The organism is Nonomuraea dietziae, assembly GCF_014195505.1.
Classification (GTDB): Bacteria; Actinomycetota; Actinomycetes; order Streptosporangiales; family Streptosporangiaceae; genus Nonomuraea; species Nonomuraea roseola.
Map to the genome: position 1 here is coordinate 167,984 of NZ_JACIBV010000001.1, position 55,671 is coordinate 223,654.

General features: G+C 69.7%; 57 protein-coding genes and 2 pseudogenes (2 of these 59 only partly in view). 39 read left to right on the forward strand and 20 right to left on the reverse strand.

Annotation, left to right across the window (positions count from 1 at the left end):
* The 9 genes from FHR33_RS00805 to FHR33_RS00845 form a co-directional block, all read left to right on the forward strand.
* On the forward strand, positions 1-340 hold the 3' end of the coding sequence (locus FHR33_RS00805; RefSeq protein ID WP_183642093.1) for an ABC transporter permease subunit. 1,649 nt of this gene lie to the left of the window's left edge; only the last 340 of its 1,989 coding nucleotides appear in the window; the start codon falls outside the window, past its left edge; its stop codon occupies positions 338-340.
* A 75-nt stretch (positions 341-415) separates the two neighbouring features.
* Positions 416-1,399: an ABC transporter substrate-binding protein gene (locus tag FHR33_RS00810; RefSeq protein ID WP_312895293.1), complete on the forward strand. Its 984-nt coding sequence runs from the start codon at positions 416-418 to the stop codon at positions 1,397-1,399.
* Between the two features lie 186 nt (positions 1,400-1,585).
* Positions 1,586-3,994 carry a GcvT family protein gene (locus tag FHR33_RS00815; RefSeq protein ID WP_183642099.1) on the forward strand — a complete coding sequence of 803 codons (2,409 nt, stop codon included), beginning with the start codon at positions 1,586-1,588 and terminating at the stop codon, positions 3,992-3,994.
* 12 nt (positions 3,995-4,006) lie between these two features.
* On the forward strand, positions 4,007-5,263 hold the full coding sequence (gene glyA / locus FHR33_RS00820) for a serine hydroxymethyltransferase (RefSeq protein ID WP_183642102.1): 1,257 nt from the start codon (positions 4,007-4,009) through the stop codon (positions 5,261-5,263).
* Positions 5,260-6,492, forward strand: a complete 1,233-nt coding sequence (locus tag FHR33_RS00825; RefSeq protein WP_183642105.1) for a sarcosine oxidase subunit beta family protein — start codon at positions 5,260-5,262, stop codon at positions 6,490-6,492. Before glyA ends, FHR33_RS00825 begins: the two co-directional genes overlap by 4 nt.
* Positions 6,493-6,502: 10 nt before the next feature.
* A complete protein-coding gene (locus FHR33_RS00830) occupies positions 6,503-6,781 on the forward strand; it encodes a sarcosine oxidase subunit delta (RefSeq protein ID WP_183642107.1) in 279 nt (92 codons plus the stop codon).
* Entirely contained in the window at positions 6,778-9,654 is a 2,877-nt protein-coding gene (locus FHR33_RS00835; RefSeq protein WP_183642110.1) for a 2Fe-2S iron-sulfur cluster-binding protein, read from the forward strand. The genes FHR33_RS00830 and FHR33_RS00835 overlap by 4 nt, the downstream gene beginning before the upstream one ends.
* Positions 9,647-10,210, forward strand: a complete 564-nt coding sequence (locus FHR33_RS00840; RefSeq protein ID WP_183642113.1) for a sarcosine oxidase subunit gamma — start codon at positions 9,647-9,649, stop codon at positions 10,208-10,210. Before FHR33_RS00835 ends, FHR33_RS00840 begins: the two co-directional genes overlap by 8 nt.
* A complete protein-coding gene (locus FHR33_RS00845) occupies positions 10,207-11,583 on the forward strand; it encodes an L-serine ammonia-lyase (RefSeq protein WP_183642115.1) in 1,377 nt (458 codons plus the stop codon). Before FHR33_RS00840 ends, FHR33_RS00845 begins: the two co-directional genes overlap by 4 nt.
* Before the next feature lie 181 nt (positions 11,584-11,764).
* On the opposite strand, the gene FHR33_RS00850 is transcribed toward FHR33_RS00845, so the two are convergent.
* Entirely contained in the window at positions 11,765-12,598 is an 834-nt protein-coding gene (locus FHR33_RS00850) for a helix-turn-helix transcriptional regulator (protein ID WP_183642118.1), read from the reverse strand.
* 124 nt (positions 12,599-12,722) lie between these two features.
* Between FHR33_RS00850 and FHR33_RS00855 the strand changes: the two genes are divergently transcribed.
* The 3 genes from FHR33_RS00855 (at position 12,723) to folE (ending at position 14,205) form a co-directional block, all read left to right on the forward strand.
* A complete protein-coding gene (locus FHR33_RS00855; protein WP_183642121.1) occupies positions 12,723-13,265 on the forward strand; it encodes a DUF2231 domain-containing protein in 543 nt (180 codons plus the stop codon).
* Positions 13,266-13,331: 66 nt separating this feature from the next.
* Positions 13,332-13,550, forward strand: coding sequence for a hypothetical protein (locus FHR33_RS00860; RefSeq protein WP_183642124.1), 219 nt, complete (start codon positions 13,332-13,334; stop codon positions 13,548-13,550).
* 1 nt (position 13,551) lies between these two features.
* Positions 13,552-14,205: a GTP cyclohydrolase I gene (gene folE / locus FHR33_RS00865; RefSeq protein WP_183642126.1), complete on the forward strand. Its 654-nt coding sequence runs from the start codon at positions 13,552-13,554 to the stop codon at positions 14,203-14,205.
* Positions 14,206-14,344: 139 nt separating this feature from the next.
* Here the strand turns inward: folE and FHR33_RS00870 are convergent, their stop codons facing one another.
* A complete protein-coding gene (locus FHR33_RS00870; protein WP_183642129.1) occupies positions 14,345-14,773 on the reverse strand; it encodes a YybH family protein in 429 nt (142 codons plus the stop codon).
* Positions 14,774-15,046: 273 nt separating this feature from the next.
* Positions 15,047-16,333 (reverse strand): tetratricopeptide repeat protein, encoded by a 1,287-nt coding sequence (locus FHR33_RS52355; RefSeq protein WP_183642132.1) that lies wholly within the window; start codon positions 16,331-16,333, stop codon positions 15,047-15,049.
* Between the two features lie 112 nt (positions 16,334-16,445).
* Here FHR33_RS52355 and FHR33_RS00880 point away from each other — a divergent pair, with 112 nt between their 5' ends.
* From FHR33_RS00880 to FHR33_RS49625, 3 genes and pseudogenes are all read left to right on the forward strand, one after another.
* Positions 16,446-17,102 (forward strand): response regulator transcription factor, encoded by a 657-nt coding sequence (locus tag FHR33_RS00880; RefSeq protein ID WP_183642135.1) that lies wholly within the window; start codon positions 16,446-16,448, stop codon positions 17,100-17,102.
* Positions 17,099-18,247: a sensor histidine kinase gene (locus FHR33_RS00885; RefSeq protein WP_183642138.1), complete on the forward strand. Its 1,149-nt coding sequence runs from the start codon at positions 17,099-17,101 to the stop codon at positions 18,245-18,247. Before FHR33_RS00880 ends, FHR33_RS00885 begins: the two co-directional genes overlap by 4 nt.
* A gap of 115 nt (positions 18,248-18,362) precedes the next feature.
* A pseudogene (locus FHR33_RS49625) lies at positions 18,363-19,116 on the forward strand (nucleotidyltransferase domain-containing protein).
* Here the strand turns inward: FHR33_RS49625 and FHR33_RS00890 are convergent.
* Together FHR33_RS00890 and FHR33_RS00895 are read right to left on the reverse strand one after the other, a co-directional pair.
* Positions 19,058-19,876 carry an oxidoreductase gene (locus FHR33_RS00890; protein WP_183642141.1) on the reverse strand — a complete coding sequence of 273 codons (819 nt, stop codon included), beginning with the start codon at positions 19,874-19,876 and terminating at the stop codon, positions 19,058-19,060. The pseudogene FHR33_RS49625 and the gene FHR33_RS00890 sit on opposite strands and share 59 nt — an antisense overlap.
* A 43-nt stretch (positions 19,877-19,919) precedes the next feature.
* The gene (locus FHR33_RS00895) at positions 19,920-20,594 is read right to left on the reverse strand and encodes a TetR/AcrR family transcriptional regulator (protein ID WP_183642144.1); all 675 of its coding nucleotides are present in this window, start codon (positions 20,592-20,594) and stop codon (positions 19,920-19,922) included.
* A 465-nt stretch (positions 20,595-21,059) separates the two neighbouring features.
* Here FHR33_RS00895 and FHR33_RS00900 point away from each other — a divergent pair, with 465 nt between their 5' ends.
* Positions 21,060-21,302, forward strand: coding sequence for a hypothetical protein (locus FHR33_RS00900; protein WP_183642147.1), 243 nt, complete (start codon positions 21,060-21,062; stop codon positions 21,300-21,302).
* Between the two features lie 245 nt (positions 21,303-21,547).
* Here FHR33_RS00900 and FHR33_RS00905 read toward each other — a convergent pair whose 3' ends face one another.
* The 4 genes from FHR33_RS00905 to FHR33_RS00920 all read right to left on the reverse strand — a co-directional run bounded on the left by FHR33_RS00905 (position 21,548) and on the right by FHR33_RS00920 (position 25,593).
* On the reverse strand, positions 21,548-21,892 hold the full coding sequence (locus tag FHR33_RS00905; protein ID WP_183642150.1) for a DUF1349 domain-containing protein: 345 nt from the start codon (positions 21,890-21,892) through the stop codon (positions 21,548-21,550).
* A 424-nt stretch (positions 21,893-22,316) separates the two neighbouring features.
* A complete protein-coding gene (locus FHR33_RS00910; protein ID WP_183642154.1) occupies positions 22,317-23,666 on the reverse strand; it encodes an ABC transporter substrate-binding protein in 1,350 nt (449 codons plus the stop codon).
* A gap of 56 nt (positions 23,667-23,722) precedes the next feature.
* Positions 23,723-24,535, reverse strand: a complete 813-nt coding sequence (locus tag FHR33_RS00915) for a carbohydrate ABC transporter permease (RefSeq protein WP_246451548.1) — start codon at positions 24,533-24,535, stop codon at positions 23,723-23,725.
* 140 nt (positions 24,536-24,675) lie between these two features.
* Positions 24,676-25,593, reverse strand: a complete 918-nt coding sequence (locus FHR33_RS00920) for a carbohydrate ABC transporter permease (RefSeq protein WP_312895294.1) — start codon at positions 25,591-25,593, stop codon at positions 24,676-24,678.
* A 231-nt stretch (positions 25,594-25,824) separates the two neighbouring features.
* On the opposite strand from FHR33_RS00920, the gene FHR33_RS00925 reads away from it, so the two are divergent.
* Positions 25,825-26,916 carry a LacI family DNA-binding transcriptional regulator gene (locus FHR33_RS00925; protein ID WP_221240854.1) on the forward strand — a complete coding sequence of 364 codons (1,092 nt, stop codon included), beginning with the start codon at positions 25,825-25,827 and terminating at the stop codon, positions 26,914-26,916.
* A gap of 85 nt (positions 26,917-27,001) precedes the next feature.
* Here FHR33_RS00925 and FHR33_RS00930 read toward each other — a convergent pair whose 3' ends face one another.
* Together FHR33_RS00930 and FHR33_RS00935 are read right to left on the reverse strand one after the other, a co-directional pair.
* Positions 27,002-27,220, reverse strand: a complete 219-nt coding sequence (locus FHR33_RS00930) for an ATP-binding protein (protein ID WP_183642160.1) — start codon at positions 27,218-27,220, stop codon at positions 27,002-27,004.
* The gene (locus FHR33_RS00935) at positions 27,217-28,248 is read right to left on the reverse strand and encodes a zinc-binding dehydrogenase (protein WP_312895295.1); all 1,032 of its coding nucleotides are present in this window, start codon (positions 28,246-28,248) and stop codon (positions 27,217-27,219) included. The genes FHR33_RS00930 and FHR33_RS00935 overlap by 4 nt, the downstream gene beginning before the upstream one ends.
* Before the next feature lie 91 nt (positions 28,249-28,339).
* Here FHR33_RS00935 and FHR33_RS00940 point away from each other — a divergent pair, with 91 nt between their 5' ends.
* On the forward strand, positions 28,340-28,813 hold the full coding sequence (locus tag FHR33_RS00940) for an Lrp/AsnC family transcriptional regulator (RefSeq protein WP_183642166.1): 474 nt from the start codon (positions 28,340-28,342) through the stop codon (positions 28,811-28,813).
* A gap of 196 nt (positions 28,814-29,009) precedes the next feature.
* Positions 29,010-29,141, forward strand: coding sequence for a hypothetical protein (locus tag FHR33_RS51490; RefSeq protein WP_281388128.1), 132 nt, complete (start codon positions 29,010-29,012; stop codon positions 29,139-29,141).
* A gap of 201 nt (positions 29,142-29,342) precedes the next feature.
* Here FHR33_RS51490 and FHR33_RS00945 read toward each other — a convergent pair whose 3' ends face one another.
* The gene (locus FHR33_RS00945; protein ID WP_183642169.1) at positions 29,343-30,107 is read right to left on the reverse strand and encodes an SDR family oxidoreductase; all 765 of its coding nucleotides are present in this window, start codon (positions 30,105-30,107) and stop codon (positions 29,343-29,345) included.
* 68 nt (positions 30,108-30,175) lie between these two features.
* Between FHR33_RS00945 and FHR33_RS00950 the strand changes: the two genes are divergently transcribed.
* Positions 30,176-30,844 carry a TetR/AcrR family transcriptional regulator gene (locus FHR33_RS00950; protein WP_183642172.1) on the forward strand — a complete coding sequence of 223 codons (669 nt, stop codon included), beginning with the start codon at positions 30,176-30,178 and terminating at the stop codon, positions 30,842-30,844.
* A gap of 487 nt (positions 30,845-31,331) precedes the next feature.
* On the opposite strand, the gene FHR33_RS00955 is transcribed toward FHR33_RS00950, so the two are convergent.
* Complete coding sequence (locus tag FHR33_RS00955; RefSeq protein ID WP_183642175.1) at positions 31,332-31,973, reverse strand: TetR/AcrR family transcriptional regulator; 642 nt, start codon at positions 31,971-31,973, stop codon at positions 31,332-31,334.
* Between the two features lie 234 nt (positions 31,974-32,207).
* Here FHR33_RS00955 and FHR33_RS00960 point away from each other — a divergent pair.
* Positions 32,208-33,423 (forward strand): annotated as a pseudogene (locus FHR33_RS00960) (cytochrome P450).
* A gap of 73 nt (positions 33,424-33,496) precedes the next feature.
* Positions 33,497-33,694, forward strand: coding sequence for a ferredoxin (locus FHR33_RS00965; RefSeq protein WP_183642178.1), 198 nt, complete (start codon positions 33,497-33,499; stop codon positions 33,692-33,694).
* 43 nt (positions 33,695-33,737) lie between these two features.
* Here the strand turns inward: FHR33_RS00965 and FHR33_RS00970 are convergent, their stop codons facing one another.
* Positions 33,738-34,436, reverse strand: a complete 699-nt coding sequence (locus FHR33_RS00970; protein WP_183642181.1) for a TetR/AcrR family transcriptional regulator — start codon at positions 34,434-34,436, stop codon at positions 33,738-33,740.
* A gap of 108 nt (positions 34,437-34,544) precedes the next feature.
* Here FHR33_RS00970 and FHR33_RS00975 point away from each other — a divergent pair, with 108 nt between their 5' ends.
* Genes FHR33_RS00975 through FHR33_RS01000 form a run of 6 tightly spaced genes read left to right on the forward strand, consistent with a single transcriptional unit; the run spans position 34,545 to position 41,276 of the window.
* Complete coding sequence (locus tag FHR33_RS00975; protein ID WP_183642184.1) at positions 34,545-36,179, forward strand: amidohydrolase; 1,635 nt, start codon at positions 34,545-34,547, stop codon at positions 36,177-36,179.
* Between the two features lie 22 nt (positions 36,180-36,201).
* A complete protein-coding gene (locus FHR33_RS00980) occupies positions 36,202-37,812 on the forward strand; it encodes an ABC transporter substrate-binding protein (RefSeq protein WP_183642187.1) in 1,611 nt (536 codons plus the stop codon).
* Positions 37,812-38,756 carry an ABC transporter permease gene (locus tag FHR33_RS00985; RefSeq protein WP_183642190.1) on the forward strand — a complete coding sequence of 315 codons (945 nt, stop codon included), beginning with the start codon at positions 37,812-37,814 and terminating at the stop codon, positions 38,754-38,756. The genes FHR33_RS00980 and FHR33_RS00985 overlap by 1 nt, the downstream gene beginning before the upstream one ends.
* A complete protein-coding gene (locus FHR33_RS00990) occupies positions 38,756-39,607 on the forward strand; it encodes an ABC transporter permease (protein ID WP_183642193.1) in 852 nt (283 codons plus the stop codon). Before FHR33_RS00985 ends, FHR33_RS00990 begins: the two co-directional genes overlap by 1 nt.
* Before the next feature lie 2 nt (positions 39,608-39,609).
* Entirely contained in the window at positions 39,610-40,536 is a 927-nt protein-coding gene (locus FHR33_RS00995; protein ID WP_312895296.1) for an ABC transporter ATP-binding protein, read from the forward strand.
* Positions 40,533-41,276, forward strand: a complete 744-nt coding sequence (locus tag FHR33_RS01000) for an ABC transporter ATP-binding protein (RefSeq protein WP_183642199.1) — start codon at positions 40,533-40,535, stop codon at positions 41,274-41,276. The genes FHR33_RS00995 and FHR33_RS01000 overlap by 4 nt, the downstream gene beginning before the upstream one ends.
* A gap of 13 nt (positions 41,277-41,289) precedes the next feature.
* On the opposite strand, the gene FHR33_RS01005 is transcribed toward FHR33_RS01000, so the two are convergent.
* Both FHR33_RS01005 and FHR33_RS48835 read right to left on the reverse strand, forming a co-directional pair.
* Positions 41,290-42,729, reverse strand: a complete 1,440-nt coding sequence (locus FHR33_RS01005) for a hypothetical protein (RefSeq protein ID WP_183642202.1) — start codon at positions 42,727-42,729, stop codon at positions 41,290-41,292.
* A 712-nt stretch (positions 42,730-43,441) separates the two neighbouring features.
* Complete coding sequence (locus tag FHR33_RS48835; RefSeq protein WP_221240855.1) at positions 43,442-43,699, reverse strand: hypothetical protein; 258 nt, start codon at positions 43,697-43,699, stop codon at positions 43,442-43,444.
* Between FHR33_RS48835 and FHR33_RS48840 the strand changes: the two genes are divergently transcribed.
* Entirely contained in the window at positions 43,680-43,979 is a 300-nt protein-coding gene (locus FHR33_RS48840; RefSeq protein WP_221240856.1) for an integrase core domain-containing protein, read from the forward strand. The genes FHR33_RS48835 and FHR33_RS48840 overlap by 20 nt on opposite strands.
* Before the next feature lie 301 nt (positions 43,980-44,280).
* Here FHR33_RS48840 and FHR33_RS01015 read toward each other — a convergent pair whose 3' ends face one another.
* Entirely contained in the window at positions 44,281-44,823 is a 543-nt protein-coding gene (locus FHR33_RS01015; RefSeq protein WP_183642205.1) for a dihydrofolate reductase family protein, read from the reverse strand.
* 139 nt (positions 44,824-44,962) lie between these two features.
* On the opposite strand from FHR33_RS01015, the gene FHR33_RS01020 reads away from it, so the two are divergent.
* A complete protein-coding gene (locus FHR33_RS01020; protein WP_312895297.1) occupies positions 44,963-45,553 on the forward strand; it encodes a TetR/AcrR family transcriptional regulator in 591 nt (196 codons plus the stop codon).
* A gap of 92 nt (positions 45,554-45,645) precedes the next feature.
* On the opposite strand, the gene FHR33_RS01025 is transcribed toward FHR33_RS01020, so the two are convergent.
* Positions 45,646-46,512: a recombinase family protein gene (locus tag FHR33_RS01025; protein WP_312895298.1), complete on the reverse strand. Its 867-nt coding sequence runs from the start codon at positions 46,510-46,512 to the stop codon at positions 45,646-45,648.
* Between the two features lie 294 nt (positions 46,513-46,806).
* Complete coding sequence (locus FHR33_RS01030; RefSeq protein WP_183642211.1) at positions 46,807-47,403, reverse strand: NAD(P)-dependent oxidoreductase; 597 nt, start codon at positions 47,401-47,403, stop codon at positions 46,807-46,809.
* Between the two features lie 83 nt (positions 47,404-47,486).
* Between FHR33_RS01030 and FHR33_RS01035 the strand changes: the two genes are divergently transcribed.
* From FHR33_RS01035 to FHR33_RS01065, 9 genes are all read left to right on the forward strand, one after another.
* A complete protein-coding gene (locus FHR33_RS01035) occupies positions 47,487-48,122 on the forward strand; it encodes a PadR family transcriptional regulator (RefSeq protein WP_246451550.1) in 636 nt (211 codons plus the stop codon).
* Between the two features lie 81 nt (positions 48,123-48,203).
* Positions 48,204-48,584, forward strand: coding sequence for an SgcJ/EcaC family oxidoreductase (locus tag FHR33_RS01040; protein ID WP_183642214.1), 381 nt, complete (start codon positions 48,204-48,206; stop codon positions 48,582-48,584).
* Positions 48,581-48,979: a hypothetical protein gene (locus FHR33_RS01045; RefSeq protein WP_183642217.1), complete on the forward strand. Its 399-nt coding sequence runs from the start codon at positions 48,581-48,583 to the stop codon at positions 48,977-48,979. Before FHR33_RS01040 ends, FHR33_RS01045 begins: the two co-directional genes overlap by 4 nt.
* A 263-nt stretch (positions 48,980-49,242) precedes the next feature.
* Positions 49,243-49,968 carry a TetR/AcrR family transcriptional regulator gene (locus FHR33_RS01050; protein WP_183642220.1) on the forward strand — a complete coding sequence of 242 codons (726 nt, stop codon included), beginning with the start codon at positions 49,243-49,245 and terminating at the stop codon, positions 49,966-49,968.
* Positions 49,955-51,517: a hypothetical protein gene (locus FHR33_RS01055; RefSeq protein ID WP_183642223.1), complete on the forward strand. Its 1,563-nt coding sequence runs from the start codon at positions 49,955-49,957 to the stop codon at positions 51,515-51,517. Before FHR33_RS01050 ends, FHR33_RS01055 begins: the two co-directional genes overlap by 14 nt.
* 515 nt (positions 51,518-52,032) lie before the next feature.
* Positions 52,033-52,557, forward strand: coding sequence for a hypothetical protein (locus FHR33_RS48845; protein WP_221240857.1), 525 nt, complete (start codon positions 52,033-52,035; stop codon positions 52,555-52,557).
* Positions 52,558-52,561: 4 nt separating this feature from the next.
* The gene (locus tag FHR33_RS51495; RefSeq protein ID WP_281388129.1) at positions 52,562-52,684 is read left to right on the forward strand and encodes a hypothetical protein; all 123 of its coding nucleotides are present in this window, start codon (positions 52,562-52,564) and stop codon (positions 52,682-52,684) included.
* Entirely contained in the window at positions 52,684-53,088 is a 405-nt protein-coding gene (locus FHR33_RS48850) for an integrase core domain-containing protein (RefSeq protein ID WP_221240858.1), read from the forward strand. Before FHR33_RS51495 ends, FHR33_RS48850 begins: the two co-directional genes overlap by 1 nt.
* 387 nt (positions 53,089-53,475) lie before the next feature.
* A complete protein-coding gene (locus FHR33_RS01065) occupies positions 53,476-54,615 on the forward strand; it encodes a lipase family protein (protein WP_183642225.1) in 1,140 nt (379 codons plus the stop codon).
* A gap of 757 nt (positions 54,616-55,372) precedes the next feature.
* Here FHR33_RS01065 and FHR33_RS01070 read toward each other — a convergent pair.
* Positions 55,373-55,671 carry the 3' portion of a YdeI/OmpD-associated family protein gene (locus tag FHR33_RS01070; RefSeq protein WP_183642227.1) on the reverse strand. It continues 244 nt past the right edge of the window, so the window shows 299 of its 543 coding nt (coding positions 245-543); its start codon lies beyond the right edge, outside the window — the gene reads right to left on this strand; the stop codon is at positions 55,373-55,375.

The window sequence follows — 55,671 nt, forward strand, 5'->3', positions numbered from 1 at the left end:
GCGGGTCTCGCCCACCACCGTGGAGGCCGCCATCTCGGCGGGCACGGGGACGTGGCAGCTCATCTCCAAAGTCCAGCTCCCGATGGCGCGCAGCGGTGTGACGCTGGCGGCCAGCCAGGGACTGATCTACGTGCTGTCGATGGTGGTCGTCGGCGGCCTGGTAGGAGCCGGAGCCCTCGGTTACGACGTGGTGGCCGGCTTCTCCCAGCACCAGCTCCGCGGCAAGGGGCTGGCCGCCGGGCTCGCGATCGTCGTGCTCGGCATCGTGCTCGACCGCGTCATGCGCGCCGCCACGCAGCGGGCCGACGTGGCCGCGCACGGCGGTGTGACCCACAAGTAGCGGTGTGACCCGGCAAGTACCGGTGTCGCCCACAAGTAACGGAAAAGCCGGTCAGTGAGAACTCAGGAGGACCAGGTGGCGTTGTCAAGGAGTGGAAGGGTCAGGGCGATCGTGCTCGTGACCGGCACCGGTCTCCTGCTCACCGCGTGCGGAGGAGCGAAGGTCGGGGAGGCCCAGCAGCCCGCGGCAGGGGGCGAGGGGAAGAACTGCGGGACGTTCAACCTGGCCATCAACCCGTGGGTGGGATACGAGGCGAACGCCGCCGTCATCGCGCACGTGGCGGAGAAGAACCTCGGCTGCAAGGTGGTGAAGAAGGACCTCAAGGAGGAGGTGGCGTGGCAGGGCTTCGCCACCGGCGAGGTCGACGCGATCGTGGAGAACTGGGCCCACGACGACCTCAAGAAGAAGTACATCGAGGATCAGAAGGTGGCCGTGTCGGCCGGTCTGACCGGCAACAAGGGCGTCATCGGCTGGTACGTGGCGCCGTGGATGGCCAAGAAGTATCCCGACATCACCGACTGGAACAACCTCAACAAATACGCCCCGCTGTTCAAGACCTCCGAGTCCGAGGGCAAGGGCCAGCTGCTCGACGGCGATCCCTCGTTCGTCACCAACGACGCGGCCCTGGTGAAGAACCTCAAGCTCGACTACAAGGTGGTCTACGCGGGCAGTGAGGCCGCGCTCATCACCGCCTTCCGTCAGTCGGAGAAGCAGCAGAAACCCGTCCTCGGCTACTTCTACGAGCCGCAGTGGTTCCTGTCGGAGCTCAAGCTGGTCAAGGTGAATCTGCCCGCCTACACCGAAGGCTGCGACGCGGACGCGGCCAAGGTGGCGTGCGACTACCCGCCCTACGATCTCGACAAGATCGTGAGCAAGAAGTTCGCCGACTCCGGCAGTCCCGCCTACACGCTGGTCAAGAACTTCACCTGGACGAACGACGACCAGAACCTCGTGGCGAAGTACATCGCCGAGGACAAGATGACCGCGGAGGAGGCCGCCGCCAAGTGGGTGGCCGACAACCCCGCCAAGATCAAGCCCTGGCTGCCGCCGGCGAGCTGACGCACCACCGGCCCGATCGCACCTGCCTGCGATCGGGCCGGTCCTAGATGGTCATTGGAACGTTCTAAAGCGCCGCAAAGCCGTACGGAATAAGACAGAACACCTATTGACACCCGGAAGGCAGCGAGCGACGCTTGTTGCGGAAAACGCTTTTGGTTGCATATGTCGCAACAACGGAGGTGGCTAATGACGGGCCCGAGCGTCGTCATCATCGGGGCGGGCGTGGTCGGCGCGGCCCTGGCCGACGAGTTGTCCGCCCGCGGCTGGACCGAGGTCACCGTGGTCGACCAGGGAGACGTACCCGCCACCGGCGGCTCCTCCTCCCACGCCCCCGGCCTGGTGTTCCAGACCAACGGCTCGAAGACCATGACCGAGATGGCCCGCTACACGGTCGAGAAGTTCGTCGCCCTCGACAGCTTCCTCCAGGTGGGCGGCCTCGAGGTGGCCACCACCCCCGAACGGCTTGCCGAACTGCACCGCAGGCACGGCTGGGCGGCCGCGTGGGGGATCGAGGCGCACCTGCTCTCGCCCGAGGAGTGCGTGGCCAAGCACTCCCTCCTCGACGGATCCAAGGTGCTCGGCGGCCTGTTCCTGCCCACCGACGGCCTCGCCAAGGCGGTCAGGGCGGTCGACGCGCAGCTCGCCAGAGCGCGGGAGCGCGGAGTGCGGGTGCTGCCCAGGCATGAGGTCCTGGACATCAGGAGCGAGGGCGGCAGGGTCACCTCGGTGGTGACCGACCAGGGCGAGATCGCCGCCGACATCGTCGTCTGCTGCGCCGGCATCTGGGGGCCGAAGGTCGCCCGCATGGTGGGCATGAACCTTCCCCTCACGCCGCTGGCCCACCAGCTCGCCTGGACAGGGCAGGTGCAGGAGCTGGCGGGACAGACCGAGGAGGCCACCAGGCCCATCCTGCGCCACCAGGACGCCGACCTCTACTACCGCGAGCGCTTCGACACCCTGGGCATCGGCTACTACGGTCACCGGCCGATGCCGATCAGCGCCGACGACATCCTGTCGGTCGACGCCGCCGAGGTGATGCCCTCGGTTCTCACCTTCACCCCTGACGACTTCGCCGACGCGTGGTCGGCGACCCAGGAGCTGCTTCCCTCGACCCGGTCGGCCAAGGTCGAGGAGGGCATCAACGGGCTGTTCTCCTTCACCACCGACCACCTGCCGCTGATGGGGGAGTCACCCCAGGTCAAGGGGTTCTGGGTGGCCGAGGCGGTCTGGGTCACCCACTCGGCGGGCGTCGGCCTGGCGATGGCCGAGTGGCTGGTCGACGGCCACTGCTCCTCCTTCGACCTGCACGAGTGCGACGTCAACAGGTTCGAGCCGCACCAGCTCGCCCCCGACTACGTGCGGGCCAGGGGCTGCCAGAACTACGTCGAGGTCTACGACATCATCCACCCTCTCCAGCCCATGGAGGAGCCCAGGCCGCTGCGCACCAGCCCCTTCCACCCCCGCCAGCAGGAGCTCGGCGCGATCTTCCTCGAGGCCGCGGGATGGGAGCGCCCTCAGTGGTACGGCGGCAACGCCGGGCTGCTCAAGGGAAGAGACATCCCCACTCCGGGCGACTGGGCCGCACAGTACTGGTCCCCGATCGTCGGCGCCGAAGCCCAGGCCACCCGCGAGTCCGTCGCGATGTACGACATGACCGCGCTCAAGCGCCTGGAGGTCAGCGGCCCCGGTGCCGTCGCCTTCCTGCAGTCCCTCACCACAGGCGACGTGGACAAGTCGGTCGGCTCCGTGACGTACTGCCTCCTGCTCGACACCGACGGCGGCATCCGCAGCGACGTCACCGTCGCCCGCCTCGGTCCCGAGGAGTTCCAGGTCGGCGCGAACGGCAACCTCGACCTCGACTGGTTCGACCGGCACCGCCCCCGCGACGGCTCGGTGCAGGTGCGCGACCTCACCGCCGGCACCTGCTGCGTCGGCGTCTGGGGCCCGCGCGCCCGCGACCTGGTCCAGCCGCTCACCACCACCGACCTGACCGCCCTGCGCTACTTCCGCGGCACCCGCGCCTACATCGGCAACGTGCCCGTCACGATGCTGCGCCTGTCCTACGTCGGCGAGCTGGGCTGGGAGATCTACACCACCGCCGACATGGGACTCAAACTCTGGGACACCCTGTGGGAGGCGGGCCAGGACCACGGCGTCCTCGCCGGCGGCAGAGGCGCCTTCACCAGCCTGCGCCTGGAGAAGGGCTACCGCTCCTTCGGCACCGACATGACCTACGAGCACGACCCCTACGAGGCGGGCCTCGGCTTCGCCGTGAAGCTGGACAAGGGCGACTTCGTCGGCCGCGACGCCCTGCTGGCCCGCAAGGAGTCGGTGAAGCGCAGGCTCACCTGCCTGCTCACCGACGAGGTGGTCATGGGCAGGGAGCCGGTCTACGACGGCGAGCGCGCCGTCGGCTACGTCACCAGCGCCGCCTACGGATACACGATCGGCAGGGGCGTCGCCTACGCGTGGCTGCCAGCTGCGCTCGCGACCCCCGGCCAACCGGTGGACATCGGCTACTTCGACCGCAGGGTTGGGGCCGTGGTCGCCGAGGAACCCCTGTTCGACCCGGCGATGCAGCGCCTGCGCGGTTAGAAAGGACCCCAGATGATCGACACCCCGCTGGACGTGGTGGACCCGGAGGTGCACGCCGCCATCGGCGACGAGCTCGCCCGGCAGCGCTCGACGCTGGAGATGATCGCCTCGGAGAACTTCGCCCCGGCCGCCGTCATGGCGGCCCAGGGCTCCGTCCTCACCAACAAGTACGCCGAGGGCTACCCCGGCAGGCGCTACTACGGCGGCTGCGAACACGTCGACGTGATCGAGCAGCTGGCCATCGACAGGGTCAAGGCGCTGTTCGGCGCCGAGGCGGCCAACGTGCAGCCGCACTCGGGCGCCCAGGCCAACGCCGCCGTGATGGCCGCGCTGATCGAGCCGGGCGACACCATCCTCGGGCTCGACCTGGCCCACGGCGGCCACCTCACCCACGGCATGCGCATCAACTTCTCCGGACGCCTGTACAAGGTGGCCGCCTACCACGTGCGCGAGAGCGACGGTCTGGTGGACATGGAGGAGGTCGGGCGCCTGGCCCGCGAGCACCGGCCCAGGCTCATCATCGCCGGGTGGTCGGCCTACCCCCGCCGGCTGGACTTCGCGGCCTTCCGGCGCATCGCCGACGAGGTGGGCGCCTACCTCATGGTCGACATGGCGCACTTCGCCGGACTGGTGGCCGCGGGCCTGCACCCCTCGCCCGTGCCCCACGCGCACGTCGTCACCACCACCACGCACAAGACGCTCGGCGGCCCGAGGGGCGGGGTCATCCTGTCCACCGAGGAGCTCAGCAAGAAGATCAACTCAGCGGTCTTCCCCGGGCAGCAGGGCGGCCCGCTGGAGCACGTCATCGCGGCCAAGGCCGTCGCCTTCAAGATCGCTTCGGAGGAGGCGTTCCGCGACCGGCAGCGGCGCACGCTGGAAGGGGCGCGCATCCTCGCCGAGCGCCTGCTGGCCCCCGACGCGGTCGCCTCGGGCGTGCGGGTGCTGACCGGCGGTACCGACGTGCACCTCGTCCTGGTCGACCTGCGCGAGTCGGAGCTGGACGGCAGGCAGGCCGAAGACCGCCTGCACGAGGTCGGCATCACGGTGAACCGCAACGCCGTGCCGTTCGACCCACGGCCCCCCATGGTCACCTCCGGGCTGCGCATCGGCACCCCCGCCCTCGCCACCCGCGGTTTCGGCGCCGCCGACTTCACCGAGGTGGCCGACATCATCGCCACCGCGCTGTCGCCGCGAGCCGACCTCTCGTTCCTGCGCGGCAGGGTCGAGACCCTGGCCGGCAAGCACCCGCTCTACGGAGAGGCCCGATGAGCCCGCGCACACCCGGCGCCGACCTGCCCGAGCACCCCGACCGGCTGTGGAGCGCCGCCGAGCCGAAGTCCTCCTACGACGTCGTGATCGTCGGCGGCGGAGGGCACGGCCTGGCCACCGCCTACTACCTGGCCAAGAACCACGGCATCACCAATGTCGCGGTCCTGGAGCGGGGGTGGCTGGCCGGCGGCAACATGGCCCGCAACACCACGATCATCAGGTCCAACTACCTGTGGGACGAGAGCGCGGGGATCTACGAGCACGCGCTCAAGCTGTGGGAGGGGCTGGAGGAGGAGCTCGACTACCCGCTGCTGTTCAGCCAGCGCGGCGTGCTCAACCTCGCCCACAGCCTCCAGGACGTGCGCGACAGCGTACGGCGGGTGCACGCCAACAACCTCAACGGCGTCGACGCCGAGTGGCTCGACCCCGAGCAGGTGAAGCAGGTCTGCCCGATCGTCAACATCTCGCCCGACGTGCGCTATCCGGTGCTGGGCGCCACCTTCCAGCCCAGGGCGGGCATCGCCAAGCACGACCACGTGGCATGGGGCCTGGCCAGGGCGGCCGCGGCGCTCGGCGTCGAGTTCATCGAGCACTGCGAGGTCACCGGTCTCCAGGTGCGCGACGGCAGGGTGACCGGCGTGGAGACCACGCGCGGGACGATCGCGGCGGGCAGGGTCGCGCTGTGCGCGGCGGGGCACACCTCGGTCGTGGCCGCCACCGCGGGCATCGACCTGCCGATCCAGAGCCACCCGCTGCAGGCGCTGGTCTCCGAGCTGCTGGAGCCGGTGCATCCGACGGTCGTCATGTCCAACGCCGTGCACGTCTACGTCAGCCAGGCGCACAAGGGCGAGCTGGTCATGGGCGCGGGCATCGACGCGGCCAACTCCTACCGCCAGCGCGGCGCCTTCCACATCATCGAACGGCAGATGGCCGCCGCGCTCGAGCTGTTCCCCGTCTTCGCCCGCGCCCACGTGCTGCGGACCTGGGGCGGGGTCGTGGACGTCTCGCCGGACGCCTCGCCGATCGTCGGCCTGACCCCGGTGGAGAACCTGTATCTCAACTGCGGCTGGGGCACCGGCGGCTTCAAGGCGACCCCCGGAGTGGGCTGGTGCTTCGCCCACACGGTGGCCAACGACGAGCCGCACCCGCTCAACGCCCCCTTCTCCCTTGACCGATTCACCACCGGGGCGCTCGTCGACGAGCACGGCGCCGCCGCGGTCGCGCACTGAGGACCTCACGATGCTGCTGATCCCATGCCCATGGTGCGGCCCACGCGAAGAGGCCGAGTTCCATTACGGCGGGCAGGCGCACGTCGCCTATCCGGACGACCCGTCGGCGCTGTCCGACGAGGAGTGGGCCCGCTACCTTTTCTTCAGGGACAACCCCAAGGGTCGCTTCGCCGAGCGCTGGAGCCACTCCGCGGGCTGCCGCCGCTGGTTCAACGCCGTGCGCGACACCGCGACCAACGAGATCCACGCGGTCTACCGGGTGGGCGAAGCAAGGCCGGTGACCTCATGAGGCGCGAGAACGGCGGGCGGATCGACCGCGGCACCACGCTGCGGTTCACCTTCGACGGCAGCGAGTACACCGGCCACCCCGGCGACACCCTCGCCTCGGCGCTGCTGGCCAACGGCGTGCGCCAGGTCGCGACCAGCGTCAAGCTCGGCCGGCCCCGCGGGATCGTCTCGGCAGGAGGGGAGGAGCCCAGCGCGGTCGTGCAGATAGAGGCGCCCTTCCCCGAGCCGATGCTGCCCGCCACCACCGTCGAGCTGTACGAAGGACTGGTCGCGAGCAGCCTTCCAGGACAGGGGAGGCTGGCCACCGAGCCCGACCCCGCCCGCTACGACGCCGTCCACGCGCACTGCGACGTCCTGGTCGTCGGCGCGGGCCCCGCAGGCCTGGCCGCCGCCAGGGCGGCGGCCGGCACGGGCGCGCGGGTGATCCTCGCCGACGAGCGCTCCGAGCCCGGCGGCAGCCTGCTCGGCACCCACGAGACCATCACGGAGTCCGAGCCCGACGACGTGCTGGGGCCGCAGGAGGTGATGCCCGGCGCCGAGTGGGCCGCGGCGACCACCGCGCTGCTGGACGGCCTGCCCGAGGTGAGGGTGCTGCGCAGGACCACCGTGATCGGCTACTACGACGACAACTACGTCGTCGCCGTCGAGCGGCGAACCAACCACCTGGGGGCCGCCGCGCCCGCCGACGTGGCTCGCGAACGTGTCTGGCGGATCCGCGCCAAGCGCGTCGTGCTGGCCACCGGCGCGCACGAGCGGTCAATCGCCTTCGCCGGCAACGACCTGCCCGGCGTGATGCTGGCCGGCTCGGCCCGCGCCTACGCCAACAGGTACGGCGTGCTGCCGGGCGAGCGAGCCGTGGTCTTCACCGCCAACGACAGCGCCTACGCCGCCGCGTTCGACCTCGCCGACGCGGGCGCCGAGATCGCCGCCATCGTCGACGTCAGGCCCGCGCCCGGAGCGGCATGCGCGGCCGGCGCGCGCGAGCGCGGCATCGAGGTGCTGACAGGACACGTGGTGACCGCCGCGCAGGGTGACGGGCAGCTCTCCTCCGTCCTGGCCGGCCGGCTCCGGCCGGAGGCCGAGGCCGCGGTGGGGGAGCGCGAGCTCGCCGCCGACCTCCTGCTCGTGTCGGGCGGCTGGAACCCGGTCGTGCACCTGTTCAGCCAGGCGGGCGGCACGCTCCGCTACGACGAGGCGCTCGGCACGATCGTGCCCGTCGCCTGCCGCCAGGCCGTCGAGGCGGCGGGAGCGGCGAAGGGCGTGTTCACGCTGACCGGCTGCCTGGCCGACGGCGCCGAAGCGGGCCACCGCGCGCTGGAGGCGGCGCTCGGCACGGCCGTGAGCGAGCGGTACACCCCGCCACGCGCCACCACGGAGACGCCGACGGCACCTGGCACGGCCTTCTGGCTGGTCCCCGCGACCGACTACGGCGCCCACTTCGTCGACCCGCAGCGAGACGTGACGGTGGCCGACGTGCTGAGGGCGACGGGAGCGGGCCTGCGCTCCGTCGAGCACATCAAGCGCTACACGACCGCCGGCACCGCCCACGACCAGGGCAAGACCTCGGGCCTGCTCACCACGGCCATCGTGGCGCACGCCCTCGGCGCCTCCGTGGGCGAGCTCGGCAGCACCACCTTCCGCGCGCCGTACGCGCCGGTGAGCTTCGCCGCACTGGCGGGCAGGGACCGTGGCAGCCTGCACGACCCGGTCAGGGTGACCGCGCTGCACGAGTGGCACGTCGCCAACGGCGCGCTGTTCGAGAACGTCGGACAGTGGAAGCGCCCGTGGTACTACCCGCGCGAGGGCGAGGACATGGAGGCGGCCGTCCTGCGTGAGTGCGCGGCCGCCCGCCAGGGCGTCGCGGCCATGGACGCCTCCACGCTCGGCAAGATCGACGTGATCGGCCCCGACGCGGCCGAGCTCCTCGACAGGCTCTACACCAACCTGATGAGCTCGCTGGCCGTCGGCGCGATCCGCTACGGCGTGATGTGCAGGCCCGACGGGATGGTCTTCGACGACGGCACCGTCATCAGGCTGGCCGAGGACCACTTCCTGGTCACCACGACGACCGGCAACGCGGCGGCCGTCCTCGACTGGATGGAGGAGTGGCTGCAGACCGAGTGGCCCACGCTGCGCGTGCACTGCACGTCGGTCACCGAGCAGTGGGCCACCGTCGCGCTGGTCGGGCCAGGCTCGCGTGAGGTGCTGGCCGGGCTCGCCCCCGACCTGGCGGTGAGCGCCGCCGACTTCCCCTTCATGACCTGGAGGGAGGCCGAGATCGCGGGCCTTCCCGCGCGGGTGTGCAGGATCAGCTTCTCCGGCGAGCTGGCCTACGAGATCAACGTGACCTCGTGGGACGGCCTCCGCCTGTGGACCGCGATCATGGACACCGGGCTCGTCACACCGTACGGGACCGAGACCATGCACGTCCTTCGCGCCGAGAAGGGGTACCCGATCGTCGGGCAGGACACCGACGGCACGGTCACCCCCCAGGACCTGGGCATGGCCTGGGTGGTGTCGAAGAAGAAGCCCGACTTCGTCGGCAAGCGCTCCTTCGCGCGCGCCGACACCGCCAGGGCCGACCGCAAGCAGCTCGTGGGATTGCTGCCCGAGGACCCGGGGTTCCTGCTGCCCGAGGGCGCGCACCTGGTGGCCGGCGCCGAGCTGCCCGAGCCGCCCGTGCCCACGCTCGGCCACGTGACCTCCAGCTACCGCAGCGCCGCCCTCGGCCGCACGTTCGCGCTCGCCCTGGTCAGCGGCGGGCAGGGCCGGGCGGGCGCGCGGCTCTACGCGCCTGTCGGCGGGGTGCTCGTCCCCGTCACCGTCACCTCCCATGTCCTGTACGACCCGGAAGGAGCACGCCGCGATGGCTGAACGCAGGAGCCCGGCCGCCGCCTTCGCCGGCCGGTTCGAGACCGCCTCGGCGAGCGGAGCGCTCCGCCTCGCGGAGCTTCCCTTCCTCACGCAGCTCAACGTGCGCGTGGACCCGGCGAGCCTGGCCGCCGACGAGGTCGCGGGCGTCCTGGGCGCGCCGCTTCCCACCGAGCCTGGCACCGCCGTGCGCTCGGGCGAGCTGACCGTGGCCTGGCTCGGCCCCGACGAGTGGCTGGTGATCGCTCCTGAGGGGTTCAGGTACGAGCTCCTGCGCAAGGCCGTGGCCGACGGGCGCGGGTCGGTGGTGGACGTGTCCGCTCAACGCACCACGCTGCTGGTCGCGGGGCCGCGGGCGCGCGACGTGCTGGCCCACGGCTGCGCCCTCGACCTGCACCCGAGCGTCTTCGGGCCCGGCCGGTGCGCGCAGACCACGCTGGCGCGCACCCAGGTCGTGCTGCTTCCCCAGCAGGACGGGTTTCTCGTGCTCGTTCGTTCCTCCTTCGCCGCCTACCTCGCCGCATGGCTGCTCGACGCGGCGACGGAACACCTGCTATGAGCATCGGCGTCTTCGACCTGTTCAAGATCGGTATCGGTCCGTCGAGCTCCCACACCGGCGGCCCGATGGCCGCCGCGCACAAGTTCGCCCGCGGCCTGCAGGCCGACGGGCTGCTGGAGCCGACCGCTCGCGTCGAGGCCATCCTGTACGGCTCGCTCGGCCTGACCGGCAAGGGTCACGGCAGCGACAAGGCCGTGCTGCTCGGCCTGTCGGGCGAAAAGCCGGAACTCGTCGACGTCGACACCGTCGACGCCCGCCTGGCCCAGATGCGCGAGGCCGGACGCATCAAGCTGTTCGGCGAGCACGAGATCCCGTTCGTCGTCGGCGAGGACCTGATCTTCGAGCGGAAGATCTCGCTGCCCGAACACCCCAACGGCATGCGTTTCACCGCCTTGTCCAACTCCGGGCAGAAACTGCGCGAGAAGGTCTACTTCTCCGTCGGCGGCGGTTTCGTCGTCGACGAGAACGCCACAGGGGCCGATCGCATCAAGCCGGACGACACCGTGCTGCCGCACCCGTTCACCAGCGCCGAGGAGCTGCTCAAGCACTGCTCCAACACCGGCCTGTCGATCTCGGGGCTGATGCTGGAGAACGAGAAGGCCTTCGGCCGCACCGAGCAGGAGATCCGCGAGCAGATCCTGACGTTGTGGCGGGTGATGTCGGAGTGCGTGCGGCGCGGCATCGGCAAGGAGGGCGTGCTGCCCGGCGGGCTGCGCGTCAAGCGCCGCGCCCACCAGCTGCACCGCAAGCTGCAGGCCGAGTCGGCCGAGCGTGACCCGCTGCACGCGATGGACTGGGTCGGCCTGTACGCCCTGGCCGTCAACGAGGAGAACGCCGCGGGCGGCCGTATCGTCACCGCGCCCACCAACGGCGCGGCCGGCATCATCCCGGCCGTCATGACCTACTGCGCCAAGTTCGTGCCCGGCTTCGACGACGACGGCGTGGTGCGGTTCCTGCTCACCGCCGCGGCGATCGGTGTGCTGTTCAAGGAGAACGCCTCCATCTCCGGTGCCGAGGTCGGCTGTCAGGGCGAGGTCGGCTCGGCCTGCTCGATGGCGGCGGCCGGGCTGACGGAGGTGCTGGGCGGCACCCCCGCGCAGGTGGAGAACGCCGCGGAGATCGGCATCGAGCACAATCTCGGCCTGACCTGCGATCCGATCGGCGGGCTGGTGCAGATCCCGTGCATCGAGCGCAACGCGGTGGCCTCGATCAAGGCGATCGCGGCGGCGCGTATCGCGATGCGCGGCGACGGCCAGCATTTCGTGTCGCTGGACAAGGCCATCAAGACGATGCGCGACACCGGGCGCGACATGCTCGACAAGTACAAGGAGACCTCACGCGGCGGCCTGGCCGTCAACGTCATCGAATGCTGACAGCGGGCATCGCTGTCGTGGGCCCGCATGGTGAGGTCGGCTCGTCGGGCACCACGGCCGACCGTTTCCAGAAGGCGACAGTCGGAGGTGATGCCGCCGCCGGCGAGCCGCTCCTGTTCACACGGTCGAGCCGGACCACTACGCCCCTGGCGCCGGCCGATCCAGGTTCTCGCTCATGAGTTCACGCGTTCGGCGTGCTGCCAAGGTCGTCCATAGGTGGGGTGGCGTGCTCCTTCGCGCAGCTGCCGGCCGAGTCGGTGGCGGGATCGGCGGTGTTGTGACCGCCGGATGCGGCGCGCAGCTCGACGCAGCATCGGCCAGGGCGGGGAGCCAGGATCGCATGGATGCCGGCGGCCTGAAGTCCGGTGAGGAAACCCGCGACAAAGGCGTGGTTGATCCCGCACACCAGCTCGGGGGATCGGGCGGCGAGGGGGTGGAAGGGGCAGTTGAGCAGCCGCAGCTCGGTCGGGGCGTGGCGGTGCGGCTCGAAGCCGTGCTGCTCCAGCATGGTCTCGCTGAGCGTGAGGGAACGTTCGGGTCCCAGGCGGCCGGGACGGGCGTGGGCGCGCGTTCGTGCTCCCAGTTCCTCGCCCCGGTGGCGGGCCGTGCGCAGCGCGGCGGAGCGCGCGTCCTCGCCAGGTTGCTCGGTGAGGACCGCGTCGATGAGGATCTCCGCGAGGACGTCGTGGTGGCGCTCGGGGATGCTGATGCGGATGTCGGTGTCGGCCGGCTCGTAGACCTTGGGCTTGCGGCCGACCTTGCGTACGCCGCCCGGGCTGTCATAGCGGGAGCGCAGCAGCCCGCCGGCGACGAGCTTGTCCAGGTGGAAGGCGGCCAGTTTGGCCGAGATCCCGGCGTCGCCGGCCGCCTCCTCCCGGGTCACAGGTCGGCGGGCACGCCGTACGAAGCCGTACAACCGCCGGCGCAGATCATCTCCGAGAACCAGGATCGCGTCGACGCTCGCAGCGGCGGAGGGCCGGGGCTGAGGCGAAGCCGGACTCGGGTCAGGGCTCATATCTCAAGAGTACCGCTAATCCAGAACGTCGTAACTCCAATCGGCCTCGTGTTTCAGCTGCTCCGCTTGACCCCTTTCCGAATAAGTCCAATACTGGTTGGTGAAACTCTCAGGAGGACGCGCCATGACCAGGGATCTCCAGCAGCAGGCCAAACGGCCGGTCAGCGCCATGCTCGCCGGCCCTTACGGACACCCGTTCCATCCCATCCTGGTCACCGTGCCGATCGGGGCATGGGTGGCCAGCCTCGTCTTCGACGTCGCCTCCCATCTCGTGGACGACCCGGACTTCCTGGCCAGGGGAGCCAGGTGGTTGATCGCCGTGGGGGTGATCGGCGCCCTGGCCGCTGCGCTGGTGGGCGTGCTGGACCTGCTCGCCATCCCCACCGGCACCCGCGCCTTTCGCGTCGCCCTCGTCCACATGACGCTGAACCTGCTGGTGACCGTCGCCTACGCGGGCAACTTCCTGTGGCGGCAGGCCGGAGGGGAACCGTCCGGCAGCGTCGGCACGGGCCAGCTCGCCTTCGGCGCCGTGAGCCTGGCCGTCCTCGGCGTATCGGGATATCTGGGCGGCAAGCTCGCCTACCACTACGGCGTGCGTGTCTCGGACGAGGCGACGCAGGGCGAGGGCTTCGTCTCTGTCCAGCGACGGTCCGGCCGCACCGGCTGATCACGACCGTCGCCGCCGTCGGGCGCATCCGCACCCGGCCCTCCGCCCACACCAAGGAGTTCTCCTATGGACATCGCCGCACCGATCACCTGGGTGATCATCGCTCTCGGCGGTTTCTCCATGCTCGGCATCTGGATCGCACGCGGCGGCGCCCGAGGCGGTGCCAGCCGTCTGCCCGTACCGGCTGAACGGCCCTTCCCCGTGCCGGTGGCCGCGGGGCACGGCCTGGCCGCCGTCGGGACCGTGGTCCTGGTCCTGCTCACCGCGCTCGGCCTCGGTGGCTGACATGACTCAGCACCCTCCCGCCGCTGCCCATGTCGCCCCCGACGCCTCCCGCGCGCCGAAATCGGCACACGCAGGACTGCACGTCGTCCATGACGCCACGGAGACGGACCTGGTGGCCGCCGAGCTCGCCGCCGGACAGTTCCTACGCGCCCTCGGCATCAGCACCGAGTCCGAGAGCACGCGCGGCACCCCCGGCCGGATGGCGCGCGCCTACGCCGAACTGTTCAGTCCCCGGCCGTTCGCGCTGACCACCTTCCCCAACGACGAGGGATACGACGAACTGGTCCTCGCCCGCAACATCCCGCTGCGATCCGTCTGCGAACACCATCTCCTGCCGTTCGTCGGGACCGCCCATATCGGCTACCTCCCCGGACGCCGGATCCTGGGCCTGTCGAAACTCGCCCGCGTCCTGGAGCACTTCGCCTGCCGCCCGCAGGTACAAGAGCGCCTCACCAAACAGGTGGCCGACTGGCTCCATGCGCAGTTGGATCCCCAGGGCGTCGGCGTCGTGATCCAGGCCGAGCACACCTGCATGACCTTGCGCGGCGTCCAAGCCATCGGCACCACCACCACGACCTCGACCCTGCTGGGGCTCCTGCGCACCGACGCCCGATCACGCAGCGAGTTCCTCGCCTTGGCCGGCCCGCCCCGCTGACTGAGGCGTCGTCGGAGATCGGCCTGGAGGACGCCGCGGTGGCGCGCAAGGAGCCGGAGTCGCCGCCCTCGGATCGGGATCACCTCGGAGCCGAGAATCGTCCGCGGGCGGCAACGCCGGCTGTCCTTCTCGGTTCGGCTCACATGTCCGGAGGGAACCAGGCTTGCAGGTTCTCCGGGTTGATCGGCAGTGAGATGTGTTCGTGCGTGATCAACCACTTGCCGCCTGACCGCTGGCAGCAGACGGTCGAACGTACCCAGATCGCACTCTGAAGACCGTTCGTGCGCTTTCCGGAGTCCAGGTGAAGCATGTGCGCGAACGCGACGTCTCCACTCGTCGCAATGGTCAGGTCGCGCGTTTCCAGGCTGATGGGGCCGTCGTATCCATCGAACCACCGCACAAAGTTACGGCGAACTTCTTCGGCTCCCACAAACTGGAGAGGGGCCACAGCATCGTAATAAACGATGTCGGAAGAATAATGCGACATGAGCCGATCGATGTCCTTTGCCTGGCTGACATCGACTCGGCTCTCCAAGAGCGCCCTGACGTCGGAATCGTTCGAAGTCATCGCTTTCTCCGTTCAAGAAGGCTGACCGCCTGGCGACGGTCTCTGTGGTTTCACAGAGTCCGACGACGCAGCTCCCTGGAATGTGAGGTGCCAGGACGGCTTCGCCGGCGTTGCTGCTGGACCAGGCGGCGCGTCCGGTCTTGAGCGCCGACGTCCGAACCGGCGGCGGTCTGGGTTCCGGTGCCGGTGGCGCGGGCGCAGGCGATCAGGACGTTCTGCCCCTCGATCTCCAACGGCCGCGAAAGCCGTGCGCACCCGGCCTGTCGAGGCGCTTCACGCTATGTAGAGGTGCATGCGCGCGTAGTCGAAGGTGATGGCGAACGGTTTGAAGAACAGGTGGCTGACGTTCGCGATGGCGTCGAACCCGAACCGCTCGGACTGTCCTGGACCGGGGCCGCCCGGTCCGGCCCAGCCACGGACGTCGCGCCCGACCGCGCTGCCGAGGCTGATCCTGTCGGCGGTGATCGGATAGCGTCCGCTGCCCGGCGGGAACTGCGGCTGGTCGTAGTCCACCTCGATGCCCGCCCGCTCGGCGATCTCGATCGTGGTGTTGAACCCCTGGTTCAGGCCGCCCGTGTCGACGGTGACGATCCGTGGCCCGTAGTCGCGCAGGCTGCCCATGGTGCAGGGGAAGTGGTCGCCGGCCAGCCACAGGGGCAGCTTGTCGAACCGGGAGCGCGCGAGCCCCTCCCGGAACTTCCTGAACTGCGCCTCGGTCCTGCGGCGAAGCACCAGGGCCTTGCCCGCGTAGTCCATGGTGGTCAGGAAGTGGTAGAACGTCGTCGTCCCGATCACCCCCGCCGGTTGTGACCCGTCCGGCAACGGCGGCATCGACGGGCCGGCGCCGTCCCCCCAGCCGACAGGGACGTTGCGCAGTTCGACGTCCCCCAACCGGAACGAGGGCAGAACACCCAGATATCCGGTGATGGGTGTGTCGCCGACCTGTCCCGTCGTCGTGGCGACCGCACGAAGGCCAGCCTCCTCCGCCACCTCCTTCGACACGCCGAGGGTCCCGTAGGTGTCGAGGAGGAACCGCTTGGGGCTTCCGCCGTTGATCGAGGCCTCGACAGTGGGCAGGGGCTCCAGGCCTGTCATGGGTATCCGCGTGCTCTGGGCGCCGTGCACCTGCCAGGGTGCGCCGCCCAGGTGCGAGTACAGCTGGGCGAACGCCTCGTCGTTCGGCCTGCCGGTCTGCCTCAGCAGGGGGATGGCACGGGGATGACGATCCTGGCGCACGTAACACTCCGCGAGCCGTTGCTTCGCGGCGATGTCGCTCGGGGCCAGGCTGACCGCCCTGGCGAGGAACCTCTCAGCGCTGCCGAACCGGTTGGCCAGCAAGGCGATGTATCCCCGCTGCGCGATGGCGTGGACATTGTCCGGATCCTCACGCAGCAGGCGCGCGTAGGCACGATCGGCGCTGTCGAACCGTCCCGCCTTGAAGAGCTGGTCCGCGCTGGATCCTGCCGCAGCGCCGCCGTTCAGCCCGGATCCCCATATCGGTAGAGCCGCGAGCGTCAGCCCGGCCCCTTGCAGAAACCCACGTCTGTCGATGTTCTTCACCGCACACTCCTTGGCTGTCTCCGGTGATCGCCCTTTCTACGGGCCGATGTGGATCGGGAAGCGATCGCAGGGCCATACAAGATCCATATGGTGGGGAAGGGATACTGACGGGATGCGGGTCCTGCTGGTTGAGGATGAGCAGCCCCTGGCCAAGTACATCGCGGCTGGGCTGCGCAAGCACGGCTTCGCCGTCGACCTCGCCTTCGACGGGCGGGCGGCCCTGGACAAGTGCGAGGTCACACCGTACGACGTCGTCGTGCTCGACCGGGACCTGCCCGTGGTGCACGGCGACGCCGTGTGCCGGCACCTGGCCGAGCAGGGCAGGGCGCGCATCCTCATGCTGACCGCCTCCTGCGAGGTCGCCGACCGCGTCGACGGGCTCACCCTGGGCGCCGACGACTATCTCGGCAAGCCGTTCGCCTTCTCCGAGCTGATCGCCCGCATCGGCGCGCTGATCCGGCGCAGCGCCCCCGCCCGCCCGCCGGTGCTGCGCGCCTCCGACGTCGTCCTCGACCCCGCGCGCCGCACCGCCGAGCGCGCCGGCCGGCTGCTGGCCCTGACCCCGAAGGAGTTCGGCGTGCTCGAACAGCTGCTGACCGCCGGCGGCGACGTCGTCAGCGCCGAGAGACTGCTGGACAAGGTGTGGGACGAGCATGCCGACCCGTTCACCAACGCGGTCAGGATCACCGTCGGCACGCTGCGCCGCAAACTCGGCGAGCCGCCGCTCATCGAGACCCTGACCTCCGCCGGATACCGGATCCGGGCATGACCGCACGCGGCCGGCTCGCCGCTCTCTACACCGCTCTGGTGCTGGCCGCCGGAATCATCCTGACCTGTCTGACCTATTTCCTGATGCGGCGCAACCTGGGGCGCAGGTTGTCGCTCAACCTCATCGGCACCTCCACCGTCCCCGACCAGGCCTCGACGGCGGAGCGGCAGCTCTGGCAGCTCGCCGGGCAGTTGGAGGCGGCCGCCTACTCGGAGTTCCTGACCCAGGCGCTGATCTCGCTCGCGGTGGTGACAGGACTGGCCGCCGCGCTCGGATGGCTGGTCGCCGGGCGGGTGCTGCGGCCGATCCGCGCCATCTCGGCCACCGCGCAGCGCCTGTCGGCCGAGAACCTGTCCGAGCGGGTGCCGGTCACCAGCCCCGCCGACGAGCTCGCCACCCTGGCCCACACCATCAACGGCATGCTCGACCGCATCCAGACGGGCCTGGCCGACCGAGACCGGGCGCTGGAAAGCCAGCGGATGTTCACAGCCAACGCCGCCCACGAGCTCCGCACACCGCTGACCACCATGCGCACCGCCATCGACGTCACCCTCGACGATCAGCCTGGCACGCCGGAACTGCTCGCCATGACCGGCGACATCAGCGCCGCCGTGGACCAGAGCAAGCGCATCCTCGACGGGCTGCTGACGCTGGCCCGCAGCCAGGCAGGCCCGATCAGGCAGCACGACGTGGACCTCGCCGACCTCGTGAGCGGCATCCTCGCCGGTGCCGCCGGCGAGACGACGGCCCGCGACCTCGCCGTGCGGCGCGATCTATGGCCCGCCCGGATCACGGGTGAGCTCGTCCTGCTTGAACGCATGGTCGGCAACCTGATCGACAACGCGGTCCGCTACAACCACGCCGGAGGCTGTATCGAGGTGACCACCGGCGTCACGGGCGGTCTGCCGTTCGCCTGCATCGCCAACACCGGACCGCCCATCACGCCCAGCACGGCGGAAGCCCTGCTGGAGCCGTTCGTGCGCGGCGAGGGCGTCCGCACGGGCCTCGGTCTCGGCCTGTCCATCGTGCGCGGCATCGTCGCCGCGCATCACGGGACGATCTCCATCGTCGCCCGTCCGACCGGCGGCCTGGCCGTCACCCTCCGCTTCCCGGCCTGCGATAAGATCAACTCCATGAAGCGATGACACATGCACCGATCCTCCAGACGCCGTTCGAGCCTTCGCTCCGGCGTCCGCTCAGTGCACCACAGCGCCCGTCCACTTCAGATGATCGGATCTCTCATGTTTCTCGACCGATCGGCTGGCGGCCCTGCCCGGCGTGCGGGCCGTCACTCTCGGCGGCTCACGCGCCCAGGGCACGCACACTCCTGACAGCGACTGGGCCTGGCCGCCTACTACCGGGGCGGCTTCGACCCGGTCGACCTGCGCGCCCTCGGCTGGGAGGGCGAGGTCTCCGACATCGGCGGTTGGGGCGGAGGCGTCTTCAACGGGGGAGCGTGGTTCACGATCGACGACCGGCATGTCGACGTCCACTACCGCGACCTCGACGTCATCGACCACGAACTCGCCGAGGCCCAGGAGGGCCGCTTCCGCTGGGAGCCGCTGATGTTCCATCTGGCGGGCATCCCCAGCTACCTGGTGGTCGCCGAGCTTGCCGTCAATCAGGTGCTCCGCGGCGATCTGCCGCGTCCTGAGTACCGCAGGCGTTGCGTGAGGCGGCCCCGGCGGTGTGGCGCGGCCGGGCGGCCGCGACGCTGCACTACGCCAAGGGCGCTTATGTACGGCGCGGCCAAGCCGCCGAGGTCGCGGGCGCGCTGGCCACCGCCGCCATGAACATGGCGCATGCGGTGCCGGCGGCACGCGGGGGGTGGGTCACCAACGAAAAGCGGCTCTTGCAGCGGGCGGGGCTCCGTGGCATAGACGAGATCCTGACCGGACTGCGACCAGAGCCTGCGAAGGCAGCGGCCAGCGCGGCGACAGCCCACCGCCCGCCTTTCAGCTCGTGGCAGTCATGGCGAGCTTGTCCCACTCGCGGTCGGGCAGGGTCCGGTTGAGCTCCAGCAGCTTGTCGGCCATGTAGCCGACGGCGTAGCGAGCCTCCGGCTTGCCTGCCTCGACGGCCTCGCGGATGACCGCGGCCACGACGTCGGGATCCGAAGCCGGACTGTCCGCGCCGAGTTGCGTCTCGCTCTTGCGCGCCATCGCCTCGGCCATCGCGCCGTAGGCGGTGCCGCCGGAGATCTCCCGCAGGTCCTGCGCGGTGCGGTCCTCGAACTCGGTCCTGATGATGCCGGGCTGGATGATCACCACGTCGATGCCGAACGGCTGGACTTCCATGCGCAGCGTGTCGGAGTAGGCCTCCAGCGCGTGCTTGGTCGCGTAGTACCAGCAGCCGAGCGGCAGCGCGATCTCGCCGCCGATGGACGAAACGTTGACGATCGTGCCCGACCCCTTCTCGCGCATGTACGGCAGGGCCAGCTGGACCAGCCTGGCCGGGGCGAAGACGTTGACCTCGAACTGGTCGCGGGCCATGTTGAGGGGGACGTCTTCGGCGGCACCGTGCAGCACGGTGCCCGCGTTGTTGATCAGGACGTCGATCCGGCCCTGCTCGGCCACGATGGTGTCGATGACGCGCTCCAGATCCGCTGGTTGGCGCATGTCGAGTGGGAGGACCCGCCCGCCGGCCGCGCGGATCGGCGCCATGTGTCCGGTACGGCGGGCCGCGCCGTACACGATGTGACCGGCGCGCAGCAGCTCCAGAGCGGTGGCCTTGCCGATCCCGGACGACGCCCCGGTGACGAGGACTACCTTCATGATCGAACCTCCATATCGGTGCCCGCCGAGTGCGGGAGAATCTCTAGCTCGCTTCGTTGAACGCGGATCTGGCACCCGTGAGCAGGTTGAGGAGGATCGCCTTGCCCGCGGCGAGATCGGCGCCTTCGGCAGGGGGCACGGCGCATTCGATCATCTTCTCCAGCACCGCCAGCACCGCGGCCGAGGACGGGACGTCACCGTTGGCCGGTTCCTGGAACGCGCGCCGGATGGCCGGCGTCAGGGCGTCGAGGATGTAGGCCACCGCCCGCACGTCGACGTCGCGATGGACGGCCCCCGCCTCCCGCATCGCGCGCAGGAAATCGCCGCTCCTGCTGATCTCCGGCAGCCGCTCGAAGACGCTCCCTCGCTTGCGCAGGTACTTGCCGAAGACGTCCTCGGCTCGGGCGACGATGGCGGCCGCCAGCGGCAGCGTCTTCAGGGCCCCCATCATGGCCCGGTAGACGCTCGCCACATCCCCGGCACGGGGGTCGGCCTCCAGGTGCTCGCGCCAGGCGTCGGCGTAGCGGCTCAGCTCGTCGTGCACCACCGCCTCGACCAGCTCGTCCTTGCTCTTGAAGACCAGGTACACCAGCCCGCGGTGGAGGGATACGGCGTCGGCCACGTCCCCCATCGTCAGCTTGTCGTAGCCGATCCGTAGCAGCAGCTCCGCCGTCGCATCGAGGATCGTCCGTTCGCGTACTTGGTCTGCGGTACCCACGGTTGTCAGTTTGACATATTTCGCCAACTTGTCAAAACGCTGCGTCGCGGCCGGTCGAACGGGAGCGTTACGAAGGCGAGGCCGGGCTGGACATCCCCGCGTTTCGCGCCGGGACGAGGGCGGACCTGCCGAACGTCGGGCCTCGCCTGGCATACCTGCCGTGGGAAGGGGTAGCGCCAGGGGCATGCGTCCTAGCGAGCTGCACACGGGCAGGCACGAATCAGCTTATGCGGGCGGTTTTGGGTACGGGTGGCGGTCGAGTCACAGGCGGCTCGAGGTTTTTGGCGGCGCCTTAGCCGTATCAGCCTGAAAAGGCAGCTATGACATTCACGAAATTAGCGTTCCGATAGGACGCTTTTGTCTCCCCTCGAATCACCCTCAGAAAACCGAACTGCCGCCTCATAATAAATGAGCAGGCGGTGGGGCTACGTGTCACACTTCGTCCATAAATCAGGAGGACATGCGATGGGTCTCGATGAATCCACCCGGCAGCTGCAGCTCGCCCTGCACGACGCGCAGGTCGCTTTCGACTGTATTGGGCTCGGTCATCTTGACCGCGCGCACACGCACGTGATCACCGCCAGGGCGGCCATCGACGCCGCCGAGGTCACTCTGCGGCACGCCTTGAGTGAACTGTCGCCGGGCGAGGCGGCACGCGAAGGAGCCCTGGTCATGGACGCGCTCGAAGGACAGGAAGCCGGGCGCTAGGCGACATGCCTTCGGGCGGCCCGCTGCCGCCGGCCCTGCCGAGCCGGGAGCGGGCCGTGCTCGCCGCACGGTCCGCCGCAGCTTCTGGCGCTCTTGATGCGTGCCGGCCCCGGCGAAGACGGTCGCGACGAAACCATGAGCGGCTGTGCTCTGTCCGTCAGGAGGTGGGCGCCGCCTCGTGCGGCCGGCGCAGGGAAGTTCGGAATGCACCCCGCTGAAAGCTTCGAAAGCCACGACCGGTCTGACTACCGGCCGTCGAACAGGTGCTCAAGCCGGCTGTTGGTGAGCTGGACGTTCTCGAAGACGGCTCGGCAACCCTTCCCGATGGGCGACTGTGCTTCCAAGCCGACGCGAACCGGTGCAGGGAAGTCGAGGGTGAACTGCCGTACGAGTTGCCACGCGCGCCCGTCGGAGGAGCAGTGCAACGCGTACCCGCCGTCGAGGCTGCTGATCCGCAGCCACATGCCGACGTCGCCGGCGACCGGCCCGATCGCGTCGTCGGAACGGCCGTTGCGGGTGACGACGGAGAAGATGGTGGGCACCCCGCCGGGCGCGAGCTCATAGTTGACCTTGGGCCCAGGTGTTGTCATCTGCCCAGATCAGGAGGGCGGCGGCGTCCCAGTCAGCGCGGAAGCCGACCTGCAGACGGGCCTGGAGTTGCCAGTCGCCGCTCGGAGAGTGGTGAGTGCCCGGGAGGCGTCGACGGCGGTGGACCAGCCGAACGGGCTGCGGAAGATGTCGGTACGCGGCGCGGCGTCGACGGTCAGGACGCCCGCGTCGTGATTCCAGCTCCGCGGCGGAACGTCCCAGTCATAGGTGGTTCCGGAGAGGGCCAAACGGCGCTGGTGGCTGTGAGCAGACAAGTGTTTCCTCGTTTCGGCACAGTGGCGTCGGCGCGCCTAGGAGCCGGGCCTCGGGCGGCACGGGCGCACGGCTGACGTGCGGCCGGGGTACGGGCGCGGGTCACGGGGTCCTGCCGCCGGCGAACGGCTGGCAGGACCCGGCCGTGGCCGTTCACTGGACGCTGAAGCCCTGGTCCTTGGCGTAGGTGATGGAGGCGTCCTGCCATGCCTTCAGGCCGTCCTGAAGAGTGGTGCCGCCCACGTACGCCTTGCCGACCGTGTCGTTGAAGACGCTGTTGGCGTAGACCTGGTACGGCAGGTACGACCAGCCGTCGACGACCTGGTCGGCCGACCGGGCGAGAACCTGGTTGACCTCCTGCCCGCCGAAGTACGGGAACTTCTTGTCCTGGAAGGCAGGGGCCTCGAGGTGCGCGGAGGTGGCGGGGAACGCGCCGCCGTCCACGCGGGTCTGCACGCCCTCGTCGACGTTGGCGTACTTGATGAAGGCGTAGGCGAGCGCCTTGTTGGTGCTGGCCTCGGGGATCGCGAGCGAGCTGCCGCCGTTCTCCGCGCTGGCCGCGCCGCCGGCCTCCCACTGCGGCATGGGGGCGACCCGCCACTTGCCGGAACCGGCCTTGACGCCGGATTCGAGGTTGGCCGGCATCCAGGCGCCGATGATGAGGGTGGCGATGGAGCCGTCGCCGAGTCCCTTGTACCAGGCGTCGCTCCAGGCGGTGATCGGCGCGACGAGCTTCTCGCTGACGAGCTGCTGCCAGGCGGTGGTGAACTTCCGCGTGCCGGGGTCGGTGAAGTCGACACGGACCTTGGCTCCGTCGACCTGGTACGGCTTGCCGCCGGCCTGCCAGATCATGCTGGTCGTGAAGCCGGCGTCGCCGGTGTCGTTGGTGATGTACGCCTTGGGGTCGGCGGCGTGCAGCTTCCTGGCCGCGGCGATGTACTCCTCCCAGGTGGCCGGGACGGCGATCTTGTGCTTGTCGAAGACCTCCTTGTTGTAGAAGAGGGCCATGGGGCCGGAGTCCATCGGCAGGCCGTAGACGCCGTTGCCCGATCGGACGGAGTTCCACGGTCCGGGGGTGAAGGTGCCGTCGAGCTTGTCGGCGCCGAAAGCCGTCAGATCGGCCACCGACTTGCTGAGCGCGAACTGCGGCAGGGCGTAGTACTCGATCTGGGCGACGTCGGGGACACCCGATCCGGCCTTGATCGCGTTCTGCAGCGCGGTGTACTGGTCCTTGTTGGTGCCGGAGTTGACCAGATTGACCTTCACTTTCGGGTACTTGGCCTGGAAGCCGCTGACCACCTGCTTCAGCGTCGGCTCCCAGGCCGAGACCGTGATGGTGCCACCGGCGTCCAGCGCGGCCTGGAGGTCGGTGTCGGACATGGCCGCGCTCCGGGTGGCGGCGGCCTCGGTGCCACCCTGGCCGGAGGAGCCGCAGGCGGTGGCGACCAGCGATACCGCCAGTGCGCCCGCCAGCAGGAGGGCGTGGCGACGGGTTGTGTTCATGGTGTCTCTTTCCTGGGTGTTCCTGGAACCGATCGGCAGTACGGCCCGGCGTCGCCCTACTCCTTGACGCTTCCGGCGGTCAGGCCCGACTGCCAGTACCGCTGGAGCAGCAGGAACGCCGCGATCAGCGGAAGGATGGTGAGCAGCGAGCCGGTGATCACGAGGTTGAAGATCGCCTCTCCACCGGCGGTGGACGCCTGGTCGTTCCAGGTGTCGAGGCCCAGCGTGAGCGGATACCAGTCCGGGTCCCTCAGCATGATCAGCGGCAGGAAGTAGTTGTTCCAGGTCGCGACGACGGTGAACAGCAGCACCGTGACGACGCCTGGCGCCAGCAGCGGCAGGCTGATGCGGAAGAACGTCTGGAACTCGCGAGCCCCGTCCACGCGCGCCGACTCGAGGATCTCGTCGGGCACGGCGTCGGTGGCGTACGTCCACATGAGGTAGAGGCCGAACGGCGAGATCAGCGACGGGATGATGATCGCCCACGGGGTGTTCGTCAGTCCCATGGTGGAGAACATCAGGAACGTCGGGACGGCCAGCGCGGTGCCGGGCACCGCGACCGCCCCGATGACGATCGCGAACACCGCCTTCTTGCCGGGGAAGTCAAACTTGGCCAGGCCGTAGCCGGCGACCGTCGCGAGCAGCGTCGCGCCGCCCGCGCCGAGGACCACATAGAGCAGAGTGTTGAGCAGCCAGCGGCTGAAGACGCCGTCGTCGTAGGTGAAGGTGTCGGCGAGATTGCGGAACAGGGCGAAGTCGGCGTCGAACCACAGGCCGAACGAGCGGAGCAGCCCCTGTTGCGTCTTGGTGGCGTTGATCGCCAGCCAGACGAGCGGGAGCAGCGTGTACACCAGCATGATCGCGCTCATGACGGTCAACGTGACGCTGCGGCGATTGCGCCGTGGCGGGCGCCGGTGGCCGCGTCGGATCACCAGCGGGCCGGCCGCAGCGCCCGCGCGAGCGGGAGAGCGAGGCTTGCGGGCGGTTGCCGGGGTGGTGGCGGTCATGTTCACAGTCCCTTCCGCGCGCCGCGAAGCTGGACGACGTAGGCGACGATCATCGTGATCAGGCCCATGACGATGGCGACGGTCGCCGAATAGTTGAACTGCTGGCCGGCGAAGGACAGCGAGTAGGCGTAGAGGTTCGGTGTGAAGGAGGTCGTGATCGCGTTCGGCGCCAGGCTCTTGAGGATGCTGGGCTCGTTGAAGAGCTGGAAGCTGCCGATGATCGAGAAGATCGTGGCGATCATCAGCGCCCCGCGCAGGGCGGGCAGTTTGATCGCCCAGACGATGCGGAGCTGGCTCGCGCCGTCCATCTCGGCGGCCTCGTAGAGGGACGGATTGACCACCCGCAGCGCCGAGTAGAAGATCAGCATGTTGTAGCCGACGAACTCCCAGGTCACGATGTTGCCGATCGAGGTGAGGACCAGTCCGGGCGACAGCGGGTCCGGCAGCGAGAGGCCAAGCACCTCGTTGACGTCGGCGATGAGGCCGAACTGGGTCCCGTACATGAAGCCCCACATCAGGGTCGCGACCACCGCGGGCACGGCGTAGGGCAGAAAGACCGAGATGCGGAAGAAGCTCGCCCCGTACAGCCGGCCGCTGTCGATGGCCAGGGCCATCAGCAGTGACAGGAACAACATGATCGGCACCTGGACGACCAGGAAGAGCGCCACCCGGCCGAAGGCCGCCCACAACTGCGGATCGCCCAGCGCCTTGAGGTAGTTGTCGAGGCCGACGAAGACCGTTCCGCCGATCAGCTGGGTGCGAAACAGGCTCAGGTGGATCGAGTACCCGATCGGGGCCAGGAAGACGAGCGCGAACACCGCCATGAAGGGCCCGACGAACCGCCAGCCCGTCCACGAGCGCGACCCCCGGGACGCCGCCTTCCAGGCAGACGGCGTGCTCGCCTGCGGCGTTGCGACCACCTGTCCTCCTCCCTTCGAAGTACATGCGTTTACGTAAACATCGATCTTGCCCTGATATTGAAGAAAGATGGCTTCGCAGAGTTAGCAAACATCACCACTGTGTGATGTTTACGTAAACTTATTGCGGTATCGTGGCATCGGCCACACAGTGCGTCAAGGGTTTCCCCCAGGTAACAAGCTCGTCGCGCGGCCCCACGTGTGACGATGCCGAAACGGACGTCGAGGAGAGCAATGGATCGGGTCGGTCGGGAGCAGCCGGGCACGGCGCCTGCGGGCGGGGTCCAGCGGGGAGGGTCGGGCATCCCCGGTGGCCGCCGTAAGCAGCGCGTCTCCATGGCTGACGTCGCCAAGCTGGCGGGTGTCTCGGCGCAGACGGTCTCCCGGGTCTCGAACGGTCACCCTGGCGTGATCGGCTCCACCCGCGAGCAGGTGCTCGCGGCGATGCGTGAGCTGGGCTACCGGCCCAACAGCGCCGCCCGCGCGCTGCGGTACGGCCAGTTCAACACCATCGGGGTCATCCTCTTCAGCCTGGCGTCGACCGGCAACAGCCGTACGGTGGAGGCGATCGCCGCCCACGCCGCGACCGAGGGTTACGCCATCACCCTGATCCCGATCGACGTGCCGACCCAGGACAACGTCCTGGGGGCCTTCACCCGCATGGGCGAGCTGGCCGTCGACGCGGTCATCGTCATCATGGAGATCCACCTGCTCGACGCGGGGACCGTCACTCTGCCGCCCGGAGTGCACGTCGTCGTGGTGGACTCCGACGCGGGCGAGCGTTACCCCGTCGTCGACACCGACCAGGCCGACGGGGCGCGCCGGGCCGTCCACCACCTGCTCGATCTGGGGCACAGGACCGTCTGGCACGTGACGGGGCCGCGGACCTCCTACGCGGGCCAGCGCCGCGCCCAGGCCTGGCGCGACGCGCTCGAAGCGGCGGGCCGGCCCGTCCCTCCGCCCCTGCACGGGGACTGGTCGGCCGAGTCCGGATACAGCGCCGGTCTCCGGCTCGCCGACGAACCAGACTGCACCGCGGTGTTCGCCGCCAACGACCAGACGGCCCTCGGCCTGCTGCGCGCCTTCCACGAACGCGGACGGGCGATCCCCGACGAGATCAGCGTGGTGGGGTTCGACGACATCCCCGACGCCGCCTACTTCGTCCCGCCTCTGACCACCGTCCACCAGGACTTCGCGGAGGTGGGCAGGAGATGCGTGCAACGGGTGCTGCGCCAGATCCGCGAAGGCTGCGGCTCCGAGCCCGGCACCGATCTCGTGCCGACGCGGCTGGTGGTGCGACGCAGCACGACCACCCCGCCGCGGTGACGAGGCGACTGATTCGGTTTCGAGGACCGGCGGATGCGGTCGAGAGGCCGGGATCGACACGCCAGAGGTGCCGGAACGGGTGCGGCTACGCTGCCGCATGAGCGGGACGCACGGACAGTTCGAACCAGACGGCCTTGCCCCGCGCGGTGCGGGCGCTGCCCCAGCAGCAGGCCAGCTGTTCGACCAGATGGAGCGCGCGCCCTGTCTCGTCGTATTCGCGGGCGCGGCCGGGCCGGAGGGAGGCCGTGCCGCCGTCCGTGTCCTCGACCTCGCAGCGGAGGGCGTGTTCGCTACCCCACCTCACGTTCTCACCAGCGCCTTGATGACTTCACGCCGGTCCATCCGTTGATAGGCGGTGGCCACGTCCCCCAGGGGGACCTCGGTGGTGAAAACGGGGGAGGGGTCGAGCGCGCCGGACAGCACGTCGGTGACCAGCGGATCCAGGTAGCGGCGGACCGGCGCGACGCCCGCTCGTAGCGCGATGTTCGATCGGAAGAAGCGGTACAGATCCACGGTGTGCACGCCGTTCGGCACGCCGACGGAGCCGATGGTGCCGCCCGGACGGGTCAGGGCGAGCGCAAGATCGAGCGCCGACTGGGTGCCCACGCACTCGGCCACCGAGCCGACGCCGCCTTTCGTGCCGTCGATCAGCTCGGCGACCGTGGCGGGGTCGTCGGCGTCCAAGGTGTCGGTCGCGCCGAAAGTACGGGCCAGGCGCAGACGATCGGGGTGGCGGCCGACAGCGATGATGCGTTCTGCACCCGCGCGGCGGGCGGCGAGCACGGCGCACAGCCCCACCGCGCCGTCACCGATCACCGCGACGCTCCGGCCAGGGCCGACGCCGGCCAGGACGCAGGCGTGGTGACCGGTGGCCATCACGTCGGCGAGCGGCAGGAGCCTGCGCAGAAGTCCGTCGTCGCCGGCGTCGACGCGCACGGGGACGAGCGTGGCGTCGGCGAACGGCACCCGGACGGCCTCGGCCTGCCCGCCCTGGTTGGCGCCGCCCCAGAACCCGCCCCGCACGCATGAGGTCTGCATGCCGTCGCGGCAATGCCCGCAGGTGCCGTCGGAGAACGCGAAGGGCGCCAGCACCAGATTGCCGGACTTGATCCCGGTGACCTCGCGGCCCACGTTCTGGACGACGCCGAGCCACTCGTGGCCCAACCGGTCGCCGGGGCTGAACTTCTCATGCCCCCGGTACGGCCACAGGTCAGAGCCGCAAACGGCGGCCAGCGTGATGCGTACCAGGGCGTCGGTGGGCTCGATGATGACGGGATCAGGGACGTCGGCGACATGGACCTCGCCCACGTCCTGGAGAACGGCTGCTTTCACGAGAGGTAACCGTATGCGCCTGGTCTGGCCCATCCCATACCATTTCAGCGGCGTGAGGAAGCTCTGACCTGCGATACGGAGGTGAACGCCGATGCTGCCAGTCAAGTCGTCGCTGGACGCTCTGGACCTGCAGATTGTCCGCGAGCTGACCCGTGACGCCCGCATCAGCCACGCGGAGCTGGGCCGGCGGGTCAACCTCAGCAGGCCCGCCGTCGCCGAGCGGGTGCGCAGGTTGGAGGAGACGGACGTGATCACCGGCTATGCCGCGCATGTGGACCTGGCTCGCCTCGGCCTCCCGCTCCAGGCCCGCGTCCAGCTGCGGCCCCGCCACCGCTCGCGCAAGGGCGTCACCCGGCTGCGCGAGAGCCTGCTGGCCATGAAATACGTGCTGTCCTGTGTCCACGTCACCGGCGAGAACTGTTACGAGCTGGCCATCGCGGTACGGGACGCAGCCCATCTGGAGCAGGTGATCGAACAACTGGCGGAACTGGGCGACACCACCACCTCGGTCGTGCTCTCCCAGCCCGTGCACCCACGTGACGTCGACGTGACCGCCTGGACGTGACCGTCCTTGGACGGATCAGGGACTCATTCAGGACGCTGACACCTTGGATCCGATTCAGTGCAGCCCGCGCCGCTACCGCCGCCTCGACGGGCTGGCTGGCCGGCATCCCGGACTCGCCGACCTACGTCGACAAGAAGACCGGCACCACCGTCGACCGTGACGGCCTCAACCGCGCCGGATCACGGACGATAAGCGCATGCAGGGACGACACCGGCGGCTGAGGTCGGGCTTCGACAACTGGCGGGTTCGCGCGGGGGCACGTCGGCGGTTGGGCGCCGAGCCCGAGCACGACGGGCGGCTGCCTCGGCGCGACATCGACGGCTGGTAGGGACGTACCGCGCCATGAATCGTGATCGTCTCAATGCCTCCTTTCATCCGCATTCGCCTCTCTACGCGTGCAGGCGCGCGCGAGGGATGGGCCATGGAGACGATCGCACGCGGTATGAGGCGGTGGTGCAGGCGCGTGCCCGGCGGTCCGGAGCGTGGGAGGGTCGCGGCCGAGTAGTGAGTTCTCGTCGACAACCTGCGATCAGGCGCGTGGTCCGAGGAACAGGCCGCCGCTCGCGTCGATGACCTGACCGGTGATCCAGCGCCCAGCGTCGGAGGCGAGGAAGACGACCACGTCGGCGATGTCGTCGGGCCCGCCGAGGCGATCGAGCGCCGTCGATCCGGCGATGTGTTCGGCCAGGCCCGGCGCTTCGAAGACCGACCCGTTGGTTGCGGTGCGGGTGGCGCCGGGAGCGACGGCGTTCACCGTGATTCCTCGTACTCCGAGCTGGTTGGCCAGGGTCATGCTCATCGTCTCGACCGCGCCCTTCGTCATGGCGAAGGATGTCTGGGCGGGGTTGGCCATCCGGGTCGCCACGGACGAGATCGTGACGATGCGCCCGCCGTTGCGGAGCAGTGGTAGCGCTCGCTGGATGATGAAGTACGGCGCTCGCACGTTCACCGCGAACAGATGGTCGAACTCCTTCCGCGTCGTGGCTCCGAGCGGACCGGCGGGCGCGGCCGCCGCGTTGTTGACGAGGATGTCGAGCGGCCGCCCGGCCAGGCCGGCCTCGACTCCCGCGAAGAGATTCTCGACGTCGTCATCCCCACCCAGCTCTGCCCTGACGGCGAACGCGGCTCCACCGGCGCGTTCGATCGCGTCGACTGTCGCCGTCGCCCCGCCCTTGTCCGTGCCGAAGTGCACGATGACCGTTGCCCCCTTCTCCGCCAGCCGGGCTGCGATCGCCTGCCCGATGCCGCGCGAAGCTCCGGTCACGAGAGCTGTCCTGCCGGTCAGATCACTCATGCTAACCATCTCAATCTGTTAGTCACTACCGATTTGGTAGTTGCTACCACGATGGTAGTGTCTACCACATGGTCGATCAGCACTCAACACTGCGAGCGCAACGGCGAACCGAGACGCAGCGCAAGATTCAGGCGCACGCGGTACGGCTGTTCACCGAGCGCGGATACGACAACACGACCGTGACCGACGTCGCCGAAGCCGCGGGCGTGTCGCCGATGACCGTGTATCGGCACTTCCCGACAAAGGAGGACATGGTGCTCGTCGATCAGCACGGCAGGCTCGTCGCCGAGCGGATCGTCGCATCGTCCGCCGCGCAGCCCCTGGTCCGTCGCATCGGCAACGCGCTCATCGACTCGGCCGCGACGTTGACCGGTGCAAGCCAAGGAGACGATTTGACGGCGGGCAAGCGGTTCCTGCTTGCCCGCCTCCGGCTCATGATCTCGACGCCGGCCCTGCGGGCCAAGCATCTGGACAACCACTACGCCCTTCAGCAGGCGATCGTCGACGCCCTCGGGAACGATGCCGCCGATCCTGACGCGGCTTTCCACGCCCAGGTGGCGGCCAGTGCCTGCCTGGCCGCCCTGCACACGGCATTGGTGCGCTGGGCCGAGGACGACGGACGGACCGAGTTGGCCGACGTGATCGCGAAGGCGCTCGCTGCCGCCTTCGGGGAGGACACCGTCAAGCCTGCCACCGGCATCGCCAGCTCGGAGTCCCGCGGGCGCGCAGGGCGCTGATGACGATTTCCCCTCTCGTAGGTGCGAGCTGGGGCAGCCGATGAACAGCCATCGACGTACGCACCAGGGCCGGCACATCGGCCGCCGACCCTATGCGGGTGGCGCTGTCCCAGGACCAGACCCCGGCTGAGATGTTCCTGGTCGGCCCGGCCAGGCCGGTGCACCGCTCGGACCGCCGCGGGTGGCGCTGTCCCAGGACGCGACCCGGTCCAGATGTCTCCGATCGGCCCGGCCGGGCCGGTGCACCCGCTCGGCCCGGCCGCCGACAAGACATCCAGCGCCTCGCAGGCAGCGAAGAAGCGGCGATGGCCGCAACCGGGCGCAGCGCCATCTGTTCATTGGCCTGCTGATCCCGCTGACCGCCGCACCGGCTCAGGCCAGCCCGTCTCCGGCGGCGAAGGCCTGGAACGCAGGGCCATCGCAGCCGCCGCGCTCGGCGGCTGCACCCTCCCTCAAGGGCGGCAAGGGCGGCATCGGCGGCACGCTCCTACCCGGGCCTCATGTCGGTGTCGACGTGGTAGAGGGCGGTGAGGAGCGGCCAGGTGAGGGCGGCCATCTCGGCCGGTGTCCGCAGGCATCCGCGCTGGAGCCAGTCGGCGGCCACGCCGATGAGCGCTCCGGCGGTGAACGCGGCGGGCACGTCGTGGGGGATGTCCATCGACGCGGCGGTCTGCGCCGGTGGCTCGGCGCCGGTCTCGGCCCTGCGCACGGCGACGTGGATGGCCGCGGTGGTACGCCGGCGTACGTGGTCGATGACGCGCGCGCTTCCCTGCGGCCCCAGCAGGCTGCGGTAGAGGCCGGCGCGCTCGGCGAGGTTGGCGAAGAAGGCCCGCAGCGACTGGGTCGCGTCCTGCGTCGGGTCGGCCGAGTCGGGGCCGGGGGAGGGCAGGGACTCGATCAGGTCGTCGATCATCGCGGTGCAGGCGGCCTCCGCCAGCTCATGCACGTCCCGATAGTGGTCGTAGAAGGTGGAGCGGCTCACTCCGGCCCGTTCGGCGACGTCGGCGACGCTGATCTGGGACAGGTCCCGGTCCTCGACGAGCTGGATCAGCGTGCGCTGCAGGGCCGCCTGGGTGCGGCGCACGCGCCGGTCGCCCGTCGGCGCGTTGCTGTCTCTGGTCGTGACCACGTCTCTCAGCCTACCTTCGCCCTACAGCTGTAGGATTTCCTACAGCTGTAGGGTAACTTGAGGCAGCGTGGCGGCAAGAGGTCTGAGCATCTGTTGGGTACGCGGGCGTCGCGGGGACCCCAGCGACGAGGTCGGTTGACGCCGCTGGACGTCGAGCCCGAACCCTCCCTACGACAGGCCGCCGTCGAAGCAGATCCCGGTGACGACACACGATCCGTTCCGAGGAGACACCGAATGAGCCACAACGAGCAGGTCCTGAACTACCCGATCCCGAGCGAGACGGCGCTGGAGCCGCCGGCCGAATGGGCGCAGCTGCGACAGCAGTGCCCGGTGGCCCCGGTGGAGCTGCCCAGCGGCGACCAGGCCACGCTGCTCACGCGGTACGAGGACGTCAGGCAGGTGCTGGCCGATCCGCGCTTCACCCGGCTGCTGAACGCCGACGACGCGGCAAGGCTGTCGGCCGACGAGTCGGGCGGGCTGTTCAGCAGCGAGATGGCGCAGATCATCCCCGACAGCGGAGAGGAGCACCAGCGGTGGCGGCGCCTGGTCGGCAAGTGGTTCACGGCCAAGCGGATGACCGCCCTGCGGCCGGCGATGACGCAGATGGCCGAACAGCTCATCGATGACATGCTCGAGCGCGGCCAGCCGGGAGAGCTCAGGGCCGGCCCTGGGCTTCCCGCTGCCGGTCTACGTGATCTGCGACATGCTCGGCGTGCCCGCAGGCGACCGGGACCGGTTCGCCTACTGGTCCGACACGCTGCTCAACCTGACCCGCTACGGCCAGGCCGAGATCGACGCGGCGCAGGCCGAGTTCGTGCAGTACATGTCAGGCCACATCGCCGCCAAGCGCGCCGAGCCGGGTGAGGACCTGCTCAGCGAGCTGATCGCGGCAGGGGACGCCGACAACGGCGGGCTGTCCGACATCCAGCTGCTGGCCACCGGCATGGGGCTGCTGGTCGCAGGGCACGAGACCACGGCGAACATGATCGGCAAGATGGTCGGCATGCTGCTGGCCGACCGTACCCGCTGGGAGCGGCTGCTGGCGGACCCGTCGCTGGTGCGCACCGCGGTGGAGGAGGCGCTGCGCTTCGACGCCAACGCAGGCTTTGGCATGCCGCGCTACCTGCGCGAGGAGAGCGAGGTCGGCGGGACGGTGTTGCCGCGCGGTACCACCGTGGTGTGCAGCATGGCCGCGGCCAACCGCGACGAGAGCGTCTTCGACGGCGCGGACGAGATGGACCTGAGCCGCAGCCCCAACCCGCACCTGGCCTTCGGCGCCGGCCCCCATTCCTGCCTGGGCCAGGCGCTGGCCCGCACCGAGCTTCAGGTCGTCCTGGAAGTGCTGCTGCGCAGGCTGCCGTCGCTGGAGCTGGCCGTACCCGCAGAGGAGCTCCAGCGCGTGGAGGGGCTCGCCATCGGCGGGCTGCGCGAGATCCCGGTGCGGTGGTGACCAGGCGGTGAGCAGCCCCTACGGGCCGGGCGGGTCACACCGTCAGGCCCCGGCCACCGGAGAGGAGTCCGGCATGCGCATCACCGTGGACGAGGCCAAGTGCTGCGGCGCCGGCCAGTGCGTGCTGATCGCGCCCGGCGTCTTCGACCAGCGTGACGAGGACGGCATCGTGGTGCTGCTGGCCGAGACGCCGGCGCCGGCCCTGAACGAGGCGGTCCGCGAAGCCGCCGCGGTCTGCCCGGCCGCCGCCATCCACCTCGTGGAGCCGTGAGCCCGGTCGGCACTCGTGGGCGTATGGCGCCCGGACGCGCACGTCAGGTCCGCGTCGCGTCCTCGGACGGCGACGCGGCCCTGGCCTCGATGGCGGCGATCAGAGCCTCCACCCTGACGTCGAAGACCGCCTCGGCGCTCACCTGCGCCAGCTCCGTGCCGAGGCGGGCGATCCCCGGGAAGCGCGCGGGGTCGACCATCCGGTACTCCCGCGCCCATGACGACTCGTCGCCCGCCCTGATCTCGGGGGCGAAGAGCACGTAGGCGGCCGACTGGCCCACGTACGCCAGGAGGGCGTCGGCCACCGCCCGGTAGTACAGCGCCGCGTCGGCGCCGTCGAGCCCCGCCTCGGTGACCGCCCCGAGGATGAACTCGACGAGCCTGAACTCGTTGATCCGCCTGGTGGTGCGGCTGGCGGTGATGGAGGCCACCGCCGGATACTTCAGCGCCACCCGCAACGAGCCGTCGGCCAGGGCCCGCAGCCGGTCCTTCCAGCCGAGCCCGTCGGGAATGCCCTCCAGGATCTCGCCGTAGGCCCGGTCGGCCACCGACAGCAGCAGCTCGTCCTTGTCGCGGAAGTGCCGGTAGATCGCCGTGGGGTCGGCGCCCAACTCCTCGCCCAGGCGGCGCACGGTGAACGCGTCCTGGCTGCCTCTGGCGGCGATGCGCAGGCTGGCCTCGATGATGGCCTCGGGACTGAGCTGGCTGCCCGAGCGCCTGGTCCTCACAGGTGTCTTCGCCATGATCGCACCAGTGTATCGGTTCGGTCTCCACGTAGCGCAACACTGTTGACATCTATGTTGCGCTCGCGTTCACTCCTCCCCAACACTGCGTGAGCGGAAGGTGCTGTCATGGTGGACACGATCTTCATCGGCGGGCGGGTCTTCACCGGCACGGCCGACGCCCCCGTCGAGGCCGCGGTCGCGGTCGGCGGCAGGCGCGTCCTGCTGGTCGGCGACCAGGAGACGGTGCGGGCCTCGGCCGGCCCCGACACCGAGGTGGTCGACCTGGCCGGTGGGCTGCTCATGGCCGGCTTCCAGGACGCCCACGTCCACCCGGCCTTCGGCGGCGGTCAGATGCTCCGCTGCGACCTGTCGGCCGAGCACAGCGTCGAGGGCTATCTCGCGGTGATCGCCGCCTACGCCGAGGCGCACCCCGACAGGACGTGGGTCCACGGCGGCGGCTGGTCGATGGACGTCTTCCCCGGCGGCACCCCGACCAGGCAGCTGCTCGACAAGGTGGTGCCGGACAGGCCCGCGCTGCTGACCAACCGCGACGGGCACGGCGCCTGGGCCAACACCCTGGCCCTGCGGCTGGCCGGTCTCGACCGTGACACGCCCGATCCCGTGGACGGCCGGATCGAGCGGGAGCCGGACGGAACCCCGCAGGGCACCCTGCACGAGGGGGCCATGACCCTGGTGAGCGGGCACGTGCCGGTGGCGACCGCCGAGGAGGCCTACGCCGGTCTGCTCGCGGGTCAGGCCCACCTGTTCTCGATGGGGGTCACCGGCTGGCAGGACGCCATGATCGGCGCCTTCCCCGGCCACCCCGACAACTACGACGCCTACCTCCGCGCCGCCGGCGAGTCGACGCTGCTGGCCCGCGTCGTCGGCGCCCTCTGGTGGGACCGCGAGCGCGGCCTGGAACAGATCCCCGACCTGGTCGAGCGGCGCAGGACCGGTCAGGTCGGCCGGTTCAACGCCACCACCGTCAAGATCATGCAGGACGGCGTCGCGGAGAACTTCACCGCGGCGATGCTGGAGCCGTACCTCGACGGCTGCGGCTGCGCGACCGCCAACAGCGGCATCAGCTTCGTGGAGCCCGGCCTGCTGCGGGAGGCGGTCCACCGGCTGGACGCGCTCGGCTTCCAGATCCACTTCCACGCGCTGGGCGACCGCGCGGTCAGGGAGGCGCTCGACGCGCTGGCCGGCGCGCGGACGGCCAACGGCGTCAACGACAACCGTCACCACCTCGCGCACCTGCAGGTCGTTCACCCCGCCGACATCGTCAGGTTCGCGCAGGTGGGCGCCGCCGCCAACCTCCAGCCGCTGTGGGCGGCGCACGAACGCCAGATGGACGAGCTGACCATCCCGTTCCTCGGGCGAGAGCGCGCCGCCCTGCAGTACCCCTTCGGCGACCTGCTGCGCGCGGGCGCCCGCCTGGTCGCGGGCAGCGACTGGCCGGTGAGCAGCCCCGACCCGCTGTGGGGCGCGCACGTCGCGGTGAACAGGACGGTGCCCGAAGGCGAGCCCGGCGAGCCGTTCCTGCCCGAGCAGGCGCTCACCCTGGCTCAGGCGCTCACCGCCTACACGGCGGGCAGCGCCTGGATCAACCACCTGGAGGACGTCACCGGCACGGTCGAGGCAGGCAAGTACGCCGACCTGGTGGTGCTGGACCGCGACCCCTTCGCGGGGCCGCCCGAGGAGATCGGCTCGACCCGGGTCGTCAGGACCTATGTCGAGGGCCGGCTCGTCCACCAAGCCTGACAACCTCTGAAAGGCGTGACTCATGAGCCTACGACTGCGAACAGCGCTCGCCGTACTCACTCTGGCCGTGACGGTGGCGGCATGCGGCGGGGGCGGCGGCGGGACCGCGGCGCCCCCGCCCGGCGGGGGCCTGAGCTCCGGCACCCCCGAGCCCAAGGGCGACATCGACGCCTTCACCTGGGTCTCCTACGCCGAGCCCCCGACTCTCGACTACGTCCACGCCTTCGACTATCCGCAGAACATGGTGCTGTCCAACGTCTGCGAGAGCCTCATGCGCTGGACACCGGACCTCAAGGAGGAGCCGGGCCTGGCGGAGAAGGCCGTCCAGCGCGATCCCAGGACCCTCGTCTACACGATCCGCAAGGGCGTGCGCTTCCACAGCGGCGCCGAGATGACCGCCGACGACGTGGTGGCCAGCCTGAACCGGCACCTCGACGAGAAAGTCGGCTCCTACTGGGTCTCCAGCTTCCGCAACGTCCAGTCGATCACCAAGACCGGCCCGATGGAGGTGACCGTCAGGTTCAGAAGACCCGACGCGCTGTTCGCTCTGGAGATGGGCGCCTCGCCGGGCACGGTGGTCAGCGCGGCCTCGCTCAAGGCGCGGGGCAGGGCGTTCGGCACCGCCGACGGCGGCCTGGACTGCACAGGACCGTTCAAGCTCGGCACCTGGACCAAGGGCCAGTCGATCCAGCTGGACCGCTTCGACGGCTACTGGGGTGACAGGGCCAGGTCAGGCAAGGTCACCTTCACCTTCGTGCCGGACACGGCGGCCAGGACCAACGCCCTGGTGACCGGTGAGGCCGACGGCGGCTACATGATCCCGGCCGCCTCCGTCGCCCGGCTGCGCTCCTCGGGCGCGGGCACCGTCTACGCCGGTCCCAACCTGACCACCGCGAACCTGATCGTCTCCGACCTCAACGCCGGCACGCTCGCCGACGTGAGGGTACGGCAGGCGCTGTCCCTGGCCATCGACAGGCAGGGCCTGGTCAAGGCCGCCCTCGGCGAGCACAGCGCACCCACGCTGGTGCCGGGTCCCGTCCAGGCCTGGCGCAACGCGGCGGACGCCAGACCCGCCGCGCCCGCCGTCAGGCGAGACGTCGAGGCGGCCAGGAGGCTCGTCGCCGAGGCAGGGGCGCAGGGCAGGAAAATCGTGATCGCCACCTCCAACGCGGCGCCCGAGTTCCCGGTGATCTCCAACGCGGTGCAGGCCGCGGCCAAGGAGATCGGGCTGGCGGCCGAGGTGCGAACCGTCGCCCCCGACGCCTACACCGCGCTGTTCTCCGACCCCGAGGCGCGCAAGGGCATCGACCTGTTCCCCACGTTCTGGTATCTGTCGGCCACCGACCCGCTGGAGCTCTACGGCCTGTTCCAGACGGGGCAGTTCGAGAACTACGGCGGCTTCTCCGACCCCGCCTACGACAAGCTCGTCGACGCGGCCGAAGGCGAGTTCGACAGGGTCGAGCGGGCGCGGTTGACGGCGAAGCTGCAGGAGAGCGTGGCCACGCGGCTGCCCTGGATCCCGCTGGCCGACCTCGACAACGTGATGTTCCTCGGCAAGCGCATCACCGGGGCGCCCACCAGCATCTCCTACCTCTACTACCCGTGGGCCGCCGACATCGGGGCGGCGGGCTGATGGCCGGATTCCTGCTGTGGCGGCTGGCCGGGATGGCGGCGATCCTGGGAGCGTCCTCGGTCCTGGTGTTCGGCGCCCTCCAGCTCGCCCCTGGCGACCCTGCCACCTTCCTGCTCAGCGGGCGGTCGGCCACCCCCGAGGCGATCGCCGCCATCCGCGCGCAGTACCGGCTCGACGACCCGCTGCCCGTGCAGTACCTGCACTGGATCGGCGGCGTGCTCACCGGCGACTTCGGCCGCTCGGTGCAGTTCCGCACCGACGTCGGCGGGCTGATCGCCTCCCGCGCGCCCATCACGCTCACCCTGATCGCCATGGCCTTCGCGCTCACCATGATCCTCGGTGTGGCGCTCGGCGTCTGGAGCGCGACCAGGCCAGGCGCGGTCGACAAGGCGGTGCTGGTGGGCAGTTCGGTCGCGGTCGCCACGCCCTCCTTCGTGCTGGGGTTCGTGCTCATCGCGCTCTTCTCGGTGAAGCTCGGCTGGTTCCCCTCCATCGGCGCGGGGGAGGGACTGGCCGACCGGCTGCACCACCTCGCGCTGCCCGCCGTCGCCCTCGCGCTCACCTTCGCCGGAGTGCTGTCCAGGGTGTCGCGCACGGCGATGATCGACCAGCTGGGTCAGGAGTACGTCACGGTGGCCCGCGGCAGGGGCGTGCCCGAACCGACCATCGTCCGCAGGCACGTGCTGCGCGGCGCCATGACCGTGACGCTCACCTACGGCGGCCTGCTCGTGCCAGGCCTGCTGGTCTCCACCGTGCTGGTGGAGACCGCGTTCGGGGTCAACGGCCTGGGCCAGCTGCTGCAGTACTCGGTGACGGTCAAGGACTTCCCCGTCGTGCAGGCGCTGACCCTGCTGACCGTGGCGGTGTTCGTGCTCGCCAACCTCGTGGTGGACCTGCTCGCGCCGCTGGCCGATCCGCGCGTGCGACTGGGAGCGGTGAGCTGATGGAGACCTTCGCCGTCAGGCCGGGACTGCGCCGTCTCGGCGGCAGGGGCAGGGGTGGCGGCCTGCTCAGGGCCGCGCTCGCCGTGATCGCGCTGCTGGTCCTGGCCGCCGCGCTGGCCCCGCTCATCGCCCCGGCCGACCCCGACGCGGTCGACCTGTCGGCCGCGCTGGCCGGACCTGGCGGCGACCACCTGCTGGGCGCCGACGCCTCCGGCCGCGACCTGCTCTCCCGGGTGATCTACGGGGCCAGGACCGGCCTGCTCGGACCGCTGGGCGTGGTGGCCATCTCCACGGTGCTCGGCGTCCTGGTCGGACTGACCGCCGCCTGGCACGGCGGCTGGGTCGACACCGCGCTGTCGCGATCGATGGAGCTGGTCTTCGCCTTCCCCGGCCTGCTGCTGGCGATCTTGGTGGTCGCGATGTACGGCCCCGGCCAGATCGGCCCCATGATCACCCTTGCCGTCGCCTACACGCCGTTCGTGGGCCGCCTGGTCCGCGGGGTGGCCAGAGGCGAGATGGGCCGTCCCTACATCGCCGCCTACCGGGCGCTGGGCTTCGGCGGCCTGGCCATCTGCCTGCGCCACCTGCTGCCGAACATCGCCCCTGTGATCCTGGCCCAGTCCACGATCAACTTTGGCTACGCCCTGCTCGACCTGGCCGGACTCGCCTTCCTCGGCCTGGGCGTGCAGCCGCCGGCCGCCGACTGGGGAGCGATGATCAACGAGGGCCAGTCCGCCGTGCTGCAGGGCGCGCTCGGCCCGATCCTCGTACCCGGCCTGGCCATCGTGCTGAGCGTGATCGCCTTCAACATCGTCGGCGAGAGCCTCGCCGACCGCGTCTCCAGGAGGTGACCGTGCTGGAGATCGACGAGCTCGCCGTACGGCTCCCGCGCACCGCCCGCCCGGCGATCGACCACATCTCGCTGACCGTGGCCGCGAACGAGACCGTCGGCCTGGTCGGCGAGTCGGGCTCCGGCAAGTCCCTGACGGCGCGGGCCGTCCTCGGCCTGTTGCCGAAGGACGCGCAGATCTCGGGCGAGATCCGGATGGACGGCGCCGACGTGCTGACCATGTCCCCTGCGGGGCTGCGCCGCCATCGGACCCACTCGGCCGCGATGATCTACCAGGATCCGCGCGCGGCGCTCAGCCCCTTCCGGCGGATCGGCGACTTCCTCGCCGAGATCCTCCGCGAGGAGATCGGCGCCAAGGCGGCCAGGTCCAGGGCCGTCGAGCTGCTGGAACTGGTCGGCCTGTCCGAGCCGGAGCGGCGCGTGCGCCAGTACCCTCACGAGCTGTCCGGCGGCATGCTCCAGCGCGTGGTGATCGCGGCGGCCCTGGCGGGGGAGCCCCGGCTGCTGCTGGCCGACGAGCCGACCACCGCGCTGGACGTGACCACCCAGGCCGAGATCATCGGCCTACTGCGCGACCTGCGCGCCAGGATGCGGACCGGCATGCTGTTCATCACCCATGACCTGGAACTGGCTGCGACGATCTGCGACCGCGTCTACGTGATGTACGCGGGACGGATCGTGGAGACGGGGCTGACGCGGCGGCTGTTCGCCGAGCCGCGCCATCCCTACACCTCAGGCCTGCTCGCCGCCACCCCGCGCGTCTCCGCGCTGGGCACGCTGCCGCCCGCGATCCCCGGACGCCCGCCGGACCTGCTGTCGGCGCCGCCTGGCTGCCGCTTCGCCCCTCGCTGCCCGCACGTCATGGACTCCTGTACGGCTGCCGCCCCGCCCCTGGTGGACGGGGTGGCCTGTGTGAAGGCGGAACTGTGAACATCGACCTCGAAGTCCGGGGCCTGCGCAAGCGCTACGGCACGTTCACCGCGGTGGACGAGGTCTCCTTCGACCTGGCGGAGGGCGGCTCGCTCGGCCTGGTCGGAGAGTCGGGCTCGGGCAAGACCACCACGGCCAGGCTGCTGCTCGGCCTGGAGCGGGCCGACGCCGGCAGGGTGCTCGTGGCGGGCAGGCCGCTGGCGACGCTCGGCCGCAGGGACAGGGCGAGGCTGATCCAGATCGTCTTCCAGGATCCCCTCGGCTCGCTCGACCCGCGCCTTGCCGTACGGGAGTCCCTGACCGAGGTCCTGCGCCTGCACTTTCCCGGCGAGCCGAGCGCGCCGAGAGTCGCCGAGCTGCTCGACAGGGTCGGTCTCGGCCCGCGCGAGGCGGCGGCGCTGCCCAGGGAGCTGTCCGGCGGGCAGCGGCAGCGCGTCGCGATCGCCAGGGCGCTGGCGGTCCGGCCACGGGTGCTGGTGCTGGACGAGGCGGTGGCGGCGCTGGACGTCTCGGTCCAGGCGCAGATCCTCGGCCTGCTGGCCGAGATCCGCGCGGCCGGCGGCGTCTCCTACCTGTTCATCACGCACGACCTGGCCGTGGTCGGCTGCGTCACCGACCACGTGGCGGTCATGCGGCGCGGCCGGATCGTCGAATCGGGGCCGACGGCTCGGGTGCTGACCGCGCCCGAGCACGAGTACACGCGGCTCCTGCTGGACTCCGTGCCACGGCACGCCTTCTAGGCGGCGGCCGGGATCAGCCTGGGAAGCGGGCCTTCCAGGGGCCAGGCAGGTCGGCCTCACGCCACGTCATGACGTACGACGGCAGCCTGAGGTTCTTGTACACGACCACCACCTGCTCTCCTCGCTCCATCGCCTGCCGGATGCGGAGCGGGGGGCGCTGGGCGAAACGCTGGATGATGCCCTGGGAGTGGCAGCGGAGGTGGTAGCCGATCTGGACGCCCGACTGGCCGTAGATCATGCAGGGCGGGCGCACCCCCATCCGGCGCAGTTCCCGCACGGCCGCGTCGATCGCCTCCCGGTCGCGATGGTTGACTGCGGCCATGCGGTAGGCGTACGCGCCCTGGAGCGCCACATGCGCCACCAGCCCGGCGATCACCACCGCCGCGACCGGACGGCGCAGCCGCGTCCCCGTCACGACGGCCTCCGCGATCGGCAAGGACAGCAGCGCGTAGGCGGGCATCAGGAACCGGGGCGCGGCGTAGTCCACGTAGAACAGGTAGGGCAGCGCCATCGCCAGGCCGGTGACCGCGGCCAGCGCGATCGGGAACAGGTGGCGCCGGCGCGCGGCCGACCACAGGCCCAGCGCGGTCATCACCGGGATCGCGAGCCACCAGGTCAGGGCCACCGGCGACACCGCGCCGCACTCGGCGCCGAACCGGCACAGCGTCGGGCCGTCCAGCGCCCTGGCGTGCTCGACGATCGACACGTTCCAGCCTGTGCTGTTGTGCTCGCCCGCGTCCTTGAGCCGGGTGACGAACCCGCCGAACCGCAACTGCGCCTCGATCGCCCATTGTCCCCAGCCCACGGCCAGGCCCACGGCGATCGCCGACAGCGTGACGATCCGGCGCCCACGCAGGCCGACGATCGCCGTGACGACCAGCGGCACCGCGGCGACCAGCGCGTCCGAGGGCCGCATCAGCGACATGACGGCCAGCGAGCCCGCCAGCCCCACCGGCGCCAGGCGGGACCGCTCGCCAAGGAGGAGGAAGCCGACGGCCGCGACGGCGGCCAGCGCGGTGTACCCGTTCGGCATGGCCTGGTTGCCGTAGAAGAGCGACAGCCAGCTGCTGCCGTACAGCAGGGCCGCCACAGGCACCAGCCGGCCCGGCCGGATCCGCAGCCAGACGGAGAAGGCGCCGAACAGCGCCAGCGAGGAGATCACCGTCAGGTACAGGCGCAGCACGAGCACCGAGTCGGTCAGCGCCACCACCGGCGCGACCAGCAGCGGCACCCCCTGCGCCCGTGGCGCGCTGAACACCGCGGGCGGGGCGTGGGAGGAGAACTGGCTGGCGTAGACCGCCTCGTCCCAGCCGATACCCAGCCGGGGGGAGACGAGGAGCAGCTGCGCCAGGCCGTACAGGCAGCTGACCAACGCGAGCAGGACGATCGGACGCGGCGCGAACCGTTGTGGTCTGCCGAGACCGGACAGAATGCGAGGCCGCGTGACCGTCACGGTGGACTCCAGGGTGCTGCCAGGAGGCGCGCCTCCGATCCGAGCTGAGGGGCAGCTCCTACCCGCCCCGTCCGGCTCGGACACCGCCACCGCATGCTCCTTGGCGAGGACATTGCCCAAGCGGGACGGTTGTCCCCGGCCCTCCCGCCCGGCCTCGCCGACGCCGGTGGTCGCCTCGCGCGAGCGGGACTCCCGGCTCCGGCCGGGCTGAGCGCCGTGGACTCAGCCCTGCCCCGGGAGGCCGTCAGCCGGCGGCGTTGACGGGGGCGGCGCGGTCCGGCCGAGCGCACCAGGTCGTCGCCGACGCAGTTGAGGAACTGGCTCATATTCTCCAGTCGGACGCCGGCGGGGGTGATCGGGCGGAGAGCGCGGGCGCTTTGCCGGGCAGTGTCGGCGAGCAGAGCGTTGGCAGGGGCACTGGCGACCATGGCCTGGTACCAGACTATGCAATGCGTTTTGACGCGGTACAGGCCTGTCGGTACGGGCCGGGATAGACGAGCACGGACCGAGCACGGCGGACCCGCCGGTGCGCGCCACGCGTCCATCGCCGGGGTGTGAGCCGCATGGTAAAGGTGGCGAACCAGCAGGTCGGCTCTGTGCGATGAGTTTTGACGCGGTATAGGCCTCCACGGGTGTGGCTGATCTTGAAGAAGGCTGGCATCGACCCAGCGCCACGACGCGCGGGACCGTCCTGGAGTGAGTTCCTGCGTGCTCAAGCTACGGGATCTTGGCGTGCGACTTCTTCCACTGCGACACCGTGCTGTTCAAACGCCTCTATTGCTTTGTTGTCATGGAGATCGGTACCCGCCGCGTGCATGTTCTCGGCGTCACCGAGCACCCGACCGGGCCGTGGGTTGCGCAGCAGGCCAGGAACCTGATGATCGAGCTGGGGGACAAGGCGGAGGAGTTCAGGTTCCTCATCCGCGATCGGGATACGAAGTTCACCCACGATGTTCGACGAAGTCTTCACGGCCGAGGGCATCGGCATCATCAAGACGCCACCTCGGGCTCGGCGGGCCAACGCGTTCGCCGACCGCTGGATCGGTGGCCTGCGCCGAGAACTCCTTGATCGGATCCTCATCGTCAACGCCGGCCACTTACGACGCGTGCTGGCCATCTACGAGGCCCACTTCAATGAGCATCGCCCGCATCGTTCCCTGGGCCAGGCCGCTCCGTTACGAGCCCTTCCCGACCCTGCGGAGGCTTCTGGTGATCGGCCTCCTGCACATGTTCCTGATCTGGCCGGGTGACGTGCTCGCCATCTACGCGGCCTCCGGGCTGGTATTCCTGCTGCCGTCGACCTGGCTGCCTCATCGGAGCCGGAGCGGAGCGGCTGCCCCGTGCCAAGCCGCCATCCACCATTGATCGCAATTGTCCGAGGTATTTCCGGTTCGCGCCAAGAGTCGTAGAGCCGACAGGCTGGCTCGCTTCACCTTCGACGGGAGATCCAGGAGTTCCCAGTGGAGGGCGCGGAATCCCGGGCTCGCTGTCGGCCCGGAAGTGACGAGGGCTCGTGGCGGACCCGATAGCTCGGAGGACCTGCAACTCTGGCTAACGGAGGACTCGGTAGCGAAGATGAGCCTCACTCGCGAAGGCTGATGTATCGAGGCGCTCAAGCTCGATGTGCCGCCCAAGGCCTGCGAACAGCGAGATGCCGTCGCCGAGCAGGACCGGCGCAACGTCCAGGTGGAGCTCGTCGACGAGACCGAGCCGCAGGCACTGTCGTGAGATGGTTCCTCCGAGCAGGCTGACCCAGCCGTCCCCGGCCGCTTGCGTGGCCAGCCTGACGGCCTCGTTGATGTCGTCGACGACGAAGTTGTACGTGGTGCCGTCGCGCTCGATCGGCTCATGGGCGCTGTGGGTCATCAGGTAGACCGGGACCTTCAGCATGCCGCCATACGGGATCTCGCCGTCCTCGATGGTCTGGGTCTTGTTCGCGCCGCCGACCACCGCGCCGATCCGGCTCATCACTGTCTCGACGACGGCGTCATCCTCGGGAGTGGAGGGTCGGCCGAACATCCAGTCGACCCCGCCGTCCTCCTTTGCCATGAACCCGTCAAGAGTGATGGTCGCGTGGACGATCACGGTAGCCATAAGCCGCTCCTATCTCCGAGAGGTGAGTCGATCGACTCGCCTCTATTTACCTAATCGTGTTCGTAATGGTGAGTCAAGGAACTCACCTCGATGAGATACTGAACGGATGACACGTGGACGCTCCTCGTACCACCGTGCGGTGGCCGCGACCAATCGCGAGGCGATCCTCGGCGCCGCCGCGCAGCTCTTCCTGGAGTTCGGGTACGACCGCACGCCACTGGCACGTGTCGCCGAGCGCGCAGGGGTGTCCAAGGCGACGCTCTTCAAGCAGTTCCCGACCAAGGCCGAGCTCTTCGAGGCAACGGTGCTCGCGGCAGGCGGATCGCCGGCTCCGGAACCGGTCGAGATCCCGACCGGCGACCTCTACGCAGGCTTGGTGGTGCTAGGTCGCGCGTATTCGGAACTGTTGACTCGTCCTCGCATGGTCGCCCTGATGCGAACCGTGATCGCCGAATCGCACCACTTCCCCGAACTGCGCGAGCGGACCTTCGACTTCGGCACGCTGCCTGTGCTGCAGGCGCTGGGGCGCTATCTGCGGGAGGCACACTCCGCAGGAAGCGCCGACATCGATGATCCGGATCTGGCATCCGCACAGTTCCTCGGCATGATCGCGTCCGCGATCTTCTGGCCGCGCCTCACGCACGGTACGTGGTCGATCACCAAGGAAGAGCAGTCGCGAGCGGTCGACGAAGCAGCCCGAACGATCGCCACGCGCTTCGCAACTCCCTGACGTGATCATCGGCATCCGAGGAGGATGAGTGCAGGAATTGGCGCTAGCGTTGATCTTTAGCGTGGTGGCAGAGCGTGGCGTATTGATCTTCGTCAGGCGTCGGAACCGGCCGTCTCATCGTGATCGCGGAGCATGCGTAGAACGGTTGCGGGCGAGGGGTGCTGGCCCTTCTTCTTGCCCTTGCTGATTACCAGGCGGGCGGCGATGTCGCGGAGGCTGAGGTTCTGGGCGCGCAGGTGCAGGGCCATGGAGAGCATGGCGGGGTCGGTGACGGTGGCGCCGCCGATGGCCTTGCCGCGGGTGCGGGCGGACTCGTGACCTTCCAGAGTGCGGTCGCGGATGTACTCGCGCTCCATGCCCGACAGAGCGGCGAGCACGGTGAACACCACACCGGACGGGTCATGGGAGCCTTGCAGTTCGCCGGTGAGGAAGTGCAGCGCGATCCCGGCGGCGCGGAGCTGCTCGGCCAGGGCGGCCAGGTCGAGGCCGCGGCCGAGGCGCTTGTGCTCGTGCACCACGAGCGTGACCGCCACCCCCGCCGAACGGAGCTCGCGGGCCAGCGCGACGGCCTTGTCGAGTTCAGGGCGGACGGTGGCGCGGGTGGAGATCTTCTCGGAGAAGACGCGGGTGACGCCGGCGGCCTGGAGCGCATCGAGCTGAGTGTCCAGGGACTGGCGGACGGTGGAGGCGCGGGCGTAGCCGATCCGGACGTGGCCGGCCGACTCGGTACCGGCCGCGGGTGGGCGAGGCAGTTCGAGCCATAGGGTGCCTGGCTTGCGGATGGCCGGGGTCGGGACGGTGAGTGCCTTGGCGAGGGCGGGCACGAGACGGAATCGGGCGGTGTGGTACTGCACGGCGACCTTGCCCTTGCCGGTACGGCAGGGCGATCCCGCCGGGGCCGCGCAGGCGGTCATCGGGCAGTCGTGGGCCTCCACGCGGAGGAAGTCGTCGTCACGCACCCCGAGAGTGTTTCATAGGGGCGTTTCACACACCCCTCTATTTGTACCGACCTATGAAACGGCGTTCGCCCAGGCGGCGGCTGGCCGCAGCTGATGTTTCGTAGATGGTCGCCTATGAAACGCTGCGCCTAGCGCATCCGCGATCGCTTCAATAGTCCATCGACCTGCTGCCGAGCCAGCGGGACAAGAGCGCGGCAGAAACAGCGACACTAACCGTGGCACGTCCCACCCCGGTCCGACCCGACACGGCACCCATTGTTCGAGGCACTGGATGGTGCCGCCGTATGAGCGAGGCTATCGGGGGCCGCAGATGCCGAGGGCCTTGCCGATCAGGGCGGGATCCTCGACGGTGTCGAGCAGCGCCGTCGCGTAGTCGGCACGCGAGAGCTGCATCGCGCCGCCCGTGGCGTTGGCCTCGAAGTCGATGTGAACGCGGCCGGCGGGCGGCTTGTCGTTGAGCATCGTGGCGCGGGCGATGCTCCAGTCTAGGCCGCTGACCTGCAGCATGCCCTCGGCGCGCGCGAGGTCCACGTACGCTTCGCGGAAGAACAGCCACGCGAGGGAGACCGCGAGGCGGGGCCGGGTGGCCGGCACGGAGCGGCTGCTCGTCATCACCACCCGCCGTACGCCGTGCTCGTGCATGGCGGTGATGAGGGTGGCGGCGATCCGGCTGCCGCCGACCGCGGCGATGACGGCGTCCTGCCCCTGTACGGCTCGGCGTACGGCCTCGAGGTCGTGAGCGTCGCCCTGGTGGACGCCTGCCAGCCCGGCGCGGTCGGCGAGCAGTTCCGGCCGGCGGGCGAAGGCAGTGATCTCGTGTCCGCGATTGACGCCTTGCGTCAGGACGTGCTTTCCGGTCCGGCCGGTCGAGCCGATGACCATGATCTTCATGATAGTGCCTCCTTGAATATAGTGATTTGCACTATAGCGATACTCGTGGACTATAGTGCAAACTGCACTAAGAAAGGAGAGTCATGGCACGACGTCCCGATCTGGTCGGCCTGACCGTGCTGGCCATGCTGTCGGTACGTCCCGGCCACCCGTACGAGCTGCACCGCTTCATAGTCCAGACGCACAAGGACTACGTGACGGGGCTGCCGAGAAGCCTCTACCACGCGGTCGACAAGCTGGCCGGCGAGGAACTGATCGTCCCCGTCGAGACGAGCAGGGAAGGCCGCCGGCCCGAACGCACGATCTATGAGATCACTGACGAGGGCCGCCACGAACTGGCGACCAGGCTCCGGGCGCTCCTGGAGAACCCGGGCGGCGAGCGCCGCGTCTTCACCGCGGCTGTCTCGCTCATCGGCGTCCTCCCGGTGCCCGACGCGTTGCAATCCCTACGCACCAGGCAGGCGGCACTCGAAGGGAACGTCGCCGGGCTGAACGGACACCTGAAAACCCTGCGCGACAGTGGCCTGCCTGACGTTCTGGCGATCGAGCTCGACTACGAGCGGGCCCTTGACCGAGACCGAGCTGGCCTGGATCAGGCGGCTCATCACCCGCTTGGAGTCGGGCGAACTCGACTGGTCGGGCACCTTCAACCGCGACCAGCTGGAAAACGCGCTCGACGAATCATGAGAACCGGCTGTCAGGGTGCGCCAACACCCTGACAGCCGCACATCCGAACAAGGCGCCTGCCCTGCTGGAGTCGCAACGTCAGGATAGGCGCCGCGACCACAAGGAGTTGCGCCATGTCCGCCAACGCGGAGATCATCACCATGCTCACCTGCCTCGCCGAGGCGTGGAACGCAGGTGACGCCACTGCCTACGCCGCGTGGTTCACCGAAGACGCCGACTACATCTCCTTCGACGGCACGCACACCCGGGGGCGACAGGCCATCGAGTCCTCGCACCGATGGCTGTTCGAGGGGCCGCTCAGGGGCTCCACCATGTCCACCCCCGATAGCGACGTCCAGGTCAAGCAGCTGGCCGACGGCGCCGCGCTGGTGATCTCCCAGGGCGGCACTGCCGTGGACGGTCGCCGGCGCGACTCGATCGTCACCTTCACCGCCGTACGCACCCCTGAAGGCTGGCGCTTCGCCTCCTTCCAGAACACCAGGGTGACGTCGTGACGAAGAAGAAACTGCTCGCCGAGGTGGCCGCGGTCATCGAGGCGCCGGTCGCCGAGGTCTGGGGCGCCATGGCCGACGAACTGCTGCCCGGTGGCAGGCGCTCCGGCCGCTTCACCATCGAAGACGTCCCCGGCCACACCTCCACCGTGGAGGTGGCTGGTCACACCATCTCCTTGCAGGGCGGCTGGTGGTATCGGGGCGAGTGGAGCGTCGAACCACATCCCAAGGGGACGCTGCTCGTGCATCGCGTCTTCAACGTGGCGCGTTGGGCGCGCTGGGGCGTGCCTCTCGCCAACCGCATGTTCGTCGGTTTCGCCGACAGTACACGTGCGACCTTCATGGAGAAGGCCTCCCGGATGGGTCATCGTCTGGGGTGTCCCACCGGTCCGGCCTGAGTGTCAACGGTTTTCTCCGCCGGATGCCCGTTAGGTCGGCGTAGTCCGTGGTGACAGGGTCTCCACTCTGATCTTCCAACGTCACTCACATCCGCACGGCCAGTGGCGGTAACCCAGCGTTCTTCAGCCCGCTGTCACCACTGGCCGATCCGTTGCTGTTAAAGCCCCTGTCCCAGCCGTGGGGGCCAACCTGTCCTTCGTTGCGAACGCAGTTTGTTGGATGCAAGAGGTCGAAGGAGTGCCAACATCCGGAGGTGCCGTTAATGGCCGTAGAGACACGGCCCGACGACGCGGGGTTCCCCGACCGTCCCTGGCGTAAATCCCGCAAGACCTCCTCGCCCCGGCAGCCCCTCAGCCGCGAGCTGATTATCGAGGCCGGCCTGCGGATCCTCGACGCCGAGGGGCTGGACGTGCTGAGCATGCGCAGGGTCGCTCAGGAACTCGGCACGGGCCCAGCCTCGCTCTACGCCCACATAGCGAACAAGGACGACCTGCTGGAGTTGATCTACGATCGGATCCTGGGGGAGATCCGGATCCCCGAGCCCGATCCAGAGCACTGGCGGGAGCGGCTACGGGAGCTGGCGTTGGCGTCGTTTCGCGTGCCGACCGCCCACGCCGACATCGCCAAGGTCGCTCTCGCGAACATCCCGACCACCCCCAACGCGCTCAGGACGGGCGAGGGCATGCTCGCGATCATGCTGGTCGGCGGGCTGCCGTCGCGGATCGCGGCCTTGGGGCAGGAAGCTGGCCACGGCGCCGCGGCTGGCGCTCGGCGAAGATCGCCCGTTTGGGGCTGGCGACATGGGCGTTACCGGCATCCCATCACGCCGCGGTCACACTCCTGTCGCGCCCATGTGACGGCCCTCAAGCCACGATGGAGCGAGTGCGGCACCGGCATAGGCCCAAACGCCGCGAGAGGCGAATGTGTAGGGGGACAGCATGATTCCTTTGAATCAAAAGTTCACACTTTATTGCATGGGGACTATTAGGAGCCAAAATCACCGGTTCCTTGACGGCCGCACACACGACGAGACGGTTGGCCTAGCCCCGGAAACCGGCGGCAACTTCACCGGAGCGCGGTGGCTGGCCCACGATGCGGGCAACGGCGACCTCTTCATCGAGTGCAAGGGAGAGCTTCCCGGGCCGAGTCGATGGCTCGACGGCCGCACCCACGACGCATCGGTGGGCCTGGCGCCGGAGCACGGCGGAAACTTCACCGGAACCCGGTGGCGGCCCCACAACGTAGGAGAGGGAGTCGTCCATCTGGAGTGCCTGGGAGACCTGCCCGGTCCGCGGTTCCTCGACGGCCACACGCACCCAGACGATGGAAGGGTCGGCCTGGCGCCTGAGACCACCGGGGACTTCACCGGAACGCGGTGGCTGGTGCTGCCTGCAGGGAACATCGCGGTTAGGTACCGAGGCCTATTCTGCTTCGGCGAGACCGATGAGCACTCCCCTGATGACGAGCCGTACGTCATCATCACGGCCATCGCCTCGCCGAGCATGGACACCCAGACCGTCCGAAGCCGGATCTACACAGAAGTCGACGCCGGCGATGCCCGCGGCGACAACATCGAGATCTACAGGGGGTCGCCCTTCCCTCTGGAGATCAACACCGTCTGCATGGAACACGACGCGGGCGACCCGGATAAATACCGTGGCGAGATCGAATCCGGCGTACGCTCGGTCGCGGCGTCGATCGCCGGAGGCGTAAGCGCAATCGCAACTCCCCTGGTGGTGCGGGCGTCCTGGCGCTGCTTCAGGCCGTCTCGGGCCCGATCGCCGACGCCATCAACGACGCGCTCGGCACAGGCGACGATCACCTGGGCACGGACAAGCGAATACTCACCACCGGAAATCTCATCGCATTCGCGCTGGCCAACCGGATCAATTTCCAGGGCATCGAGCACTGCTTCGAAACCACTACTTTCAACGGGGACGGCTCTACGTACAAGGCCTACTTCGACGTCATCACCGTATGAGGGGACTTCCTTCGGCCGCGCGGCAGAAGCGCGGCCGAACTGGTGGGTGTGTGTCTCGGTTGCGGGTGGCGAGGGGATGGGCTCGCTTCTACCCAGGTGGACCGTGCGGTTCGCTTCTCATCCAGGCAGGTGGCCCCAGCAGCGCGTACACCTCCTCGGGGAAGGACAGGTCCTCGGTGTCGAGGTCGGGCTCCAGCCGCTCGACGATCTTGAGGAACGTCCTCCACGCAGCACGCTCGGTTCGATAGCGCTCCAGGATCTTGGTCACGAGCTCGGGCACTCCGAGTTGTTCGGCGACCGTGGTCGGGTCGGCGGGCCCACGGGTCCAGCCCCGTGGGGTGCGTACGGCGAGGCCTTCCTCGGCGAGCGCTCGCAGTCCGTCACTCACTCCGGTGGCCGACAGCCCGGTCAGGCCGGGCAGGTCGAAGGTGCGTACCGGTTCGGAGCCGAGCGCTTCGTAGGTGAAGGCCGCGACACCGCCGAGGACACGGAAGACGGGGTGGATGCCGCCGAGTCGGCCGGGCTGCCAGCGCCGCCACAGGGCGCTTCGGCGTAGGCGTGGGGGATGGTCAGCCGGTAGGTGTCGGCGCGTTCGCCGCGGTGCTCGGCCACCCAGTCGATGAACGGGTCGGCCTCTTGCCGGAGCATCTTTAGTGTCTTGGCGACGGTCGACTCATCCAGGCAAACCGGATCAAGCCCAGTGGGCCGTGGTGCCCGCGCGACGGACTGGGACGGGGACGTGGGCCGTTGTCGCTGAATCGACGCGGAGGGTGTCGTGGTGGCCGCAGAGCTGGCCGTGGCTGGTCCGCCGGAGCTGCTCTCGGCCAGGTGAGCACGTAGAGGACGCTGAGCACCCGGCGGGGTGAGACGGACCGGCGCGTGCAGGCAAGCTCGGACGTCGAAGGCGAGCCAGGAGCCGGGCGCGGTGCGATAGCCCGGCGCAGGCTTGACATCCTGTCCCGCTCGGAAACACGGTTCGTTCCGTGAGCTGGGGTTCTGCTACGTGATCAGGTCGGCGGCTGCGACCATCGCGAGGTGGCGTTATCGCTTGTCTACCGGTTGGTGTCGGGCTTGTTCGGCCTGCTGGCCGTGCTGGTCCGCCCTGATCTGTCCAAGGATGTGGAGCTGCTGGTGCTTCGTCACGAGAACCAGGTGCTCCGCCGTCGACTCGGTGACCGGCCGCGGTGGGGTCACACCGACCGGCTCTGGCTTGCGGCGTTGTCGCGATTGGTTCATCGTCGCCGGTGGGCAGAGGTGTTCCCGGTCACCCCGGCTACGATCTTGCGCTGGCATCGCAACCTCGTTGCACGCAAATGGACCTTCACCGACCGGCGGCGTCCGGGACGGCCCGGCACCCGCCGGCCGATCAGAGCATTGATGGTGCGGATGGCCCGGGAGAACCCGACATGGGGACATCGGAGAATCCAAGGCGAATTGGCCCGGCTGGGCTACAACATCGCGGCCTCCAAGGTGTGGAAATTTTGCACGCCGCCGGTATCGATCCGGCGCCCCGCCGGGCCGGGCCGACCTGGCGGCAGTTCCTGGCTGCCCAGGGCCGCGCGATATCGCGATCGCGTGCGACTTCCTGGTAGTTGAGACGGTGTTGCTCAGGCGGCTGTATGTGCTGGTCTTCATCGAGCACGGCATCCGGCGACTGCACCTGGCCGGGGTGACCGCGCATCCGACCGAGGCGTGGGTAGTGCAGCAGGCCCGCACCTGGTGATGGACCTGGGGGAGCGCATCGCCGGGCTACGGTTCACGATCCATGATCGCGACCCGCTTTCCACCTCCGCCTTCCGGGAGGTCTTCAAAGCTGAAGGGCTGCGGATCATCACCACCCTGCCGCGGACGCCGAGGATGAACGCTATCTGCGAGCGGGTCATCGGCACCCTGCGCCGCGAACTCCTGAACCGGATCCTGATTTTCAACGAACGCCATCTGGCCCGCGTGCTCCACGAATACCTGACCCATTACAACGGGCACCGGCCGCACCAGTTCCGGCACCAACGACCCCCGGGCATCGCAGCGCAGCCCGCCCGCGACATGACCAACCTCAACGACCTGCGCTCTATCCGCCGAAAGCCCGTCATTGCAGGCATGATCAGCGAATATCACCACACCGCTTAACCGCAGCTCAGGACACGTAACTCAATATTCGCGCGGTACAGGCTTCACGCCGAGGGCGTCGTCCCAGTCCACAGCCTCGACGACACCCAAGCCAGGACATGTTCCGTCTGCGCGCCGGCGTGGACCATGTGGGGGTGCGAAAAGCCCGACAGCAGTGGCTGATCTACATGTACACGGCTCGAGTATGGCGAGGACTCGGGCATCCTTCTGATGCTGTCGCGGGACACCCCGGGGACCGCGGCGGGGAGGGCAGCTCCCCTGATGAGGCGTCCGCCGATCCGCGAACGCCATCCGCCTGACAAATGTGGTTTGCGAGGGTCATTTGGGCCTTGACCACGTGTTACCTGTCGGTAACCATCGGCTCACAACGAATGAGAGGGGCTTGTCATGCGTCTCCGCCTCCTGCCTCTGATCACCCTGCTGGTCGCCTCCCTCGGTCTGGCCGCACCTGCTCACGCGGCCTCGGCCGGTGACGTGATCTCCGCCCAGCCCACGACCGTCTACCTCGCGCCGGGCAAGCTTCTCGAGGTGCCCGTCGACGCCTGGCGCCTGCTGTACCGCTCCACCTCGGCCACCGGCGGGCTCAACGCGGTGTCCGGCACCTTACTCGTGCCCAAGACCGACTACCCCTTCGGCAGGCGGCCGATCGTCGGGTACGCCGTGGGCACGCACGGGATGGGTGACCAGTGCGCCCCCTCCACCAGCATGAACGAGGGCCGCGAGGCGGAGCTGGCCCTCATCAGCCTCTTCCTGCTGAAGGGTTTCGCCGTCGCGGTCACCGACTACGAGGGGCTCGGCACGCCCGGCACCCACACCTACATGGCGGGGATCTCCCAGGGCCAGGCGGTCCTGGACTCGGTGCGGGCGGCGATGCGGGTGCCGGACGCCAGGCTGTCCGCGGACGCGCCGGTCGCGATCATGGGCTACTCCCAGGGCGGCTCCTCCGCCGCCTGGGCCGCACAACTCCAGTCCTCCTACGCTCCTGAGCTACGGGTGCGCGGCGTGGCCGCCGGCGGCGTCCCGGCAGACCTCAAGGCCGTCGCCCAGCACCTGGACGGATCCGCCTCCTTCGGCCTGGCCGCGGCGGCGGGCCTCGGGCTCGACGCGGCCTACCCTGAGCTGGACCTGGAAGCCGACCTCAACGAGCGCGGCCGCGCCCTGCTCGCCGACGCGGCCGACGACTGCGTGGCCGAGATCAACGTCAAGCTGGCCGGGCTGCGGTTCTCCGACCTGTCGTCCCTGGACCTGCTCAACCAGCCCAAGTGGGTGGCCCGGCTCACCGAGAACCGGCTCGGCGCCGCGGCGCCTCGGGTGCCCGTGTTCCTGTACCACGCGCAGGGCGACGAGATCATCCCGCACTCGGTCGGCACCACCCTGCGGTCACAGTACTGCTCGGCTGGGGCCCGGGTGCGCTGGGTGAGCCTTCCCGCCGGCAACCACGTGCTCGGCGCTGTCAAGGGTGGGCCCTTGGCCGTCGAGTGGCTGGCGCTTCGCCTGCTCGGCGTGCCGGCGACCAGCAACTGCTGACCCCGCTCCGCCCGCCGTACCTATCCCGGTTCATCCCTCGGGCTCTCGCGTACGGCGGGAGCGCCGCATGACCTTCGCCTTGGAAGTAGCGCGCTGCTACGACCAGCGCCGGTGGGCTGCAGGGTGGCGGCCGGTCGATGGGCGGCGAGGACCCCGGCCCTGTTCCAACGTCGACGGGGAAGAGTGGTCGGTACAGGGCCGGCCACGTTCTCCGTCCATTCGGAGCACTTGCCGACGAAGGCCAGCAGCGCCTCGTTCACCTCGGCGGCGTGCGTCCACAACGGGCCGTGCGGCGCGCAGGGTGTTCAGATCGGCGGCGAAGGTGTCGTAGCGAGTTGGGAGGCGGCAGCGACAGGGTCGCCGAGGCCGTCCGCGAGCAGAAGGCCTCCTTCCATCGCCACGTCGCCGAACTGGTCCGCCAGGCCGGTGGCCCCGCGCACCTTGCACCTCAGCTCGCCCTTGTCGCCGAGGGTGCCCAGACCACGGCGGCCATCTCATGGGACCCGGCCACGGCAGCGCACGCCGCGCCGCCGCCGACGTCCTCATCCGGTGCGCGCTCGGAGACTGGGAGGACGCGCTTGCGACGTGAGCGCCGCGTCCCGGGTGGCGGACTCCGGAGGAAGCTGTTGGTCCCCACCGGATTAGGGGTGGTCGGGATCACGGACCTGAGATTTTCCGCCGGTGACGCGGCGGGCAAGGGATGGCAGGAACGCGGCGCGCGGGGACGCCTGCACGCGTAGGCGGCCCCTCGTCGCTCTCAACCGCCGGCCAGCTCCGCGATCGCCTTTCGCACGCGGGCCGCGCGCCCGGCCGGGGTTCTGGCCTTCAGCAGCGGCAGGATCAGCAGGTAACGGCCGGTCTTGTCGAGCGCCTCGAAGCGGGCGGCGGCCTCAGGGCGGCCCGCCAGCGCCTCGGCCAGGTCGGGCGGCACGGTGGCGTTGCGCTGGGCGGTGTAGGCCGCCGCCCATCTGCCGTCGGCCTGGGCGGCCTCGACCTCGGCCAGGCCGGGCGGCCGCATCCGCCTGGCGGCGGTCAGCGCCTCCACCGTCTGCACGT

Bases quoted from the DNA above. Each gene is read 5' to 3' on its own strand.
- FHR33_RS00850 (WP_183642118.1), bottom strand. From the start codon at position 12,598: ATGAGCCCTGACCCGAGTCCGGCTTCGCCTCAGCCCCGGCCCTCCGCC.
- FHR33_RS01035 (WP_246451550.1), top strand. From the start codon at position 47,487: ATGGCACGACGTCCCGATCTGGTCGGCCTGACCGTGCTGGCCATGCTG.
- FHR33_RS00860 (WP_183642124.1), top strand. From the start codon at position 13,332: ATGGACATCGCCGCACCGATCACCTGGGTGATCATCGCTCTCGGCGGT.
- FHR33_RS00825 (WP_183642105.1), top strand. From the start codon at position 5,260: ATGAGCCCGCGCACACCCGGCGCCGACCTGCCCGAGCACCCCGACCGG.
- FHR33_RS00815 (WP_183642099.1), top strand. From the start codon at position 1,586: ATGACGGGCCCGAGCGTCGTCATCATCGGGGCGGGCGTGGTCGGCGCG.
- FHR33_RS01050 (WP_183642220.1), top strand. From the start codon at position 49,243: ATGGCCGTAGAGACACGGCCCGACGACGCGGGGTTCCCCGACCGTCCC.
- FHR33_RS01055 (WP_183642223.1), top strand. From the start codon at position 49,955: ATGGGGACTATTAGGAGCCAAAATCACCGGTTCCTTGACGGCCGCACA.
- FHR33_RS48840 (WP_221240856.1), top strand. From the start codon at position 43,680: ATGTTCGACGAAGTCTTCACGGCCGAGGGCATCGGCATCATCAAGACG.
- FHR33_RS00945 (WP_183642169.1), bottom strand. From the start codon at position 30,107: ATGAGTGATCTGACCGGCAGGACAGCTCTCGTGACCGGAGCTTCGCGC.
- FHR33_RS00925 (WP_221240854.1), top strand. From the start codon at position 25,825: ATGGATCGGGTCGGTCGGGAGCAGCCGGGCACGGCGCCTGCGGGCGGG.
- FHR33_RS00905 (WP_183642150.1), bottom strand. From the start codon at position 21,892: ATGACAACACCTGGGCCCAAGGTCAACTATGAGCTCGCGCCCGGCGGG.
- glyA (WP_183642102.1), top strand. From the start codon at position 4,007: ATGATCGACACCCCGCTGGACGTGGTGGACCCGGAGGTGCACGCCGCC.
- FHR33_RS01030 (WP_183642211.1), bottom strand. From the start codon at position 47,403: ATGAAGATCATGGTCATCGGCTCGACCGGCCGGACCGGAAAGCACGTC.
- FHR33_RS00890 (WP_183642141.1), bottom strand. From the start codon at position 19,876: ATGAAGGTAGTCCTCGTCACCGGGGCGTCGTCCGGGATCGGCAAGGCC.
- FHR33_RS00975 (WP_183642184.1), top strand. From the start codon at position 34,545: ATGGTGGACACGATCTTCATCGGCGGGCGGGTCTTCACCGGCACGGCC.
- FHR33_RS01040 (WP_183642214.1), top strand. From the start codon at position 48,204: ATGTCCGCCAACGCGGAGATCATCACCATGCTCACCTGCCTCGCCGAG.
- FHR33_RS00845 (WP_183642115.1), top strand. From the start codon at position 10,207: ATGAGCATCGGCGTCTTCGACCTGTTCAAGATCGGTATCGGTCCGTCG.
- FHR33_RS00830 (WP_183642107.1), top strand. From the start codon at position 6,503: ATGCTGCTGATCCCATGCCCATGGTGCGGCCCACGCGAAGAGGCCGAG.
- FHR33_RS00915 (WP_246451548.1), bottom strand. From the start codon at position 24,535: ATGAGCGCGATCATGCTGGTGTACACGCTGCTCCCGCTCGTCTGGCTG.
- FHR33_RS00870 (WP_183642129.1), bottom strand. From the start codon at position 14,773: ATGACTTCGAACGATTCCGACGTCAGGGCGCTCTTGGAGAGCCGAGTC.
- FHR33_RS00990 (WP_183642193.1), top strand. From the start codon at position 38,756: ATGGAGACCTTCGCCGTCAGGCCGGGACTGCGCCGTCTCGGCGGCAGG.
- FHR33_RS00900 (WP_183642147.1), top strand. From the start codon at position 21,060: ATGGGTCTCGATGAATCCACCCGGCAGCTGCAGCTCGCCCTGCACGAC.
- FHR33_RS00840 (WP_183642113.1), top strand. From the start codon at position 9,647: ATGGCTGAACGCAGGAGCCCGGCCGCCGCCTTCGCCGGCCGGTTCGAG.
- folE (WP_183642126.1), top strand. From the start codon at position 13,552: ATGACTCAGCACCCTCCCGCCGCTGCCCATGTCGCCCCCGACGCCTCC.
- FHR33_RS00855 (WP_183642121.1), top strand. From the start codon at position 12,723: ATGACCAGGGATCTCCAGCAGCAGGCCAAACGGCCGGTCAGCGCCATG.
- FHR33_RS00950 (WP_183642172.1), top strand. From the start codon at position 30,176: ATGGTCGATCAGCACTCAACACTGCGAGCGCAACGGCGAACCGAGACG.
- FHR33_RS00885 (WP_183642138.1), top strand. From the start codon at position 17,099: ATGACCGCACGCGGCCGGCTCGCCGCTCTCTACACCGCTCTGGTGCTG.
- FHR33_RS00910 (WP_183642154.1), bottom strand. From the start codon at position 23,666: ATGAACACAACCCGTCGCCACGCCCTCCTGCTGGCGGGCGCACTGGCG.
- FHR33_RS01015 (WP_183642205.1), bottom strand. From the start codon at position 44,823: ATGGCTACCGTGATCGTCCACGCGACCATCACTCTTGACGGGTTCATG.
- FHR33_RS48850 (WP_221240858.1), top strand. From the start codon at position 52,684: ATGGACCTGGGGGAGCGCATCGCCGGGCTACGGTTCACGATCCATGAT.
- FHR33_RS00880 (WP_183642135.1), top strand. From the start codon at position 16,446: ATGCGGGTCCTGCTGGTTGAGGATGAGCAGCCCCTGGCCAAGTACATC.
- FHR33_RS00940 (WP_183642166.1), top strand. From the start codon at position 28,340: ATGCTGCCAGTCAAGTCGTCGCTGGACGCTCTGGACCTGCAGATTGTC.
- FHR33_RS51490 (WP_281388128.1), top strand. From the start codon at position 29,010: ATGCAGGGACGACACCGGCGGCTGAGGTCGGGCTTCGACAACTGGCGG.
- FHR33_RS00980 (WP_183642187.1), top strand. From the start codon at position 36,202: ATGAGCCTACGACTGCGAACAGCGCTCGCCGTACTCACTCTGGCCGTG.
- FHR33_RS00965 (WP_183642178.1), top strand. From the start codon at position 33,497: ATGCGCATCACCGTGGACGAGGCCAAGTGCTGCGGCGCCGGCCAGTGC.
- FHR33_RS00985 (WP_183642190.1), top strand. From the start codon at position 37,812: ATGGCCGGATTCCTGCTGTGGCGGCTGGCCGGGATGGCGGCGATCCTG.
- FHR33_RS01065 (WP_183642225.1), top strand. From the start codon at position 53,476: ATGCGTCTCCGCCTCCTGCCTCTGATCACCCTGCTGGTCGCCTCCCTC.
- FHR33_RS00970 (WP_183642181.1), bottom strand. From the start codon at position 34,436: ATGGCGAAGACACCTGTGAGGACCAGGCGCTCGGGCAGCCAGCTCAGT.
- FHR33_RS00835 (WP_183642110.1), top strand. From the start codon at position 6,778: ATGAGGCGCGAGAACGGCGGGCGGATCGACCGCGGCACCACGCTGCGG.